Annotated in this window: 48 protein-coding genes and 2 tRNA genes (1 of these 50 only partly in view); 29 read left to right on the top strand and 21 right to left on the bottom strand. The window is 73.5% G+C overall.

The features are described from left to right. Positions 1 to 778, top strand: the 3' portion of a protein-coding gene (locus tag ACZ3TI_RS10325) for an acyl-CoA dehydrogenase family protein (protein ID WP_465725429.1). 449 nt of this gene lie to the left of the window's left edge; only the last 778 of its 1,227 coding nucleotides appear in the window; the start codon falls outside the window, past its left edge; the stop codon is at positions 776 to 778. 75 nt (positions 779 to 853) lie between these two features. On the opposite strand, the gene ACZ3TI_RS10320 is transcribed toward ACZ3TI_RS10325, so the two are convergent. After that, entirely contained in the window at positions 854 to 1,663 is an 810-nt protein-coding gene (locus tag ACZ3TI_RS10320) for an enoyl-CoA hydratase/isomerase family protein (RefSeq protein ID WP_465725427.1), read from the bottom strand. Positions 1,664 to 1,698: 35 nt separating this feature from the next. Further along, positions 1,699 to 2,394 (bottom strand): TetR family transcriptional regulator, encoded by a 696-nt coding sequence (locus ACZ3TI_RS10315; RefSeq protein ID WP_465725425.1) that lies wholly within the window; start codon positions 2,392 to 2,394, stop codon positions 1,699 to 1,701. 185 nt (positions 2,395 to 2,579) lie between these two features. Between ACZ3TI_RS10315 and ACZ3TI_RS10310 the strand changes: the two genes are divergently transcribed. Beyond that, on the top strand, positions 2,580 to 4,079 hold the full coding sequence (locus ACZ3TI_RS10310; RefSeq protein ID WP_465725423.1) for an MFS transporter: 1,500 nt from the start codon (positions 2,580 to 2,582) through the stop codon (positions 4,077 to 4,079). Positions 4,080 to 4,190: 111 nt separating this feature from the next. Here the strand turns inward: ACZ3TI_RS10310 and ACZ3TI_RS10305 are convergent, their stop codons facing one another. Continuing rightward, entirely contained in the window at positions 4,191 to 4,739 is a 549-nt protein-coding gene (locus ACZ3TI_RS10305) for a GNAT family N-acetyltransferase (RefSeq protein ID WP_465725421.1), read from the bottom strand. 75 nt (positions 4,740 to 4,814) lie between these two features. Between ACZ3TI_RS10305 and ACZ3TI_RS10300 the strand changes: the two genes are divergently transcribed. Beyond that, positions 4,815 to 5,426 carry a TetR/AcrR family transcriptional regulator gene (locus ACZ3TI_RS10300; RefSeq protein ID WP_465725419.1) on the top strand — a complete coding sequence of 204 codons (612 nt, stop codon included), beginning with the start codon at positions 4,815 to 4,817 and terminating at the stop codon, positions 5,424 to 5,426. Positions 5,427 to 5,640: 214 nt separating this feature from the next. Here the strand turns inward: ACZ3TI_RS10300 and ACZ3TI_RS10295 are convergent. Further along, positions 5,641 to 5,716: transfer RNA gene (locus ACZ3TI_RS10295), tRNA-Arg, on the bottom strand. 683 nt (positions 5,717 to 6,399) lie between these two features. On the opposite strand from ACZ3TI_RS10295, the gene ACZ3TI_RS10290 reads away from it, so the two are divergent. From ACZ3TI_RS10290 to ACZ3TI_RS10270, 5 genes are all read left to right on the top strand, one after another. Beyond that, positions 6,400 to 7,002 (top strand): single-stranded DNA-binding protein, encoded by a 603-nt coding sequence (locus ACZ3TI_RS10290; RefSeq protein ID WP_465725417.1) that lies wholly within the window; start codon positions 6,400 to 6,402, stop codon positions 7,000 to 7,002. Between the two features lie 361 nt (positions 7,003 to 7,363). Next, positions 7,364 to 8,806, top strand: a complete 1,443-nt coding sequence (locus ACZ3TI_RS10285) for a Cys-Gln thioester bond-forming surface protein (RefSeq protein ID WP_465725415.1) — start codon at positions 7,364 to 7,366, stop codon at positions 8,804 to 8,806. A 308-nt stretch (positions 8,807 to 9,114) separates the two neighbouring features. Further along, a complete protein-coding gene (ettA, locus tag ACZ3TI_RS10280; RefSeq protein WP_465725413.1) occupies positions 9,115 to 10,779 on the top strand; it encodes an energy-dependent translational throttle protein EttA in 1,665 nt (554 codons plus the stop codon). Positions 10,780 to 10,900: 121 nt separating this feature from the next. Then, the gene (locus tag ACZ3TI_RS10275) at positions 10,901 to 11,344 is read left to right on the top strand and encodes an acyl-CoA thioesterase (RefSeq protein WP_465725411.1); all 444 of its coding nucleotides are present in this window, start codon (positions 10,901 to 10,903) and stop codon (positions 11,342 to 11,344) included. Positions 11,345 to 11,373: 29 nt separating this feature from the next. Next, on the top strand, positions 11,374 to 12,066 hold the full coding sequence (locus ACZ3TI_RS10270) for a DUF8185 domain-containing protein (RefSeq protein WP_465725409.1): 693 nt from the start codon (positions 11,374 to 11,376) through the stop codon (positions 12,064 to 12,066). Between the two features lie 117 nt (positions 12,067 to 12,183). Here the strand turns inward: ACZ3TI_RS10270 and ACZ3TI_RS10265 are convergent, their stop codons facing one another. From ACZ3TI_RS10265 to ACZ3TI_RS10220, 10 genes are all read right to left on the bottom strand, one after another. Further along, positions 12,184 to 12,588, bottom strand: coding sequence for a globin (locus ACZ3TI_RS10265; RefSeq protein WP_465725408.1), 405 nt, complete (start codon positions 12,586 to 12,588; stop codon positions 12,184 to 12,186). 101 nt (positions 12,589 to 12,689) lie between these two features. Continuing rightward, a complete protein-coding gene (locus tag ACZ3TI_RS10260; protein WP_465725407.1) occupies positions 12,690 to 13,856 on the bottom strand; it encodes an ABC transporter permease in 1,167 nt (388 codons plus the stop codon). Continuing rightward, positions 13,853 to 14,770: an ABC transporter ATP-binding protein gene (locus ACZ3TI_RS10255; protein WP_465725405.1), complete on the bottom strand. Its 918-nt coding sequence runs from the start codon at positions 14,768 to 14,770 to the stop codon at positions 13,853 to 13,855. The genes ACZ3TI_RS10260 and ACZ3TI_RS10255 overlap by 4 nt, the downstream gene beginning before the upstream one ends. Positions 14,771 to 14,925: 155 nt before the next feature. After that, positions 14,926 to 16,179 (bottom strand): FHA domain-containing protein, encoded by a 1,254-nt coding sequence (locus ACZ3TI_RS10250; RefSeq protein WP_465725403.1) that lies wholly within the window; start codon positions 16,177 to 16,179, stop codon positions 14,926 to 14,928. A 73-nt stretch (positions 16,180 to 16,252) separates the two neighbouring features. Continuing rightward, positions 16,253 to 17,608, bottom strand: coding sequence for a vWA domain-containing protein (locus tag ACZ3TI_RS10245; RefSeq protein ID WP_465725401.1), 1,356 nt, complete (start codon positions 17,606 to 17,608; stop codon positions 16,253 to 16,255). Between the two features lie 108 nt (positions 17,609 to 17,716). Next, positions 17,717 to 19,051, bottom strand: coding sequence for a protein phosphatase 2C domain-containing protein (locus tag ACZ3TI_RS10240; protein ID WP_465725399.1), 1,335 nt, complete (start codon positions 19,049 to 19,051; stop codon positions 17,717 to 17,719). A 3-nt stretch (positions 19,052 to 19,054) separates the two neighbouring features. After that, a complete protein-coding gene (locus ACZ3TI_RS10235; protein WP_465725397.1) occupies positions 19,055 to 21,586 on the bottom strand; it encodes a serine/threonine-protein kinase in 2,532 nt (843 codons plus the stop codon). A 5-nt stretch (positions 21,587 to 21,591) separates the two neighbouring features. After that, the gene (locus tag ACZ3TI_RS10230) at positions 21,592 to 22,959 is read right to left on the bottom strand and encodes a hypothetical protein (RefSeq protein WP_465725395.1); all 1,368 of its coding nucleotides are present in this window, start codon (positions 22,957 to 22,959) and stop codon (positions 21,592 to 21,594) included. A 209-nt stretch (positions 22,960 to 23,168) separates the two neighbouring features. Further along, a complete protein-coding gene (locus tag ACZ3TI_RS10225) occupies positions 23,169 to 24,131 on the bottom strand; it encodes a glutamate ABC transporter substrate-binding protein (RefSeq protein ID WP_465725393.1) in 963 nt (320 codons plus the stop codon). A 21-nt stretch (positions 24,132 to 24,152) separates the two neighbouring features. Continuing rightward, positions 24,153 to 25,649, bottom strand: coding sequence for a hypothetical protein (locus tag ACZ3TI_RS10220; protein WP_465725392.1), 1,497 nt, complete (start codon positions 25,647 to 25,649; stop codon positions 24,153 to 24,155). A 277-nt stretch (positions 25,650 to 25,926) separates the two neighbouring features. On the opposite strand from ACZ3TI_RS10220, the gene ACZ3TI_RS10215 reads away from it, so the two are divergent. Beyond that, entirely contained in the window at positions 25,927 to 26,502 is a 576-nt protein-coding gene (locus tag ACZ3TI_RS10215; RefSeq protein ID WP_465725390.1) for a nucleosidase, read from the top strand. A gap of 100 nt (positions 26,503 to 26,602) precedes the next feature. Next, entirely contained in the window at positions 26,603 to 27,133 is a 531-nt protein-coding gene (locus ACZ3TI_RS10210; RefSeq protein ID WP_465725388.1) for a DinB family protein, read from the top strand. Between the two features lie 63 nt (positions 27,134 to 27,196). Here ACZ3TI_RS10210 and ACZ3TI_RS10205 read toward each other — a convergent pair whose 3' ends face one another. Then, positions 27,197 to 28,129: a sigma-70 family RNA polymerase sigma factor gene (locus ACZ3TI_RS10205; RefSeq protein WP_465725386.1), complete on the bottom strand. Its 933-nt coding sequence runs from the start codon at positions 28,127 to 28,129 to the stop codon at positions 27,197 to 27,199. Between the two features lie 106 nt (positions 28,130 to 28,235). Here ACZ3TI_RS10205 and ACZ3TI_RS10200 point away from each other — a divergent pair, with 106 nt between their 5' ends. Together ACZ3TI_RS10200 and ACZ3TI_RS10195 are read left to right on the top strand one after the other, a co-directional pair. Continuing rightward, positions 28,236 to 29,015 (top strand): SDR family oxidoreductase, encoded by a 780-nt coding sequence (locus ACZ3TI_RS10200; protein WP_465725384.1) that lies wholly within the window; start codon positions 28,236 to 28,238, stop codon positions 29,013 to 29,015. Positions 29,016 to 29,076: 61 nt separating this feature from the next. Next, positions 29,077 to 29,622 (top strand): hypothetical protein, encoded by a 546-nt coding sequence (locus ACZ3TI_RS10195; protein ID WP_465725382.1) that lies wholly within the window; start codon positions 29,077 to 29,079, stop codon positions 29,620 to 29,622. Positions 29,623 to 29,628: 6 nt separating this feature from the next. On the opposite strand, the gene ACZ3TI_RS10190 is transcribed toward ACZ3TI_RS10195, so the two are convergent. Next, entirely contained in the window at positions 29,629 to 30,225 is a 597-nt protein-coding gene (locus tag ACZ3TI_RS10190; protein WP_465725380.1) for a cysteine hydrolase family protein, read from the bottom strand. Between the two features lie 114 nt (positions 30,226 to 30,339). Here ACZ3TI_RS10190 and ACZ3TI_RS10185 point away from each other — a divergent pair, with 114 nt between their 5' ends. Further along, the gene (locus ACZ3TI_RS10185) at positions 30,340 to 31,338 is read left to right on the top strand and encodes a GlxA family transcriptional regulator (RefSeq protein ID WP_465725489.1); all 999 of its coding nucleotides are present in this window, start codon (positions 30,340 to 30,342) and stop codon (positions 31,336 to 31,338) included. After that, positions 31,335 to 31,763 carry an alpha/beta fold hydrolase gene (locus tag ACZ3TI_RS10180; protein ID WP_465725378.1) on the top strand — a complete coding sequence of 143 codons (429 nt, stop codon included), beginning with the start codon at positions 31,335 to 31,337 and terminating at the stop codon, positions 31,761 to 31,763. Before ACZ3TI_RS10185 ends, ACZ3TI_RS10180 begins: the two co-directional genes overlap by 4 nt. A 176-nt stretch (positions 31,764 to 31,939) precedes the next feature. Here ACZ3TI_RS10180 and ACZ3TI_RS10175 read toward each other — a convergent pair whose 3' ends face one another. Continuing rightward, a complete protein-coding gene (locus tag ACZ3TI_RS10175) occupies positions 31,940 to 33,622 on the bottom strand; it encodes a DUF885 domain-containing protein (RefSeq protein ID WP_465725376.1) in 1,683 nt (560 codons plus the stop codon). A 60-nt stretch (positions 33,623 to 33,682) separates the two neighbouring features. Next, positions 33,683 to 35,287 carry an AMP-binding protein gene (locus ACZ3TI_RS10170; RefSeq protein WP_465725374.1) on the bottom strand — a complete coding sequence of 535 codons (1,605 nt, stop codon included), beginning with the start codon at positions 35,285 to 35,287 and terminating at the stop codon, positions 33,683 to 33,685. A gap of 442 nt (positions 35,288 to 35,729) precedes the next feature. Between ACZ3TI_RS10170 and ACZ3TI_RS10165 the strand changes: the two genes are divergently transcribed. Both ACZ3TI_RS10165 and ACZ3TI_RS10160 read left to right on the top strand, forming a co-directional pair. Next, a tRNA-Leu gene (locus ACZ3TI_RS10165) sits at positions 35,730 to 35,813 on the top strand. A 145-nt stretch (positions 35,814 to 35,958) separates the two neighbouring features. Further along, complete coding sequence (locus ACZ3TI_RS10160) at positions 35,959 to 38,160, top strand: serine/threonine-protein kinase (RefSeq protein WP_465725372.1); 2,202 nt, start codon at positions 35,959 to 35,961, stop codon at positions 38,158 to 38,160. Positions 38,161 to 38,219: 59 nt separating this feature from the next. On the opposite strand, the gene ACZ3TI_RS10155 is transcribed toward ACZ3TI_RS10160, so the two are convergent. Both ACZ3TI_RS10155 and ACZ3TI_RS10150 read right to left on the bottom strand, forming a co-directional pair. Next, positions 38,220 to 38,687 (bottom strand): hypothetical protein, encoded by a 468-nt coding sequence (locus tag ACZ3TI_RS10155; RefSeq protein ID WP_465725371.1) that lies wholly within the window; start codon positions 38,685 to 38,687, stop codon positions 38,220 to 38,222. 52 nt (positions 38,688 to 38,739) lie between these two features. Then, the gene (locus ACZ3TI_RS10150) at positions 38,740 to 39,771 is read right to left on the bottom strand and encodes a DUF3048 domain-containing protein (RefSeq protein WP_465725369.1); all 1,032 of its coding nucleotides are present in this window, start codon (positions 39,769 to 39,771) and stop codon (positions 38,740 to 38,742) included. Positions 39,772 to 40,004: 233 nt separating this feature from the next. Here ACZ3TI_RS10150 and ACZ3TI_RS10145 point away from each other — a divergent pair, with 233 nt between their 5' ends. The 3 genes from ACZ3TI_RS10145 to ACZ3TI_RS10135 all read left to right on the top strand — a co-directional run bounded on the left by ACZ3TI_RS10145 (position 40,005) and on the right by ACZ3TI_RS10135 (position 42,176). Beyond that, complete coding sequence (locus ACZ3TI_RS10145; RefSeq protein WP_465725367.1) at positions 40,005 to 40,187, top strand: hypothetical protein; 183 nt, start codon at positions 40,005 to 40,007, stop codon at positions 40,185 to 40,187. Positions 40,188 to 40,281: 94 nt separating this feature from the next. Continuing rightward, on the top strand, positions 40,282 to 41,505 hold the full coding sequence (locus ACZ3TI_RS10140; RefSeq protein ID WP_465725365.1) for a sensor histidine kinase: 1,224 nt from the start codon (positions 40,282 to 40,284) through the stop codon (positions 41,503 to 41,505). After that, entirely contained in the window at positions 41,502 to 42,176 is a 675-nt protein-coding gene (locus ACZ3TI_RS10135) for a response regulator transcription factor (protein ID WP_465725363.1), read from the top strand. Before ACZ3TI_RS10140 ends, ACZ3TI_RS10135 begins: the two co-directional genes overlap by 4 nt. A gap of 444 nt (positions 42,177 to 42,620) precedes the next feature. Here ACZ3TI_RS10135 and ACZ3TI_RS10130 read toward each other — a convergent pair whose 3' ends face one another. After that, on the bottom strand, positions 42,621 to 44,045 hold the full coding sequence (locus ACZ3TI_RS10130) for an amidase (protein WP_465725361.1): 1,425 nt from the start codon (positions 44,043 to 44,045) through the stop codon (positions 42,621 to 42,623). Between the two features lie 118 nt (positions 44,046 to 44,163). Between ACZ3TI_RS10130 and ACZ3TI_RS10125 the strand changes: the two genes are divergently transcribed. The 10 genes from ACZ3TI_RS10125 (at position 44,164) to ACZ3TI_RS10080 (ending at position 57,024) form a co-directional block, all read left to right on the top strand. Continuing rightward, positions 44,164 to 44,748: a TetR/AcrR family transcriptional regulator gene (locus ACZ3TI_RS10125; protein ID WP_465725359.1), complete on the top strand. Its 585-nt coding sequence runs from the start codon at positions 44,164 to 44,166 to the stop codon at positions 44,746 to 44,748. Between the two features lie 171 nt (positions 44,749 to 44,919). Beyond that, a complete protein-coding gene (aroA, locus tag ACZ3TI_RS10120) occupies positions 44,920 to 46,167 on the top strand; it encodes a 3-phosphoshikimate 1-carboxyvinyltransferase (protein WP_465725357.1) in 1,248 nt (415 codons plus the stop codon). 136 nt (positions 46,168 to 46,303) lie between these two features. After that, a complete protein-coding gene (locus tag ACZ3TI_RS10115) occupies positions 46,304 to 47,557 on the top strand; it encodes a serine hydrolase domain-containing protein (RefSeq protein WP_465725355.1) in 1,254 nt (417 codons plus the stop codon). Beyond that, a complete protein-coding gene (locus ACZ3TI_RS10110) occupies positions 47,541 to 48,344 on the top strand; it encodes a MerR family transcriptional regulator (protein ID WP_465725353.1) in 804 nt (267 codons plus the stop codon). The genes ACZ3TI_RS10115 and ACZ3TI_RS10110 overlap by 17 nt, the downstream gene beginning before the upstream one ends. 192 nt (positions 48,345 to 48,536) lie before the next feature. Further along, positions 48,537 to 48,788: a hypothetical protein gene (locus ACZ3TI_RS10105; RefSeq protein WP_465725352.1), complete on the top strand. Its 252-nt coding sequence runs from the start codon at positions 48,537 to 48,539 to the stop codon at positions 48,786 to 48,788. 98 nt (positions 48,789 to 48,886) lie between these two features. Next, the gene (locus ACZ3TI_RS10100) at positions 48,887 to 52,495 is read left to right on the top strand and encodes a tetratricopeptide repeat protein (protein ID WP_465725350.1); all 3,609 of its coding nucleotides are present in this window, start codon (positions 48,887 to 48,889) and stop codon (positions 52,493 to 52,495) included. A 227-nt stretch (positions 52,496 to 52,722) separates the two neighbouring features. Next, positions 52,723 to 53,100, top strand: coding sequence for a YciI family protein (locus tag ACZ3TI_RS10095; RefSeq protein WP_465725349.1), 378 nt, complete (start codon positions 52,723 to 52,725; stop codon positions 53,098 to 53,100). Then, positions 53,097 to 54,359 (top strand): RNA polymerase sigma factor, encoded by a 1,263-nt coding sequence (locus tag ACZ3TI_RS10090; RefSeq protein WP_465725347.1) that lies wholly within the window; start codon positions 53,097 to 53,099, stop codon positions 54,357 to 54,359. The genes ACZ3TI_RS10095 and ACZ3TI_RS10090 overlap by 4 nt, the downstream gene beginning before the upstream one ends. Positions 54,360 to 54,825: 466 nt before the next feature. After that, on the top strand, positions 54,826 to 55,878 hold the full coding sequence (locus ACZ3TI_RS10085) for an alpha/beta hydrolase (protein WP_465725345.1): 1,053 nt from the start codon (positions 54,826 to 54,828) through the stop codon (positions 55,876 to 55,878). Positions 55,879 to 56,112: 234 nt separating this feature from the next. After that, positions 56,113 to 57,024 (top strand): AurF N-oxygenase family protein, encoded by a 912-nt coding sequence (locus ACZ3TI_RS10080; RefSeq protein WP_465725343.1) that lies wholly within the window; start codon positions 56,113 to 56,115, stop codon positions 57,022 to 57,024. Positions 57,025 to 57,045 lie beyond the last annotated feature (21 nt).

Below are 57,045 nucleotides of genomic sequence, written 5' to 3'. Positions count from 1 at the left end.
GGCCAAGGACGAGTGGGTGCTCAACGGCACCAAGACCTGGGCCACCAACGGCGGGATCGCCGCCGTCCACGTCGTGGTCGCCACCGTCGACCCGGCGCTCGGGGCCAAGGGGCAGGCCTCCTTCGTCGTCCCGCCGGGCACGCCCGGGCTGAGCCAGGGCCAGAAGTTCAAGAAGCACGGCATCCGCGCCTCGCACACCGCCGAGGTGGTGCTGGACGGCGTCCGGGTGCCCGGCAGTTGCCTGCTCGGCGGCAAGGAGAAGCTGGACGAGCGGCTGGCCCGGGCCCGCGAGGGCGTCAAGCGCCCCGGCGGCAAGGGCAACGCGGCGATGGCCACCTTCGAGGCCTCCCGACCGGCGGTCGGCGCGCAGGCGATCGGCATCGCCCGGGCCGCCTACGAGGTGGCGCTGGACTACGCCAGGACCCGCGAGCAGTTCGGCCGTCCGATCATCGACAACCAGGGCGTGGCCTTCCAGCTCGCCGACATGAAGACCCGGATCGACGCGGCCCGGCTGCTGGTGTGGCGGGCGTCCTGGATGGCGGCGGCCAACCAGCCGTTCACCGCCGCCGAGGGCTCGATGTCCAAGCTGTACGCGGGCGAGACGGCCAAGTACGTCACCGCGCAGGCGATGCAGATCCTCGGGGGCAACGGCTTCACCCGGGAGTACCCGGTGGAGCGGATGCACCGGGACAGCGCGATCTACTCGATCTTCGAGGGCACCAGCGAGATCCAGCGGCTGGTCATCGCCCGGGCGATCTCGGGGATGCCGATCCGCTGAGCGGCGCGCCGACCGTCCCGTGCCGGACCCGTGGGGGCCCGGCGCGGGACGGTTTCCGTCAGGGACCGCCGGGGGTCAGAACCGGGGCGGGCGGCCCTCCAGGAAGGCGGCGAGGCCCTCGTGGACGTCCGAGGCCTCGCGGGAGCGGCGCTCCCACGGCTCCAGCGCCTGCGCCGCCTGCTCCGGCGGGACGGACAGCGCGGCCTTGACGGCGCCGATGGTCTGCGGCGAGCGCCGGGTCAGCACCTGCGCGAACTCCAGTGCGTTCCCGTCCAGTTCCGGCGCGGGCACGACCCGGTCGGCCAGGCCGATCACGGTGGTGCGCAGGCCCTGCACCAACTCGCCCGAGAACAGCAGGTACTTGGCCTGGGAGGGCCCCACCAGCCGGGCCAGCCGCAGGGTCGGCACCGCCGGGTAGACCACGCCGAGCTTGGCCGGGGTGATGCCCATCCGCGCGTCGTGCGAGACGAACCGCAGGTCGCAGGCGACCGCCAACTGGCAGCCGCCGCCGACGCAGGCGCCGTGCACCACCGCGATCGTCGGGTGCGGGAAGGCGGCCAGGGCCTCCTCGGCGGCCACGTTGACGGCGTGGTAGTCGTCGGCGCGGTCCGGGTCGCCGTACACCTCGGCGAGCTCGTCGATGTCCGCGCCCGCGCTGAAGGTGCCGCCGTCGCCGGTGACCAGCAGGGCCCGCACGCCCGGCTGTTCGGCGATCCGGAACAGCAGCTTGGGCAGGGCCTGCCACATGGCCAGGGTGATGGCGTTGCGGCGCAGCGGGCGGGAGAACGTCAGCACCGCGACGCCGTCCTCACCGATGTGGGCGAGCAGGCCGTCGACGTCGGTGGGCAGCGGGGTGCGACCCCGGGTGAGCAAGGGCTGGTCCATGCGTACCTCCGGATGATCGTGGTGCGCACACCTTCTCAGGGCGTGTCGGCGCAGTAGTCCCCGAGTCCCCGTTCGACCAGGGCGAAGGCGCGGCGGGCCGCGTCGAGGGCCGCGTCGAGGGAGTCCGTGGCGCGCTCGCCGGCCAGCATCCGGCACTGGTTCTCGCCGGTCAGGGTCAGTTGGGCGGCCAGCAGCTGGGCGGCGGCGACCCTCGCCGTGAGCTCGTCGTGCGCCCGGTCCTGCGCGAGAAGTTCGGCGGCCAGCAGGGTCTGTGCCTTGTGGTCGAAGCCGGCGGAGGCGCGCATCAGCAGGGTCGGGGTCTGGTGGATCACCCGGACCACGTTGAGGACGACCGGGTCGTCGCTCAGCCCGGTGGAGGGGTCGAAGCGCTCCAGCGCGGCCAGGAAGTGCTCGCGCAGCGCCACCACGGCCGAGGTGCCCGGGGCGCGCTCGCGCACCACCCGGGCCGGCTCGTCGATGTGCTGCTCCATCGGGCCCATGACCAGGTCTTCCTTGGTGGGGAAGTAGTTGAAGACGGTCATCTTGGACACCTCGGCGGCGGCTGCGATCTCGGCCACCGACACCTGGTCGAAGCCCCGCTCCGCGAAGAGCCCGACGGCGGTGCGCCAGAGCCGGATGCCGGTCTGGATCTTCTTGCGCTCGCGCAGCGGGAGCGCGTCGAGGTCGAAGCCGTGGTCGAGGCCGTCGCCGAAGCCGGAGTGGGTCGCCATGGGGGGACTGTACCAGGATCAAGCATTGACTGGGCTTATTGATTGACTCGGCTGATTGATTTTCTCGGATCAAATGTGTTCTGGGCTCAAGCATTGACCAAGTCCAAAAATACTGTCATGGTGGTGCCGCTTCCTCGGACCGCACGGTCCGGACCGAACTCCACCGACCCTGGGGGGACTTGGCGATGGCACCCACCGCCCTGATGACACCGGCCCAGCGCGGGCTCGGCATGCTGATCTGCATGGTCACGATCGTGCTGGCCGTGCTCGACATGAACATCGTGTCGGCGGCCAGCGTGCCGATCGTCCGCGAGCTCGACCCCGTCCACGGCGTCGACCGGCTGCCCTGGCTGGTCAGCGCCTTCGCCCTGGCCGCCACCGCGCTGCTGCCGCTCTACGGCAAGCTCTGCGACCTGTACGGCGCCAAGCGCGTGCTGCTCGGCGCGGTCGGCACCTTCCTGCTCGGCTCCGGGCTCTGCGGGGCCGCCGAGTCGATGGAGCAGCTGATCGCCTTCCGGGCCGTCCAGGGCATCGGCGGCGGCGGGCTGATGAGCGTCACCATGGTGGTGATGGCCCACCTCAAGGACCCGGAGGAGGGGGGCGGCGGCAAGGGCGGGGCCATGGGCGGCATCGTCGCCGGCCTCGGCATGGCGGTCGGCCCGCTGATCGGGGCGCTGTTCACCGACCACCTCAGCTGGCGCTGGATCTTCTACGTCAACCTGCCGCTCGGCCTGCTGGTCATGGTCGGCGCCGCCCTGGTGCTCAAGCTGCCGGCCTCGGCCGGCCGCCGCAGCCTGGACTTCCTCGGCGCGGCTCTCGCCGCCGCCTTCGCCACCACGCTGCTGCTGGTCACCGAGTTGGGCGGCAAGGACTACGCCTGGACCTCCCCGGAGATCCTCGGACTCGCCGCCGTCGCCCTGGTCTCGCTCGTCCTCTTCCTGTGGCGCCAGGCCACCGCCGACGAGCCGGTGCTGCCGCTGTCGCTGTTCCGGATCCGCGCGGTGCGCCTGGGCTTCGCGATCCAGGGCCTGGTCGGGGTGGCCATGACCGGCTCGATCATCTACGTGATGATGTACCTGCAGATCGCCCGCGGTGTCGCCCCGACCTCGGCGAGCCTCTACCTGATCCCGATGGCGGCCGGGATGACCGGGGTCGGCCTGCTGGTGGGCAAGCTGACCGGCCGCGGCCACGTGCCGCAGACCTTCCTGGTGGCCGGTGCGGGGATCTCGGCGCTCGCCCTCCTGCTGCTCGGCCTCAGCGGCCCGACCACCGCGCTGTGGATCGTGATGGCCGAACTCGCCCTGCTGGGCTGCGGGCTGGGCCAGCTGATCGGGCAGCTGATCATGCTGGTGCAGGACGCCGCGCCGGCCCACCAGCTCGGCGTCGCGACCACCGGGGTGCGCTTCTTCCAGACCCTCGGCAGCGCGCTCGGCGCGGCGATGTTCGGCACCGTTCTGGCCCGGGTCTACGAGGCGGGCGAGCCCGGGCGGACGCTCGGCGCGGTCCGGACGCTCACCGGCGCGGCCCGCGAGCACGCGGTGAGCAGCTTCACGGACGCCGTGGACGTGGTGTTCCTGTCGGCGGGCGGGGTGCTGGCGCTGGCGCTGGTGTTCGCGCTGCGGCTGCGGAGGACCGCGGGTACGGGGGCCGGGTCGGCGGGGGAGCAGCCGGTGCTCGCGGCCTGACGCGACCGACGTACCCGGTACGGCAAGGGGCCTGGTGGACTCTCCCGCAGTCCACCAGGCCCCTCGCCGTGCCGGTTCCGCCGTGCCGGATACGAACCGGGCGCCGGGGCCTCAGGCCTGGGCGGACCACTCGTGGGCCAGGATCGCCCAGATCTCCTTGTCCAGGCGCACCCCGTTGTGCAGGAACCACTCGCGCAGCACGCCGTCGAGCTTCATGCCGACCCGCTCGGCGACGGCCCGGCTGCGGGCGTTCGCGGAGGAGCACCACCACTCGGCCCGGTGCAGGCCGCGGGTGACGAAGGCGTAGTCGAGCAGCTGCCGCACGGCGGCGGTGATCAGCCCGCCGCCCTCGCCGGCCGGCTCGGTCCAGGCGCCGATCTCGCAGACGCCGGACTTGGTGTCGAAGCTCACGAACATCACGCCGCCGACCAGCGTGCCGTCCCGCCAGATGCCGAAGATCCGCTTCTGGTCGGCGGCCTGGCCGTCGGCGTAGCGCTGCAGGGTGGCGCGGGCGGAGTCCAGGTCGGTGGAGAAGGTGGCCCACGGGATCCACGGGTCGGTGTGGGCGCGGGCCCGGTCGATGTGCGCCAGGAACTCGGGCGCCTGCCAGGGCTCCAGCGGGCGCAGTTCGGCGTTGTCGGTGAGCTGTACGGCAAACACGGGCGGGCCTTTCGAGGATGGTGCGCGAGCTGTCGGAATCATTCATAACAAACGTTTGGTATGTACGATAGCCCCATGACACCGGCCCGTGGAGACCATGACGCCCGCCGCTCGGACGTGTCCGAGGGGGTGTGGCGGGTGCTCTCCACCCGGGGCTTCGAAGGGCTGACCCTGCGCGCGGTGGCCGCCGAACTGGGCGCCTCCACCGGGATGTTGACGCACTACTTCCCGAACAAGCGGGCACTGCTCAGCCACGCCCTGGAAGAGCTGGACCGGCGCTCGGGCGACCGGCCCCGGCGCACCGCGCCCCTCGACGGCAGCCCGCCGCCGCCCGCCGGACTGCCCCGGCTGCGGGCGGCCCTGCTCGACGTCCTGCCGCTGGACGGGGACGCGGCGGCCGGCAACCGGATCTGGGTCGGCTCCTGGGACCACGCCCTGGCCGATCCGGAGCTGGCGGCCGCCCACGCGGGCCGCTACGCCCGTTCGCGGGTGGCGCTCACGGAGCTCGTCGCGGACGCCCAGCGACTCGGGCAGCTCCCGGCGCAGGCCGACCCGGCCGAGATCGCCGCCTCGGCACAGGCCTTCGTGCTCGGGCTGGTGGTGCAGTCGCTGTTCGCCCCGGAGGAGTTCCCGGCGGAGCGGCAGACCGCCCTGCTGGACGCGTACCTGGCGGGGCTGGCGGGCTGACCGGGCTCCGGAAAGCCCGGAGTCCCGCCATGAGCCCGCCACAAGCCCGTCGGAATGCTCCCGGGAACCGGAGCCAATGGTCGCGGACGCTTTTCGCAGCGGGCATGACACGCATTGTCACGGGTGATGCGCGGAAAGTGTCCGACATTACCGGGTGGACCGGTCCGGCTACGCATAGTCGCGATTGGCGCAGTGGCCTGCGGGAATTGCAGGGTGGCGCCCCCAGCAGGATTCGAACCTGCGACCTACCGCTTAGAAGGCGGGTGCTCTATCCGCTGAGCTATGGGGGCGGGACGGGCGGTGCCCGGGTGGGCGCGACCGTGGCCGGGATCGGGCGACGAGCGCCGGGGCGCGCGTTGTCCGGCCCCGTACCTGAGGGTGGGGGTGGGGTTGGTGGGCCCTCGCCCTGTCGGGGACAGGATAAGGGTGTCCAGTTCCTCGGCCGGGTGTGACGACACCGTCGTTGGTGTGTCGGTTCGGTGGAGCGGTCCGATAATCGCAGGTGAAGGCCGTGAGTGCAGCGGTCTGGCGGTGTTCCGCGCCGGACGTTGTGCAGTCGTTACGGGGCTGCCTCCTCACCCGTTATGGATTCGATACGGAGAATGCGCCGCCGACGGCGAGGGTGGGGGGCCGTAATCGCGCCGGCACCGGTCGGATGACGTGCGCGGACGGTCTCCGGGGGGTGTTCCGGCGTGCACCGGACGGGGCGGCGATCAGGCGGTTTGTTGTCATGGCCGCGAAGAGACGGGGGCGAAGCTCCCGCCGGAAGGCTGAAATTCACCCCTGTGAGTGACAACTCCTTTCCGCAGCGCCGAGTTATCCACAGGATTTCGGAAGTCACTGGCCCGGATTTCTCCCAAAGTGCACGCTCGAGTCGCACCGGCAAGTCATGCCGACGAGTTGCGGTGGTGAGTTGCACCGCAAGTCGCCGGTCGATTCCGTGCGGTGCATCGCCGAGAACGGAGAGTGTGCTGTGAACGAGACGCATGTGACGGTGGTCGGCAATGTCGCGACGGAGGTGAGCTACGGGGAAACCGCCGGCGGGGTGCCGATGGCCAACTTCCGGCTCGGCTGCACCGAGCGGCGGTACGACCGGCAGCGCGAGTGCTGGGTGGACGGCGAGACGCAGTGGGTGACGGTCACGGCGTGGCGGGCGCTGGCGGTGAACCTGATCGGCTCGCTGGCGAAGGGCGATCCGGTGCTGGTGAGCGGTCGGCTGCGGGTCCGGGAGTGGGCGGACGGGGAGGTGAAGCGCAGCCGGGCGGAGATCGACGCCCGATCGGTCGGACACGATCTCACCCGCGGTACCTCGGCGTTCCGTTGGGCTACCGGGGTGCGCGGGCAGCCGTCGGGCGGTGCGCGGCCGGTCGGGCCGGACACCTCGGCGGAGGCCGAAGGCGAGGGGGTGCCGGAGTGGATCGTGAGCGCACTGGAGGCGCGCAGGGCCGCCGCGGTGGGCGCGGCGCCCGGCCCGCGGGCGTTGCCTCCGGGGGCGCGGTCGGTGACGGGCGGCCAGGGCGAGGTGGCCGGGAGCGGGCGGGAAGGTGACGGGGAGGTGACCGGGCGGGTGTGCTGAGTGGACCGGTCGGTGACCTTATCTGTCGACAAATATGTTGATCGAGAAGGCCATTGCGCCCGCACGCGCAATCCTGACCGGATAACAGAATGTGGCGAAGAGTTTCTGCCGGATCGTCAGCTTGTGTGGATCCTGAGGGGGTTGATAACGATACAGATACGGAATCGTCCTGATTTCGCATGGGGGTTTCGGGGCCCCTGGGGGTCAATAGGATTCCTCTGGTTCATACCCGCAGCAGTGCCACAGGGGGCACAGGCGCGGCACAGCAAGTCGGCGGGCTGCCCAGTCGGTGCGGCCTGGCCCGGAGGGATCCCAGATGTTCCAGAGGCAGGGGCGGAGTCTGTCCCGGATAACCACTGTCATGCTCACGACCAGCTTGGCGCTGGGCGGAGGACTGTTCGCGGCCGGTGCGGCGGTCGCCGCGGACACCCCGGGTGCGGGTGTGACCGCTGTGGTCCAGCCCACCATGCTCGGCGAGAAGATCAACGTCGAGGGCGAGGGCACCGTCGACGGCGGCCTGTTCACCCTCAAGACCGCCGACGGTGAGCTGCAGACGTACTGCATCGACTTCGGCTTCCCGGTCGACATCCGGAAGAAGATCCAGTACCAGGAGTCCGACTGGGCCTCCAGCTCCCTCGGCGACAAGAACAAGGTCGAGGCCGCCGCCAAGATCCGCTGGATCCTGGAGAACTCCTACCCGCAGGTCAAGGACCTCACGGCGCTCGCCAAGGCCGCCGGCGCGGGCAGCCTGAGCCCCGAGGCCGCCGCCGCGGGCACCCAGGCCGCGATCTGGAAGTACTCGGACAACAAGAACGCCGTCCCGCAGGACGAGAACGCCAAGAAGCTGCGCGACTACCTGACCGGCGCGGCCAACAAGGGCATCGCCGCCGAGCCGAAGCCCTCGCTGACCCTCAACCCGGACTCGCTCTCCGGCAAGTCCGGCGCGAAGATCGGCCCGTTCACCCTCAACTCCAGCGCCTCCGAGGTGAAGCTGGCCGTCAGCGGCGACGCCGCCGACAAGGTCAAGCTGCTGGACAAGGACAACAAGCCGGTCGGCGGCTCGCTGGCCGGTCCGATCGCCAAGGACACCCAGCTGTTCCTGGACGTGCCGGCCGGCACCCCGGACGGCTCGGTCACGCTGAACGCCAGCGCCTCCACCGTGGTCCCCAGCGGCCGTGTCTTCCTCAGCAAGGGCTACACCCGCGAGGAGCACAGCCAGACCATGATCCTGGCCGGCTCCAGCAAGCTCAGCGTCGCCGACGCGGCCAAGGCCACCTGGAAGCAGGGCAAGGGCGCGCTGATCGACAGCAACGCCAAGGTCGAGTGCGCCAACAACGGCGTGCGCGTCTCCGTCACCAACGGTGGTGACGAGGCCGGCACCGTCACGGTCGGCAAGCAGTCGCTGACCGTCCAGCCGGGCAAGACCGAGAGCGTGCTCGTCCCGGTCGCCGAGAAGACCGCGTACGACATCACCGTCTCCGGCCCGAACGGCTACAGCCGCGAGTTCAAGGGCGTCCTGGACTGCAAGACCGGCACCGGCACCACGCCGACCCCGGGCCCGTCCACCCCGGCCCCGACCGGCACTCCGGCCGGCACCCCGTCGGGCACCCCGAGCACCGGCGCCGGCCACCCGGCCCCGTCGACCACCAGCGCCGCCCCGGGCACCGGTGGCGGCCTGGCCCAGACCGGTGCCAGTGACTCGACCCCGATCCTCGCCGCCGTCGCCGGTGGCCTGGTCGTGGCCGGTGGCGCCGCCGTCTTCGTCCTGCGCCGCCGCGGCCGCCACGGCCGCACCACCGCCTGACCCGCTCCACGGCGCGGAGGCACTGACCTCCTGAGGCCCTGAAGCAAGAGCCCGGCCCCCCGCACCCGCTGCGGGGGGCCGGGCTTCTTCGTGTTGCGTGGGGGTGTGGGGGAGTAGAGCAGCCGGGTGGGGGTGTGGACGGGTGAGGGCTGGGGGGAGTGGGCCGGGGCCGGGCTCCTTCGCGGGGCGGGGGAGGCCGGGCGGGGTGCCGTCGAGGGGGAGCCCGGCCGTTCGGGGCTCGCGGCCGGGTGCGGCACAATGGAAGGCTGCAAGCCGAATTACTCCCGACGACGCCGGAGCGATCTCACGTGGCGGAATACATCTACACGATGCGCAAGGTGCGCAAGGCTCACGGAGACAAGGTCATCCTTGACGACGTGACGCTCAGCTTCCTCCCCGGAGCGAAGATCGGCGTCGTGGGCCCCAACGGTGCCGGTAAGTCCACCGTGCTGAAGATGATGGCCGGCCTGGAGCAGCCCTCCAACGGCGACGCCTTCCTCTCGCCCGGCTTCACCGTCGGCATGCTGCTCCAGGAGCCGCCGCTGGACGAGTCCAAGACCGTTCTGGAGAACGTCGAGGACGGCGTCAAGGAGATCAAGGGGAAGCTCAACCGCTTCAACGAGATCGCCGAGCTGATGGCGACCGACTACTCGGACGCCCTGCTGGACGAGATGGGCAAGCTCCAGGAGGACCTGGACCACGCCGAGGCCTGGGACCTGGACGCCCAGCTGGAGCAGGCCATGGACGCCCTGGGCTGCCCGCCCGGCGACTGGCCGGTCACCAAGCTCTCCGGTGGTGAGAAGCGCCGCGTCGCGCTCTGCAAGCTGCTGCTGGAGGCGCCCGACCTGCTGCTGCTCGACGAGCCCACCAACCACCTGGACGCCGAGTCGGTGAACTGGCTGGAGCAGCACCTGGAGAAGTACAAGGGCACCGTCGTGGCCGTCACCCACGACCGGTACTTCCTGGACAACGTCGCCGAGTGGATCCTGGAGCTCGACCGCGGCCGCGCCTACCCGTACGAGGGCAACTACTCCACCTACCTGGAGACCAAGCAGTCGCGTCTCAAGGTCGAGGGGCAGAAGGACGCCAAGCGCGCCAAGCGCCTCAAGGAAGAGCTGGAGTGGGTCCGCTCCAACGCCAAGGGCCGCCAGGCGAAGTCCAAGGCCCGTCTGGCCCGCTACGAGGAGATGGCGGCCGAGGCGGACAAGATGCGGAAGCTGGACTTCGAGGAGATCCAGATCCCGCCGGGCCCGCGTCTGGGCAGCGTCGTCATCGAGGTCGACAAGCTCAACAAGGCCTTCGGCGAGAAGGTCCTGATCGACGACCTGAGCTTCACCCTGCCGCGCAACGGCATCGTCGGCGTGATCGGCCCGAACGGTGCCGGCAAGACCACCCTGTTCAAGATGCTCCAGGACCTGGAGACCCCGGACAGCGGCACGGTCAAGGTCGGCGAGACCGTCAAGATCAGCTACGTCGACCAGAGCCGCGCCAACATCGACCCGAAGAAGACCCTCTGGGAGGTCGTCTCCGACGGTCTGGACTGGATCAACGTCGGCCAGGTCGAGATGCCGTCCCGCGCCTACGTGTCGGCCTTCGGCTTCAAGGGCCCGGACCAGCAGAAGCCGGCCGGCGTGCTCTCCGGTGGTGAGCGCAACCGCCTGAACCTGGCGCTCACCCTCAAGCAGGGCGGCAACCTGCTGCTCCTCGACGAGCCCACCAACGACCTCGACGTCGAGACGCTCTCCTCGCTGGAGAACGCCCTGCTGGAGTTCCCCGGCTGCGCCGTGGTCATCTCCCACGACCGTTGGTTCCTGGACCGAGTGGCCACCCACATCCTCGCCTACGAGGGCGAGAGCAAGTGGTTCTGGTTCGAGGGCAACTTCGAGTCCTACGAGAAGAACAAGATCGAGCGGCTCGGCGCCGACGCCGCCCGTCCGCACCGGGCCACGTACAAGAAGCTGACCCGAGGCTGACACCCAGCTGTCACGACGGCCCGGCAGACTGCCCTCCGGGGCGGCCTGCCGGGCCGCTGCCCGCCGCCGACCTCCGTCACCGGGGGCCGGCGTCGGGCGACCGGAACCGAGGAGAACACCCGTGGCCCGCCACATCTACGCCTGCCCGCTGCGCTGGTCCGACATGGACGCCTTCGGGCACGTCAACAACGTGGTCTTCCTGCGCTACCTGGAGGAGGCCCGGATCGACTTCATGTTCACCCAGGCCGCCGAGGCCGGTGCCGGGGAGTTCGCGGGCGGTTCGGTGGTGGCGCGCCACGAGATCGACTACAAGCGCCCCCTGGTGCACCGGCCGCAGCCGGTCACCATCGAGACCTGGGTGACGAAGATCGGCGGCGCCTCGCTGACCGTCTCCTACGAGGTCAAGGACGTCGCCGAGGACGGCACCGAGACCGTGTACGTCCGGGCGTCCACCGTGGTCGTCCCCTACGACCTGGCCGAGGGCCGGCCGCGCCGGATCTCGCCCGTGGAGCGGGAGTTCCTGAGCCGCTTCATGGACGAAGAGCCCGTGCCCGCCGCCGTCTGACCGCACCTGATGATTCGAGCTGAGCTGCGTTGACCGTCACCGCCCGTCTCGCCCTGACCGACGCCGGGGAGGCCGCCGACCTCTCCGCCTTCCTGCTGCGCCTGCTGCGCTTCGACAAGGCGGCGGCCGTCCGCCTGCAGGCGGTGGGTCCGGGGGCCGAGGACGGCGTGCTGGCGGTCTTCGGACGGCTGCCGCTGGGGGGTTCGGGCGCGCTGGCGATCCGCACCGCGCGGCTGGGCGGCCTGGACGAGCCGGTCGACCTGACCGTCTCGGCGGGCCAACTGCTGGACGGCGTGGACACCGAGGCGGGCACCGTCGGCCTGCCCGCACCCGTGACCGGACCGGCCTGGGCCGGGCTGCTGCCGCCGCGCACCGGCTGGCGGCCGGCCGGGGGTCCGCCGGTGGCCGAGGTGTACCCCGAACTGACGGCCGGGGTGCGGGAGTTCCGCGAGCGCAGCGAGGCCGTCCCGGCGCACCACCGGACCCGTGCGGTGCTGGACGCGCTGGCGGACGAGATCTGGTCCCGCCCGGTGTCCGTGCTGCCGGAGCTGCCGCTGCGGGCGGTGCACGCCGCGTACGTGATGGGCTTCCTGAAGCCCGGTGTCCCGCTGTCGGTGCACCGGGCGGGCGGCTGGCTGCGGCTGAGCGCCCCGGCGGGCTCGGTGGCGGTGCGCACCGCGGCCGCGCCGGGCGCGGGGCTCGGGCTCAGCCCGCTCCGGTAGTCCGGGCGCGGTGATCAAGCCGCGGTCGGGACAGCCGCGGTGATCGAGCCGCGGTGCAACGAGTCGCGGTGATCGAGTCGCGGTGATCGAGCCGGCGGCAGGTCGGCCGCGGCCGGTTCAGCCCTCGGTGTTGATCATCGAGGCGGCGGCGTAGGCCAGGTACTCCAGCAACTGCCGCTCGTGGTCGGCCTCCAGCTCCAGGCTCGCGACGGCCGCCCGCATGTGCTTGAGCCAGGCGTCATGGGCCGCGCGGTCGACCTTGAACGGCGCGTGCCGCATCCGCAGCCGCGGGTGCCCGCGCCGGTCGCTGTAGGTGCGCGGGCCGCCCCAGTACTGCATCAGGAACAGCGCCATGCGCTCCTCGGCCGGGCCGAGGTCGTCCTCGGGGTACATCGGCCGCAGCAGCTCGTCCTCGGCGATGCCCTCGTAGAACCGGTGGGCCAGCCGTCGGAAGGTCGGCTCACCGCCGACCTGGTCGTAGAAGGTCTCCTCGCTCAACGTGCCTCGCCGGATCTCTCTCACCGGACCATGGTCGCAGACGCCGACGGGGTCGTACACCGGGACCATGGACGCGGGTCCGGAGGCGTACGACCCCGTCGGGGTCAACCGTCAGTGGGGAACGGTCAGGCGTCTTCCCACTTGAACAGCTTCCAGGAGATCCCGGTCAGCACCGCCGCGAAGAGCAGCAGGCCGCCCATGGTCGGCAGGGCGTCCATGAGGCCGCCGCCGCGGGTCAGCACCGACTGGGCGGCGGAGACGAGGTAGTGCAGCGGCATGACCTCGGAGATGGCCTTCAGCCAGCCCGGGGCGTCGTCCAGCGGGAAGAACGAGCCGGACAGGAAGGACATCGGCAGCACGATGACCTGCGAGATGCCGTTGGCCGCCTCCTCGGTCTTGGCGACCGAGCCGGCCAGCAGGCCGATCGACATGAAGGCGAGCGTCGCGCAGACCACCAGCGGGATGATCAGCCACCAGTTCCCGGTGAGCTTGAGCCCGAAGAAGCTCGTGGCGACGACCAGGAAGACGGCGCTCTGCATGAGCGCGGTCAGCAGCGAGACCACGACCCGGGAGCTGACGACCGTGCCCGCGCTGATCGGGGCCAGCCGCAGTCGGCGCAGCACCTTGGTCTTGCGCCAGGTGACCAGCGTCAGCGAGGCGCCGAACACCGCGCCGGTGGCGATGGCCCAGCCGAGCAGGCCGGGGGTGAGGAACTGGATCGGCTTGAGCGACTTGTCCTCGACCTGCTGGGAGTCCAGCACGTACGCCGGGGGCTGGCCGGTGGCGGCCTGGTTGGCGCTCTGGACCACCGAGTTGAGGATGCCCTGGAGCGCGCCGGCGCGGACGGTGTCGGCGGCGGTGTAGCGAAGCTCGACCTTGCCGTCCGGGCCCTGCTTGATCATCGCGTCGAAGTCGCCCTTGCGGACCTTCTCCAGCGTGGCCGACTCGTCGTCGGTCCTGGTGATCGTGAGGACCTCGTTCAGCCCGGTCCGGGCGTCGCCCTGCATCGAGTCGAACAGCTTGACCGCGCCGACCTGCGCCACCTTGGCGTGCGGGCTGCCGGTGCCCTTGCTCACGGTGCCGAAGAAGACCAGGAACACCAGCGGGAAGAGCAGGATGAAGAAGGTCGCGGTGCGGTCGCGCTTCATCCCGAGCAGCATCGCCCGGGACAGGCTCCAGAACGCGCTGACCCGCTCCCGCTCGCCGGCGCCGGCCGGACCGCCCCGCTGGGCGGGGACCTTCGGCTCGGCGGACGCAGAGGCGGAGGAGGAGGTGGAAGTGGAGGGGGTCATGCGCGGAACTCCCGTCCGGTCAGCTGGAGGAAGACGTCCTCCAGGGTGGCGCCGCGCACCTCGAGGCCGCGCAGCGCGTTCTGCTCGGCCAGGACGCTGAGCACCGGGGCCGGAAGGCGGGTGGAGACGGAGAGCGAGACGCTGTCGTCCTCCAAGTTGGCGATGTCGGCGCCGGCCGCGGTCAGCAGCTCGCGGGCCCGGTCGAGCGGCAGCTGGCCGGAGGCCACGCTGATCCGGGCGGTGTCGTCGATCTCGCGGATCAGCGCCGCCGGGGCACCGGTGTGCAGGATCTTGCCGTGGTCCATGATCGAGACCCGGTCGCAGAGCACCTCGGCCTCGTCCAGGTAGTGCGTGGTGAGTACGACCGTGCGGCCCTCGGCGTTGATGTCGCGCAGGAGGTCCCAGAGGTTGCGCCGGGCCTGCGGGTCGAGGCCGGTGGTGGGCTCGTCCAGGAAGACGAGCTCCGGGTCGTGGGCCAGTGCGCAGGCGATCGACAGGCGCTGGGCCTGGCCGCCGGACATCTGGTCGGTCAGGGTCTCGGACTTGTCGGCCAGACCGACCCGCTCCAGCATCGCATCGGCCCGCTTGGGACCGACCCCGTAGAACGACGCGAAGGTGCGGATGGTCTCCCGGGCCGTCAGTTTCCGGAAGAAAGCGGAGGCCTGGAACTGCACGCCGATTCGCGGCAGCAGTTTCGGATTGCGCGGCCAGGGAGCCATCCCCAGCAGCTCGACCCGGCCCTCGTCCGGCTTCCGGACGCCTTCCAGGATCTCCATGGTGGTGGTCTTCCCGGCGCCGTTGGGGCCCAGGATCCCGTAGAACTCGCCGGCCTCGACGGTGAGGGACACCCCGTCGACGGCCTGAACGTCCCCGTACCGCTGACGGATGCCGTCGGCGGATATAGCTGCAGTCATGTGCCCTGAGAATAGGGGTTTCGAGGCGTCTTGTGCACACCGGTGACCGGGATTTGGGGATTTCCTGAGGAATCGGGAAGAAAGACGGGCCGGGCGAAATGTTGAATTCCGCCCGGCCCGCCCGGAGTTGTCGCTGGCGTGCGATCAGGAGCCGGTCAGGAGCGGTGCACCGTGATGGTCGTCCAGGCACCGACGTGGATCCGGTCGCCGTCGTTCAGCGGCACCGCGGTGTGCGGGGCGATCGGCTCCGCGCCGCCGTTCATGGTGGTGCCGTTGGTCGAGTCCTGGTCGACCAGCACCCAGCTGCCGTCCGCCTGTTCGGCGAGCAGCGCGTGCTGGTGCGAGGCGCCCGGGTCCTCCGGCGGGACGGACAGGTCGATCTCCGGGACGGTGCCGCGGTGCTGGCTGCGCCGCCCGATCCGCAGCTGGCCGCGGCCGGTCAGCGGGATCCGGCGCTCGGGGCAGTACGGCGGGAAGAACAGGCCGGCCGCCTCGGGCCCGCTGCGGGCCATCATGTCGGTGAAGTAGTCGCGGTCGGCCGTGACCACGGCGATCCAGGTGGTCCGCACCGGCTCGACCGGGGCGGCCTCCTGCTGGGGCTGCTGCGGCTGCGGCGGGGCGAGGTGGAAGGAGGTGCCGAAGTCACCGCCGCGGTTGTTCGGGCCGGGGCCGGCCGGCTGGGCGTACACCGGTCCGGAGTCCTCGCGCACCGGGGCCTCGGGGAACGCGCCTTCCGGTGGCGGGTAGCCGTAGGTGTGCGGCTGAGCCGGGGCCTGCGGCTGCTGCGGGAGGGGCGGGGCGACGGCCTGCCTGCCGGCCGGGGGCTGCTCGTCGGCCGGGAAGCCGTACGGGGCCTGCGGCTGCTGCGGGGCACCGCCGTACGCCGCCGGGATGTTCAGCGGCGGCTGGGCCGGACCGGGTGCGGGCGCGGGTGCGCCGGCGGACGGGACCTGGCGGCGCGAGGGCGTGGAGAGCTCGTAGTCGTAGCCGCACTCCTCGCAGAACCGCCCGGTCTGCGGGCTGCGGCAGATCGGGCAGACGGTCAGGCCCTCGGTGAGGCCCTGCTGCGCGCCGGGGGGCGGGAATGCCCCGGGCGGCGGGAAGGCCCCCGGAGGCGGTACCGGGCCGGGCGGCGGGTAGGCCGCGGCGCCCGGCGGGGGCACCATGCCCGGAGGCGGCAGCGGCGGCCCCGACGGCATCGACGGAGGAGGCGGCGGGGTGCCGAAGGGCGCACCACCGTGCTCCGGGTACCCGGCGGGTGCGCCGGGCACGGGGTCGGTGCCGGGCGCGTATCCGGCGGGTGCGCCCCCGTGGGCGCCGGGGGTCGGGGCCGGCGGGGTCATCGGGAAGCCGCAGAAGTCGCACCAGTCCTCGGCCTGCGACTCGTGGCCCCTCGGGCAGATCGGCATCAGGTCCCCCTCGTTTCGGGCCGGCACGGTGCGGCGTCGGGCCGGGGCGCCGGCCCGGTCACGTCTTCAGCGGTCACTTCTTCACACGTACCGTCTTGGTCGACCGGGTCTCAAGGGTCATCGAGTCGGCCTCGCTCACGTTCTTACGGAACCGAACCGTACCCTCCTTGGGGTCCACTACGTCCACCACCTTCTGCAGCAGCTTGTAGGTGCCGTCGTTCCCGGTCGCGTGTGCGATCCGGACGGCGGCGCCCAGCTTGGCGGTGGCGGTGTCGACGTCCCCGGCGCGGTGGGCCTCCAGGCCCGCCTGGATGGAGGAGGCGAGCTCGGCCTGCCCGGTGTAGTGGGCGACCTGCGGGCTGATCCGGGTGGAGGAGGCCAGGTCGTCGGTCCAGACCGCCTTGACCAGGCCCTGGCTGAGCACCTCGGGCGCGCCGCCGCCGACCTGCGGGGGCAGCACCAGGCTGATCCGGGCGGCGAGCATCTCGCTGCCGATCGAGGCGGCCGGGACCTCGACGCAGACGTGGTAGTCGCGGCTCTCGTCGCCCCAGGAGCCGGTGGGGTAGTCGCCGGCCCGGGGCCCGGCCTCGGTGCGGCGGGTGGTCAGGTCCTCGACCGCGGGGGCGACCTGCTTGACGAACTTCACGGTGGCGTTGGCCGGGGTCCAGATCCGCAGCGCGACGTCGGCGACCTGCTTGCCCATCGCGCCGGCCATCATCGAGCGGAAGTCCTCGGCCAGACCGGAGGGCTCGGCGACGATGTCGACGGTGCCGAGCAGGGCGGAGGAGATCGTGCGCAGCTCGTCGATCCGCCAGTCGGTGCCGACGCCCCGGCAGTCGGCGGTGAAGTGTCCGGTGACCCGCTCGATGTTGCGGGCCAGGTCCTCCGCCGACTCGTGCTCGTTGTTGCCGTCGGTGAGCAGGATGGCGTGCCGGATGGCGATGTCGCGGCGGGTGAGGAAGAGCTTGTCGGCCTTGGCCAGCCAGGTGCCCATCGCGGTGCCGCCGGCCGCGGTGAGGCGGCGCAGCGACTCCTTGGCCTGCTCGCGGGTGGCGGCGGAGGCGGTGGCGAGGGTGCCGTCGCCGGGGTAGATGTCGCGGGCCTCGTGGGTGCCGGCGACCACGGCGAAGGCGGTGCCGTCGCGCACCGCGTCGATGGCGGCGGCGGTGGCCTCCCGGGCCCCGTTGATCTTGCTCTTGGGGTAGTCCATCGATCCCGAGCAGTCCACCAGGATCACCACGGCGGAGGCCGCCTCGGCCCCGGCCGGCGCGGCGTCGGCGAGCCCGAGCGGGCGGCCGCCGGAGGTGCCGCCGCCGGTCGCGGTGACGGTGACGATGGCGTTGACCTCGCGGGCGCCGTCGGCCAGGTACTCGTTCTGGAAGATCTCCACGTCGAACCTGGGCAGGTTCGGCTTCGCCAGTGTTGCCATGGGGCGGTCGGCTCCCGTCGGGTGAGGGGTGGATGCGATCAGGACGGTGGGGCGGTCCGCCGGCCGGGCCGGCGGACCGTGGCGCCGTGGTGTGCGGCGGACGGCCGGTCAGGCCGCCGGCGGGTGCGGCGGCTGCGGCGGGACGGGCGGCACCACCGGCGGTGCCACCGGCGGGGCGGCCGGGGCGGCCGGGGCGGCGGGCGGTGCCGGGGGGACCGCGGCCGGCGCGGGCGGGACGGGCGGTGCCGGGGGCAGCGGGGCGGCGGGGGAGCCGATCACCGGGATGTCCGGCAGGGTCGGATCGTGGTCCTCCTCGTCCTCCGGGGCCGGCCGCGGGACGATCACGGGCAGGTCGAGCGCCGTGGGGGTCGGCTCGGCCGCCTCGACCGGGACGACCGGCGGGTCGATCGGCAGCACGGCGACGGTGATGTTGTCGTGGCCGCCGGCGGCGACCGCGAACTTCACCAGGGTCTGCGCCGTCGCGAGCGGCTCGGTGCGGGCGTCCGGCCGGACGTAGTACGCCAGGTCGGTGGCCGCCTCGGCGTAGTTCCACAGGCCGTCGGTGCAGATCAGCACCACCCCGGGGACGTGCGGGGTGAAGTCGAGGGTGTGCGGCACGACCTCCTCGGCGTCGGCGCCGAGCCAGCCGGTGATCGCGTGCGCCCGCGGGTCGGCGTACGCCTCGGCCTCGCCCATCAGCCCGGCCTCGACCATCCGGGCCGCCCAGGAGTCGTCCTGGGTGAGCCGGAAGGGCTCGGCGGCGGCGCGGTCGTCCGGGATCCAGTACGCCCGGGTGTCGCCGACCCAGCCGATGGTGACCCGCCCGCCCGCGGCTATCGCGCTGACGTAGGTGCAGGCGGGCGCGTTGAGGTCGGGGCGGGTGGGGCCGGCGCCGTCGGTCGCCAGGTCGGCGACGGCCTTGGCGGCGTCGGCGATGGCCGCGCGCATGGCCTCGCTCGGGTCGCGGCCGGCCTCCAGCGAGGTCAGCAGCGACTCGGAGGCGGAGTCGACGGCGGTCGCCGAGGCCTCGTCGGGACGGTCGGAGGAGGAGACGCCGTCGCACACCACGGCGACCACGACCGGCTCGCCGCCGGGCAGCGAGGTCGCGGCGACGGTGAAGCTGTCCTCGTTGCGGTGGTGGCGCACGCCGCGGTCGCTGACCCCGGCGACGCCTGCGAGCGCCTTCTCCATGTGGTCGCGCGGACGGGGCTGGGCGCCGCCGCAGCCCTCGCAGTAGCCGTCCGCGGCGACCTGCGGCTGCCCGCAGTGCACGCAGACCGGCCCGCGCTGCTGCGGTACGGCCTCACCCCGGGCGGCGGCCCAGCCCGCGGGCATCGCGCCCGGGGCCGTCCGGCCGTCCCGACTGGTCCCGCAGGAGCCGCAGTAGGCGTCCTCCGGGTCCATCGGCTCGGAACAGCTCGGGCACTCGGTCTGCTGCGGCATCGGCTACACCCACGTCCTGGGACGGGCGCGGTTGGCCCGTTCCACCATCTCGATCCTGGTCTCCGCCCGGTCGGCCAACCGGGCGAGTACCCGGTAGGACTGTTCCAGGGCGAAGCGCAGTTCCCGCTCCTGCGCGGGACGTCCCAGTACCACCAGCCCGGCGGCCTGCGGCGCGCCGGCGGCCTGCGGCGCGCCGGCGGATCCGGCGCCGAGCCAGCCGAGGGCCGCGCCGAGCACCTCGACGGAGAGCTCCTCGCGGCGGCGGTCGTCCAGCCGCAGCGCGGTCAGCTGCGCGGAGCTCGCGTCGAGGTCGGCGGCCAGCTCGTCGGTGGCGGGCCGCTCGCGCAGCCGGGCCCGGACGGCGGCGATCCGGGCGGCGGTGTACTGGCTGGAGGTGGCCGGGACGGACTCCAGGACGCGGACCGCCCCGGCCCGGTCGTCCTCGGCCAGCCGGACCCGGGCCAGCCCGAAGGCGGCGCTCAGGTAGGCCTGGTCGGTGGCCCACACCAGCCGGTAGAACTCGGCCGCGTCGCCGCCGTCGCCGAGCAGTTCGGCGCAGATGGCGAGGGCCAGCTTGGGCGCGGCCTCGCCGGGGAAGGCGTCGTAGACGGCGTCGAAGGCCTCGGCAGCCGCCCTCAAGCTGGTTTCGGACGAGGCGTCGGTGGCCCCGACCAGGGCGGTCAGGCCGCGGTACCAGACCACCCTCCAGTCGTCCGGGTGGTCCTGCTCCAGCTCGCCGAGGCGGGTCACGGCGTCGCGGTGGCGACCGAGTTCGAGCAGGGCGCGCAGTTCGCGCAACCGGCTCTCGACCGAGACGGCGGGGGCGCCGGCCAGGGCGGTCAGCGCCTCCTCGGGGTCGGGGGAGAGCAGGGTGGCGAGGAAGCCGGCGTTGGGGTCGCCCGGGTCGACCCGGGGGATGGGCAGCGCGAGGGCGGCGGCGGCCGGGTCCAGGGCGGTCACCCGCAGCTGCCCGTCCTGTTCGGTGGGAAGAACCAACTCGGTGTCCACGACGCGCAGTTCGGGGCCGAAGAGGGTGGAGAGCGCGGGGTAGGGCCGGTCGTTCCGGAGGGCCAGGATCTCCCGCAGCACGCCGGTCAGCTGGTCGGCCATCTCCTCGGCGGAGGCGAAGCGGCGGACTGGGTCCGGGTCGGTGGCGCGGACCAGGAGGCGGTAGTACGACTCGTACCGGGCGAAGACCTCGACGTCCTCCGGGCCGGGCAGCGAGTCGCGGTAGACGGTGCTGTAGCCCTGGAAGTCGAAGGTGAGCACCGCGAGGGTGCGGGCCACGGTGTACAGGTCGGAGGCGGGGGAGGGGCCGTCGGTGGCGATCTCCGGCGCCTGGTAGCCGATGGTGCCGTAGATCGGGCCGTCGTCGTCGAGGCGGCGGACGGCTCCCATGTCGATGATCTTGAGCGTGTCGCCGCTCTGGATGGCGTTGTCGATCTTGAAGTCGCAGTACACCAGGCCCCGGCCGTGCAGGTAGCCCAGGGCGGGCAGCGCCTCCAGCGCGTACGCGATCGCCTGCTCGACCGGCAGCGGCTCGCGCCGGCCCTCCGGGGTGCGGCGGTCGTTGGCGATGTCCTTGAGTGACTTGCCGCCGACGTACTCCATCACGATGTAGCCGTCGGTGGCGCCGGTGCGCAGGTCCGGGTGCTCGGCGAAGTTGATGATCCGGACGATGTTCGGGTGGTCCACCTCGGCCAGGAAGCGCCGCTCGGCGACGGCCGCGGCCAGCGCGTCCTCGTCCCCGGTGTCCAGCAGGCCCTTGAGCACCACCCACTTGTCGTCCAGCCGCCGGTCCACCGCGAGGTAGATCCAGCCGAGCCCGCCGTGCGCCAGGCAGCCCACCACCTCGTACTGCCCGCCGACCAGGTCCCCGCGGCGCAGCTTGGGCGTGAACGAGTACGGCGTGCCGCACTTGGTGCAGAAGCCGTCCGGGCGGCCCGGGCGGCCGTTCTTCTCCCGGCCCACCGGGGCCTCGCACTTGGAGCAGAACCGCTTGCGCTCCGGCACCTCGGGGTCGGCCAGCACCGCCTGGGCCGGGTCGGCCGTCGCGACGGTCGGCACGGTCACCAGGCCCGCGCCCAGCCGGTTGCGGGTGCCCGCGCTGACGCTGCCCCTGGTCCGTACGGAGACCGAACGGCTGCTGCCGGTGCGGGTCGAGCGGTGCGAGCGGGAGCGTCCGGACATCGAGCGGGCCGAGCCGGTGCGGGCCGACATGGAGCGGACCGAGCCGCTGCGGCCGGAGTCCGCGGAGACCCGGGCGGACGGGACGTAGGGCTGGGTGCGGCCGGTGTCCGCGTCGGGCGGGGTCAGACCGCACTCGTCGCAGTAGCCGTCGGCGTCGATGCTGCCGGGGCAGTCGCGCGGGCAGGCCGAACCGGTCCCCGCCACGCCCCCCGCCGCTCCCGACGCGGGTGCCCCGGGTGTCGCCGTGGTCCCGCCCGCCGGGGCCAGTCCGCACTCGTCGCAGTAGCCGTCGGCGTCGATGCTGCCGCTGCCGGAGCACTCCGGCCGTACGCAGGTCCCGCCCATCAACCTCAGCCCCCCTGAACCTGTCCGTCGACCGGCGCCCCGCCGGCCGCCTCCTGAGCCTGCGCGGCCTCGGCCTCGGTCTGGGCCGGTCGCAGCGACTGCTGGAACCGGGCCACCGCGCCGGCCGCCGCCCGCAGGTCGCACGGCGCGCTCCACAGCAGCCAGCGCGCCTTCTCGTACCGCTCGATCACTTCCGGGTCCTCGGAGACCCGCAGCCGGGCCGCCATCGCCTTGTAGGCGTCCAGCCGCCCGCGCAGCTCGGCCCGGACGGCCAGCGGCTGGGTCACCTCGGTGAGCGACTGCCGGGCCCGGGCCAGCTCCTTGGCGGCGGCGTCCTCCAACGCGTCCAGCAGCGGCGCCAGCCGCCCCCACTGCCCGGCCTGGCGCAGTTCCAGCGCCGCGACGATCCGCTCGCGCAGCGCCGAGGCCGGGCCCGGCACCGCGGGGACGTCGCTGGCGGCTATCTTCGCCAGCACCTCGCCGCGGGCCCGGCGGGCCTCCGCCAGCGTGGCGTCGGCGCGCTGCAGTAGGTCCCCGACGCCCTGCAGCCGCTCCTCGGCCTCGTCGCGCAGCCGCAGCAGGTCCTCCAGCTCCAGCCGGACGCCGTCCAGCGCCCGCCCGGCCCGGTCGAACCGCTCGGTGTCCACCACCCCGGCGGGGCCGGCGAAGGCCGAGCCCTCCGGCACCGTGCCGCGCTGGGCGGGCACCCGGGCCGGGCGCCACAGCGCCAGCGGGTCGCCGCGCACCTCGGTGCGCAGCTCGGTGAGGTCCTTCTCGATCCCGGTCAGGCCGTCGCCCAGCGGGTGGGCGCCGGACCGCACGCCGAGCGAGCCGGCCAGCGTGCGCACCCGGTGGAGCTCGGCCAGCAGCAGGTCGATCCGGGCCGGCAGCGCCGACCAGACCGCGTCGGCGGCGCTGACCACCTCCAGCACGGTGGCGTACCAGGAGTTCATCCGGACCATCAGCGCGTCCAGGCTGATCCGCTCGACCAGCTTGGCGGGCGCGCCGAGCAGCTGCGGCCCGTCCGGCACCGCGCCGCCCGGGACGGTCACCGCGTCGCCGGTCAACAGCTCGCTCAGCTCGGCGAGTTCGGGCCCGCCGGGCTTGGCCTTGCGGGCCCGTACGGCGCGCGCCGAGGCCAGCGCCTCCGAGTAGCGGTCGAACAGCGCCCAGAGCAGCGGCAGGCCCTTCCCGGCGACCGACCAGCGCTCCAGGGTGCGCCCGGCGAGCTCGGCGCCGTCCAGCAGCCGCAGGCCCGGGTGGTCCTGCAGGGCGAGCAGCGCGGACTCGACCGCGTCCCGCTCCGCGCCGAGGCGCGCGAGCGCGCGGTCCACCTCCTCCCGGCTCAGTACCGGGCCAGCCGATGCCGCCACCGCGGTGTCCTTCCTTCCTCGCGTGCGATCCCGACCCGCACGACGTGCGCGACGCGTGATCCCACGACAACCCCCGTGTCCACCACCGGTCTCCCCGCGGTGATCGTCCCGAACCCTAGCCGGTGGCCGTCCGGGCGGAACGGGCGCGGGGCGTCAAGACCGTGCCGACGCCCCGGACCCGTCCGCCGCGGACGTGCCCCGTCCCTGCCTCAGTGCGGGGCCGGCCAGTAGCGGTCGGCCTCGTTGAGCATGTACGGCTTGAGCCAGTGGTCGTACGAACGGGCCCAGTCGCCGCGCGCGTAGTAGTCGGCCAGCACCTGGTTGACCCGGGCGGTCAGGTCGGGGCTCTCCTTCAGCATGGCGACGCCGATCACCTCCGGCTGCGCCTCGCCGTCCACGATCCGCACCGTCTGGTCCTGGGCGGCCTGACCGGCCGCCAGGCCGTTGTCGGTCATGGTGGCGTCGACCTTGCCGAGCTGCATCAGCACCAGGCAGTCCAGCTGGTTCCCCACGGTGACGACCTGTCCGGCGGTCTTCCTGTCGTTGACCACGGTGAGGGCGGTGGAGCCGTCGGCCGCGCAGACCGTCCTGCCCTTGATCGCGTCGTCGATGTTCTTCGCCGGGGACGCCTTGGGCACCAGGACGCGCTGGCTGATGTTGAAATACGGCTTGGAGAAGGCGACGTCCTCCATCCGCTTGCAGTTGATCGTCATGGTGCGGACGATCAGGTCGACCCGGCCCTTCTTGATGGCGTCGACCCGGTCGGCGGTCGCCACCGGCTTGAGCACCACCTTCTCCGGGTCGCCCATGATGGCGGCGCCGATCGCCCGGGCCAGGTCGATGTCGAAGCCCTCGATCTGACCGGTGTTCGGGTTGCGGGCGCCCCAGCGGTAGCTGTTCTGGTCCACGCCGATCACCAGGCTGCGCTTGGCCTTGACGGCCTTCACCGCCGGGCCGTCCTCGGCACTCGGCGGCACGCTCTTGTAGACGTCGCAGTCGGCCTCGTCCTGCTGGGCCGCGCCCACCGCGGTCGTGGCGGTCGTGGCGGTCGCCGCCGTCGGTGCGGCGCCGACCGGGCCGCCCCCGCCGAGCACGACGGCTCCCGCCGCCAGCAGCGCCAGGGCGGCGGCGGGCCTGGTCGGTACGGTTCGCGTGACGGTTCTCTTGCGCATCGGTCGTTCCCCCTCTGCCGGTTACCGGTACTCGGCCAGTCGCCGGCCCAGGCCCCGCAGCGCGGCGGCCGCGGCCACCAGGCCGAGCAGCGCGACCGCGACGGCGGTGGTGCGCAGGTCCCCGCCGGTGCCCTCGGCGGACTGCCTGAACCGGTCCTGCTCGATGTCGGCGGCCCGGGCGAGCGCCCGGTCGGTGGCGTTGAAGGCGGCGTCGGCGGTGGGCGCGCCGGCGTCGGCCGTCACGGTCGCGTCCAGGGCGCCCTGGTAGTCGGCGTTGTCGACCTCCAGCTTCCGCGCCGCGTCGTGCCGCTTGTGCCACTGGTCGAACTGCTTCACCGCGTCCCGGACGTCCTGCTCGGCGGCCGGCGGCGCGAGCCGGACGGCCTCCGGGAGCGAGCCGCTGCGCCGCTCCGGCGGGACGTCCTCGGCCGCGGCACCGTCCAGGTGTTCGGTGGCCTTCGTCCACTGGTCGGCGTACTTGGTGGTCGAGCCGCGGGCGACGAAGTGCAGGTTCTCCGCCAGCCGGGCGGTCAGCACGTCGACCCGGGCGTAGTTGAGCGCCCGCAGCGGGGTCGCGCCCTCGCTGTCGCTGCGCTTCAGCGCCGCGTTGGTGGTCAGCCCGGTGACGGTCAGCCAGAGCGCGCCGGCCAGCACGGCGGCGGTCGCGCCCAGCAGCCCGACGTTGAACACCCGGTTGGTGCGGCGGAACAGCGTCAGCTGCACCCAGGCCAGCGCCGCCAGGGTGACCACCGCCAGGCCGTACGCCCCCCACGGCACCGCCTTCGCCGCGGCGTAGTCGTCCGCCAGCTCCTGGTTCTCGGCGGCGGCGAGCTCGGCGGCGGCCGGCAGCAGGACGGTCTGCATCTGCTCGGAGGCGTACCGCAGGTAGGCGCCGCCGAGCGGGATGCCCTGCCGGTTGTCGGCCCGAGCGGTCTCCACCAGGCCGGCGTACTGCGGGAGCCGCTGGTTCAGCCGGGCGAGCGAGTCCTGCGCGGGGGAGGTCGAGGTGGTCCGGGCGGCGGCCTCGGCGACCAGCCGGGCGGCCGTGGCGAGGTCCTGCTCGTAGCGGTCCCGGACGTCCTTCGGCTCGGCGCCCGCCAGCAGGAAGCCGCTCGCCGCGGTGGTGGCGGCATCGGCCAGGTTGCGGTGGATCTCGGCGGCGTCCCGGCTGAGCGGCTGGCTGTACGAGACCACCCGGTCGGCGGCCTGCGCCCTGGTCTCCAACTGCCAGGCGGTGAGCCCGCCGAAGGCCACGGTGACCACGGCGAGCACCGCCCCCGCCAGCCGCAGCCGGCCGGGCGCGGTGCGGGTGGCCTGCGCGAGCCGGGCGCGGACGCCGGTGGCGGCGAGGGCCTGGGGGCGCCGGGCGGGTGGACCGCCGGGTCCGGGCGCCGACTGGCCGCCGCCCGGCTTCACGAGCGGTGCCGGTGCTCCCGGTGCTCCCGGCGTTCCCGGCGGCTGGTTCGGCCGTGCCGGGATCGCGGCGCCCGGTGCGCCGTTGCCTACTGGTGTCGCCACCCGCCTCATCCTCCCCTGGAGCCGGGCCCGTTCCCCGGGGCCCGACCGATGGCAGCAGTATGGCCGTGACTCCCCCCGGCCACACCCGACTTGCGCCGGACTTGAGCATGTCGTGCACGGTTCCCGCGCGCCCCCCGCACGGCTGGTACGGGGAGGTGGCGAACCGTCCGACGCGGGCCGCACCCTACGCGGTTCCCCCGACCGGGCGGAGCGCGGGGGTCCGTTTGTGGGCGCGCGCTCCCGGGTACAGCGCCCCCTCGCTCCGTACCATGGGCACATGCGCCTGCTTGGAACGATCTCGCCCGACCGCCCGCTGCTCGTCCTCGCCGTCCGCGAGGAGGCCGCCCACCTGGACGACCGACTGCCCGTGCTGCTCACCGGGATCGGGAAGGTCAACGCCGCCGCCGCCGTGGCCACCGTCCTCGCCCGGGGCGAGAAGCCCTCCGAGGTGATCAACCTGGGCACCGCCGGAGCGCTGCGCCCCGGCTGGGAGGGCACCCACCACGTGGTCCAGGTGATCCAGCACGACCTCGACACCGACACCCTGCAGGCGCTCACCGGCCGCCAGTACGGCGCCCCGCTGGTGATCGGCAAGGGCGACGGACCGGTGCTGGCCACCGGCGACCTGTTCGTCTCCGACGCGGCCGCCCGCGACCGGCTCGCCGAGCACGCCGACCTGGTCGACATGGAGGGCTACGCCGTCGCCACCGTCGCCCACCGGGCCGGAGTGCCGGTGCGCCTGGTGAAGCACGTCAGCGACGAGGCCGGGGACGGCGCGGGGCACACCTGGCGGGAGTCGGTCGACGACTGCGCCCGGCACCTCGCCGCCTGGGTGGCCGCGCAGGGCTGGTGACGCGGTCGGCCGGTGGCGCGGTCGGCCGGTGATGCGGGCGGCCGGTGACCGGTGGTCAAAGTCGGTGCCCCGGACGGTCGGTGATGGCTAGGGTGGCGCGGTGACCCAGAACACTGACCGGAACACCGAGCCGAGCAAGCTCTCCGACTCCCGCCCGCCGAGCATGAACGCGGACGAGCCGACCACCCTGCTGGCCTTCCTCGACTACCTGCGCGACGCGGTGATCGCCAAGGTCGACGGGGTCCCCGACGAGGACGCCCGGCGCCCCGGCGTCGCGTCCGGCACCAGCCTGCTGTGGCTGGTGCGGCACCTCACCGTGGTCGAACACAACTGGTTCGTGTGGGCCTACCAGGGCGAGGGCGAGAAGCCGCGCGAGTCGGGCGGGGCCCCGCTGGACGGCGCGACCCTGGCCGACGAGGTCGCCGCGTACCGGGACGCGATCGCCCGGTCCAACGAGGTGGCCGCCGCCGCCCCGGACCTCGACCGGCCCGGCGTGCGCTCGCTGCGCCCGGACGTCGCCGAGGGCCCGTCGCTGCGCTGGGTGCTGGTCCACATGATCGAGGAGACCGGGCGGCACGCCGGGCACGCGGACATCATCCGCGAGCAGCTGGACGGCACGGTCGGGCGCTGACCGTGCGCCGAGGGGGTGGGAAGGCGGTCGCTTCCCACCCCCTCGCCGTTCCGGCGAGCCCGGTCAGCGGTCCCGGAAGTCCGAGAGGTCCAGCGCGGCCAGCCGCTCGGGGTCGGTGAGCACGTCGATCGCGACGATCGCGCCGTCCACGACCGTGAACGCCATGATCGACAGCGCCCGCCCGTTGTCGCCGATGACCACGGCGCCCGCGGTGCCGTTGACCAGCGCCGGGCGTGCGAACGGCGACAGCGTGCCCCACAGGACGGCCTGGCCGGCCACCGTGGCGGCACCCGAGAGCACCACCGTGTGCCGGGCCATGACGGCCCCGCCGTCCGAGCGCAGCACCACGTCCGGGTCGAGCACCGCGACCAGTGCGTTCAGGTCCCCGTTGCGGGCGGCGGCGAAGAAGGCGTCCACCGCCAGCCGCTGCCGCCCGAGGTCCGGATCCGGCGCGGGCGCCTGCCCCTGCACCTTGCGGCGGGCCCGGCTGGCGAGCTGGCGGGTGGCCGCCGCCGTCTTCTCGATCAGCGGGGCGATCTCGTCGAACGGCACGGCGAACATGTCGTGCAGCACGAAGGCGACCCGCTCGGCGGGCGACAGCGACTCCATCACCACCATCAGCGCCAGCCCGACCGAGTCCGCGAGCATCACCTCCTGCTCGGGGTCCACCACGCCCTCGCGCCGCAGCAGCGGGTCCGGGATGCGCGGCGGGCCCGGCTCACCGCCCGGACCCGTGGGCTCCAGCGGCTCCTCGCGACGCTGGGCGCGGGCGCGCAGCAGGTTCAGGCAGACCCGCGAGACCACCGTGGTCAGCCAGCCGCCCAGGTTCTCCACGTCGGCGGTGTCGGTGCGGTCGTACCGCAGCCACGCCTCCTGCAGGGCGTCCTCGGCCTCGCTGATCGAGCCGAGCATCCGGTACGCGACCGCGCGCAGGTGCGGGCGCTGTTCCTCGAAGAGCACGGCCCGGGCAGATTTCTCGTCCACCGCGTCGTCCACGTGTCACATTCCTTCGTCGCCGGGGGTCAGGGCAGCAGGAGCAACCCAACAACGGCTGCGGCGGGGAGATCAACTCCCCGCCCGGGACGAATCGGAGACGATCGTGATGAACGACCTCATCCTGGTCACCGGCGGCACCGGCACCCTCGGGCGGCAGGTCCTGCCGCTGCTGCGCGCGGCCGGGCGGCCGGTGCGGGTCCTCAGCCGGCAGGAGCGCGCTGCGGCCGACGGCGTCACCTACGTACGCGGCGACCTGCTCGGCGACCCGGCCGAGGCGGCCGCCCGGCTGGACGAGGCGCTGGCCGGCGTGCACACCGTGCTGCACCTCGCGGGCGGCCCGAAGGGCGACGACGACGCCACCCGGCTGCTGGTCGCCGCCGCGCAGCGGGCCGGGGTGCGGCACCTGGTGTACATCTCGGTGATCGGCGCGGACCGGATCCCGCTCGGCTACTTCCGGGCCAAGCACGCCGCCGAGGAGGCGGTGGCCGGTTCGGGCCTGCCGTACACGGTCCTGCGGGCCGCGCAGTTCCACGACCTGGCGTTCACGGTGGTCGAGAAGATGGCGAAGCTGCCGCTCGTCCCGGCGCCCGGCGGGGTCCGCTGGCAGCCCGTGGACGTGCGCGAAGTCGCGGCCCGGCTGGTGGAGTTGGCGCTGGACGGGCCCGCCGGGGCGGTGCCCGACCTGGCCGGCCCGACGGTGTACGAGATGGGCGAGCTGACCAGGCGCTACCTGGAGGCGCAGGGCCGCAGCCGCCGGCAGCTGCCCGTCCGGGTGCCGGGCAAGGTCGGGCGCGCGTACCGGGCGGGGGACAACCTCGCCGCGCCGGGGGCGGAGCACGGGCGGCGGACCTGGGAGGAGTTCCTCGCGGAGCGGCTGGCGGCGTGAGCGCTCGCCGGCTCCGCCGCCGGTACGGGTGCTGTCGGCGGCGCACCGTAGGGTGGCCGCCATGTCCCTCCTCGACGCGATCCGCGCCAACCCCGCCGCCCTCGACCACCTGCTCGTCCACGGGGAGTTCGACCCCACCCTCACCTACGAGCACGTGGAGGAGGTCGTGCTCGCCTCCGGCGCCCCGCTGGAGCGGGTGGCCAAGGACGGCGCGGGCGGCACCTACTTCCTGTGCGGCGAGGGCGGCGACGAGCGGCCCGTGCTGTACGCCGACTCCGAGGGCGGCGCGGCCCTGCTGGCCGTCGGCGTGCCGGAGCTGGTCCGGCTGATGCTGGCCGTGCCGTGGTGGCGGGACTGCCGTCGGCTGACGGTGGAGGAGAGCGCGGAGGCGGCCCGGGACTATCTGGAGGCGGAGGAGGAGTACCGGGCGGACGAGCCCGACCTGTTCGTCAGCCGGGACGCGGCCGCTGCCGCGCTCGGCGTCGAAGTCCCGTCCGAGGCCGAGGCGCTGGCGCGACTGCGGGAGGTCGCCTTCGGCCTCGGGCCGTCGTACGTGCTGCTCAACGCCGAGGAGGGCAGCGCGTACGACCCGTTGTTCACGGCCTGACCGCCCTCACGCCCCGGCCGCCGCGAGGACCTTCTCCGTCGTGACCACCTTGGCGAACCGCATCGCGTGCAGGGTGGTGGCGGTGGCGCGGGCGAGCTCGGCGGCGGGGACGGTGGTGCCGTCGGGCCCGGTCATGTCGAAGGAGTGCATGGCGTCGGTCGGGAAGATCGCGTCGTAGCCGAGGTTGCCGGCCATCCGGGCGGTGGTCTCGTTGCACACGTTGGTGATGATCCCGGTGACCACCAGCTGGCGGGCGCCCCGCTCCTGCAGCCAGGCGTGCAGGTCGGGGGTGCCGTAGAAGGCGCTGTTGACGGTCTTGGTGATGTGCAGCGCCGGGGTGACGTCGGCGACGAAGTCCTTCAGCTCGTACCCCGGCGTGCCCTCGACCAGCGGACCGGCCTTGGAGGCGTGCTGCACGGTGACGATCGGGCGGCCGGTGGACTGCCAGGCGGCGATCAGCTCGGCGATCCGCTGCTCGGCCTGCGGGTTGTCGCGGGGGCCCCAGAAGTCGTGGTCCTCGAAGCCCTTCTGGACGTCGATGAGCAGCAGGACCGCGTCGGAGTCGAGGGTGAGCGGGGCGTCGAAGGCGTCGGTGTTCGTCATGCGTCCATCGTGCTCGTCCGCGGACCGGAGCCGTGATGGGCAGAGATGCCACCCATCGATAGATTCCTGCCAACGGCCGGCACCGGCCTGCCATAGGTTTCTGCCATGCGAACGGTGGGCTGCTTGATCTTCGACGGTGTCCGGGCCTTCGACTACGCGGTGATCGGCGAGGTGTGGGCGAACCGGGCCTCCCGGCCCGGGCTGCCCGCCTTCGACCTGCGGGTCTGCGGCCCGGAGGGCGCCCGGGTGCGGCTGGGCGGCGGGCTGGAACGCGTCCCCGACCACGGACCGGCGGCGCTCGCCGACTGCGACCTGGTGGTGGTTCCCGGCGTCGAGGACCCGGGCGCCGTGCGCGACCCCGCCGTCCTCGCCGCCCTGAGGGCCGTCCGCGCCCGCGGCGTCCCGATCGCCTCGCTCTGCGCGGGCGCCTTCGTCCTCGCCGAGGCCGGTCTGCTCGACGGCCGCGAGGCCACCACCCACTGGGCCCACACCTCCGAACTCGCCCGCCGCTTCCCGGCGGTGACGGTCCGTCCCGAGGTGCTCTTCACCGGCGGCGACGGCCTGTGGACCTCGGCGGGCGTGGCGGCGGGCATCGACCTCTGCCTCCACCTCGTCCGCACCGCCCACGGCCAGCAGGCCGCCGCCACGATCGCCCGCGCCATGGTCACCGCCCCCTTCCGGGCCGGCGGCCAGGCCCAGTTCATCCCCACCCCCGTGCCGGCCCCCACCGCCGACGACCCCCTCGCCCGCGTCCGCGCCGCGATCCTCGCCTCCCTCGACACCCCCTGGACCGTCCCGCGGATGGCCGCCGCCGCGCTGATGTCCGAGCGCACCTTCGCCCGCCACTTCACCGCCACCACCGGCACCACCCCCACCCGCTGGCTCCTCGACCAGCGCGTCCTCACCGCCCAACGCCTCCTGGAGGAGACCGACCTCCCCGTCGACACCATCGCCACCCGCTGCGGCTTCACGTCCGCCGTCTCCCTGCGCCCGGTCTTCACCGCCAGGGTCGGCGTCGCCCCCCGCGAGTACCGTCGTGCCTTCCGCAGCTCGGGGGGATCAACGCGTACCAGTTCGCGGCCCGGCGCCCGGAGCGGGTGGAGGCGGTGGTGAACGTGGAGGCGCCGGTGGTGCTCGGGCTGGAGGGGCCGCACCCGCTGGCGTTCCTGCTGAACCTGCCGTACGAGGCGCCCACGCGGGACGGGCTGGTCGCGGCGCTCGGGCCCGCCGGGCCGTTCTTCTCGGACCGGCTTCGGGAGAGCGCGGACGGCGGCTGGCGGCTGCCGTTCCACCCGCGGGACATGTACGACTCGGAGGAGCTGGTCCACGGCGACCACTGGGCGGACTGGCTGGCGAGCAGCTGCCCCGCACTGCTGGTGCGCGGCACCGAGGGCGTGATCCCGGCCGGGCAGGCGGCGGAGATGGCCTCCCGCCGGCCCGGGACGGTCGGGGTGGAGCTGGTCGGCGACCACCTGCTGCCCGTCACCGCCGCCGACGAACTGGCGCGTACGGTGCGGGAGTTCCTGAAGTCCCTGTGATCCGGCGGGGGAGGGGCCGGGGGCCGGGAGGGGTGGCGGCCCTCAGCGCCGCCACCCCTCCTGCCTTCTCGGCACCGGGACGGTGGTTCGTTGAGCCAAACCCCTCGGTGGGGTGAAGTCCGGTGGGGATCTCCGTGGGGTTCGGCGGGGTTCCTGTGGACGGTGGGCAGCGGTTGCTACAGGGCGGCGAGCCGGTCGACCAGGTCGTCCAGGCCGAGGGAGCCCTGGGCGAGGGCCTTCATGTGCCAGGTCTTGAGGTCGAACGCGGCGCCCTGGCGGCGGCGGGCGGCTTCGCGGCCCTGGAGCCAGGCGCGTTCGCCGAGCTTGTAGCCGATGGCCTGGCCGGGCCAGCCGAGGTAGCGGACGATCTCGCTGTCGCGCATCTCGGCGGGGCTGCCGTTGTGGGCGGCCATGAACTCCGTGGCGAGTTCGGGGGTCCAGCGCTCGCCGGGGTGGAAGCCCGAGTCCGCGGGGATGGCCAGGTCCAGGTGCATGCCGATGTCGATGATCACACGGATGGTGCGCAGCATCTGCTCGTCGAGGAAGCCGAGCCGGTGGGCGGGGTCGTCGAGGAAGCCCAGTTCGTCCATGAGCCGTTCCGCGTACAGCGCCCAGCCCTCGACGTTGGCGCTGACCATGCCGAGGGTGGTCTGGTAGCGGCTGAGCTCGTCGGCGAGCGCGACCCACTGGGCGAGTTGCAGGTGGTGGCCGGGAACGCCCTCGTGGTGCCAGATACTGACGAGCTGCCAGGTCGGGAAGGCGTCCCGCCCGAGGGTGGGGAAGTAGGTGCGGCCGGGGCGGCTGAAGTCCAGGCTGGGGCCGGAGTAGTACGGCGAGGCGGCGCTGCCCGCCGGGGCGATCCGGGACTCCACCCGGCGCAGCGGTCCGGAGATGTCGAAGTGGGTGCCGTCGAGCGCGGTGATCGCCCGGTCCATGATCGACTGCAGCCAGTCGCGGATCGCCTCCTCGCCCTCGACCATGGGGCCCTGCTCCTCCAGGTGCCGCATCGCCGCCGGCGTTCCAGCGCCGGGCAGGACGCGTTCGGCTTCGGTGCGCATCTCGGCGGCGGTCCGGTGGAACTCGCTCCAGGCCCAGGCGTAGGCCTCGTCCAGGTCGACGTCGGCGCCGGTGTGGTGGCGGACGGCGGTCCGGTAGCGCTCCCGGCCGACGGCGTCCGGGGTGTCGACGGTGGCGGGTGCGTAGGTGTCGCGCAGCCAGTCGCGGAACTCGGCGACGGCGGCGGTGGCTCGCAGGGCGGCGGTGTCCAGTTCGCCGCGCAGCCGCTCGGGGCCCGGGGCGACGAAGTCGGCGAACCAGCCGGAGCCCGGGGTCTCCTCGCCGGTCCAGGCGGTGAGCTGGTCGATGACCGCGGCGGCCTGGCGGGGTGCGACGAGCAGCCGTCGGCTCATCCCTTCGGTGAGGGTGACGCGGTACCCGTCGAGTGCGGCGGGCACGTTGCGCATCCGGCCGGCGACCGTGGCCCAGTCGTCGTCGGTGTCGGTCGGCATGTAGGTGAAGATGTCGCGGACGTGGTGGACGTGCGCGCCGATGTTGCGCAGCTGCCGGAAGTTCTCGCCGGAGTCGTGCACGGCCAGCTCGGCGGTGAGGCGTTCGCGGAGCAGCCGGGCGCAGGTCAGGTCGGCGGGGTCGGTCGAGGCGGAGGCGGGGAGGCCGTCGAGGGCGGTGAGGGTGCGGCGGGCGATGTCGGCGAGCGCCTCGAATCCTTCCGGGGAGAGGTCCACCTGCCGGTCGTCGCCCGGGTGCAGGCCCAACCAGGCGGCGTCCAGCGGGTCGTGTGCCGCCACCTGGTCGAGGTGACGGTCGGCGATGGTGCGAGCGGTGATCGTTTCATCTGCCATGGCGCCATGATGGCGTACCCGTCGGGGGCTGCCCCGACGGGTACGCCACCCCGGCTGTGGTCAGCCCGCGTGGGCGCGCAGCAGCTTCTTGTCCGGCTTGCCGACCGCCGTCAGCGGGATCTCGGCCAGGACCCGAAGGGCTTCCGGTGCGTAGATCCGGCCCTTGTGGGCGGTGACGAACGCGCGGATGTCCTCCAGTTCGGGCAGCTGCCCGGGTACGGGGACGACGGCGACGTGGACGTGCTCCGCCTCTTGGGCGTCGCGCACCCCGTAGACCGCGCACTGGGCGATCGCCGGATGGGTGAGCAGCAGTTCCTCCACCTCGGCGGGGTAGACGTGCCCGCCGACCACGATGATCTTGTCCTTGAGCCGGTCGGCGAGATAGAGGTAGCCGTCCGCGTCGAGGTAGCCGATGTCGCCGGTGTTCAGCCAACCGTCCTGCAGCACCTCGGCGGTGAGGCCGGGCCGCTTCCAGTACCCGGCCATGACGCCGGCCGAGCGGACGTGGATCTGCCCCTGCTCGCCGGTCGGCAGCCCGGTGCCGTCCTCGGCGCGGATCTCCACCTCGACACCCGGGAGGGGCCGGCCGACGGACAGCTGGCCGCCGTGCCCGATCCGGTCGTGCTCGTGCGGGGCGAGCATCGCGATGTTCTGCGCCTCCGACTGCCCGTAGCCGCTCAGCAGGATCGGCCCGAACACCTTGATCGCCTCGCGCACCCGGGACGGCGATGCGGCGCAGCCCCCGTACGAGATCCGGCGCAGGCTGGACAGGTCGGTGCTGCCGATCGCCGGGTGGTCCAGCAGCTGGTAGAGCAGCGGCGGAAGGACCCACAGGTCGGTGATGCGTTCGCGCTCGATCGCCGCCAGCACCTCGCCGGCGTCGAAGGAGCGCTGGATGACCACCGAACCGCCGTGGTGGAGCGTCAGGTCACAGAAAAAACCCGCGAGGTGGGCGAGGGAGGTGGCGGCGAGGAAGCGCGGCGGCTCGGCGTCCGGGGCAGCGCTGCCGTACGGGAAGTCCAAGGCGCCGCGGTACGGGCCGTGCAGGCTGCGGATGCCCTTCGGGATGCCGGTGGTGCCACCGGTGTGGCGGATGCCGTGGTCGTCGTCCGGGCGGATCCGGACGGCGGGCGGCTCGGCGGGATGGCGGGCGGAGGCGGCGAGGACGTCCTCGCCGATGACGTCCTCGGCGATGACGTCCTCGCCGATCGAGTCGGCGTCGGGGCCCGGGCCGAGGGTGAGGACGGTCGGCACGTCGACCAACGGCAGCAACGCGGCAGCCACGTCGTACCGTTCGGCGTCCACGAGCAGGACGGCGGTGTCGACGCTCGCGGTGATCCCGGCGAGGGTCGGCGCGCTCATGCCGTCGTACAGGCTCACCACCCGCGCCCCCGCGAGCCCCGCCGCGTAGCGGGCGCTCAGCGCCTCTGCGGTGTTGCCGGTCAGCAGGGTCACGGTGGTGCCGCGGGCCGCGCCCCGGGCGAGCAGCTCGTGCGCGAGGCGGTAGGTGGCGGAGGCGAAGTCGCCGGCGGTGATCACGGTGCCGTCGGCGGTGGTGATGGCGTGCCGGTCCGGGTCGGCGGCGAGGGAGCGGAGGACCAGGGCCGGGGCGCTGATGAACTCCGGTTCGTCGGTGGCTACTTGGTCTGTGTAGTTCGCAACCATACCGTCAGGGTAGCCCCGTCCGTCGCGTCCGGTAGGGGGCTTTCCCATGCGTCAGGCGGTGGGTGCGGGCGGCGCGACCATGCCGCGAGAGTCGAGGAACTCGCACCGCACGTCCCCCCCCAGCGCATGGACACGAAGCCGGGCAGCGCTTCCACCGCCATCGCGGCCCGCAGCCGACCGCGCTCGCCGGTACCGGCGAGGTCGACCACGACCTCGCCGTCCGCCGAGTGCCCGCCGGATTCCGTCAGCCGTACCCGGGGCGCCTTCTCCAGAACGGCATCCAGTGCCTCAAGGCCTGCCGTCATCGACCCCGCCCCCACCCGCCTCTCCCGCCTGTGCGCCCGATCCGATCCGCGCGGATGATCGGAGGGTGAACAGGGGCCGCGAGGGGGTGGTCGGAGGCACCCCTCCGGATGGTCTATAGTTAACCCATCACCCAGATGCGCGGGTGGCGGAATAGGCAGACGCGCTGGATTCAGGTTCCAGTGCCCGAAAGGGCGTGGGGGTTCAACTCCCCCCTCGCGCACAGCGAACGGCCGGTCGATCTTCGGATCGACCGGCCGCTTTGTTTTGTGCGGCACCGGTCGGCTCCGCCGTCGAACGGGTGCCCGACTAGGCTGGGCCGGTCGCGCGGCCGGGTCGGCCGTCCACGCCTGGGGAGGGTTCGGTACGTGACCTTGTTGGAGAACGATCCGCGGGAAATCGGCGGGTACCTCCTGGAGGGCAGGCTCGGCGCGGGCGGGATGGGCGTGGTCTACCGTGCCCGGTCGGTGTCCGGCCGTCAGGTGGCGGTGAAGGTGATCCGGCCCGAGCTGGCCGCGGACGCCGAGTTCCGGGCCCGGTTCCGGCAGGAGGTCACGGCCGCGCGCAAGGTCAGCGGCGCGTTCACCGCACCCGTGCTCGACGCGGACGCCGACGCCCCGGCGCCCTGGCTGGCGACGCTCTTCATCGCCGGTCCGTCCCTGGGCGAGCGGGTCTCCGGGCAGGGACCGCTGACCCCGTCCGAGGTGCGGCGGCTGGCGGCCGGGCTGGCCGAGGCGCTGCGGGAGATCCACCGCGTCGGGCTGGTGCACCGCGACCTCAAGCCCGGCAACGTCCTGCTCGCCGAGGACGGCCCGCGCGTCATCGACTTCGGCATCGCCCGCTCGGCCGGCGAGACCCAGCTGACCAGCACCGGGGTCGCCGTCGGCACCCCGCCCTTCATGGCGCCCGAGCAGTTCCGCAGCGGCACGGCGACCTCGGCCACGGACGTGTTCGCCCTGGGATCGGTGCTCGCCTTCGCGGCCACCGGGCGCGGCCCGTTCGGCGCGGACTCCTCGCACGCGGTGGGATTCCGGGTCGTGTACGAGGAGCCGGACCTGACCGGGCTCGCGGCGGAGCTGCGTCCGCTGATCGCCGCGTGCCTGGCCAAGGAGCCCGATCAACGACCCACGGTGGAACGGCTGTTGGGGATGGTCGCCGGCGGCGTGCGGGAGCGGACGGTCCAGCTGCGGACGGGGCCGGTGATTCCGGGGCCGGTGGCTCCGGGGCCGGTCGCCCTGGCACCGGCACCGACGCCGACGCCGACGGCCCAGGTCACCCCGGCTCAGGCTCCGGCTCAGGCTCCGACGCCGATGGCCCAGGTCACCCCCGCTCCGGCTCCGACGCCGACGGTGGTCCCGGCCCCCGCGACCCCGGCCCTGCCGCCGGCCGCCCCGGTGCTGCGGACCGTGCCTCCGTACCTTCCGCCCTCCTCCGCGGAGCGCCCCCGCCGCCGCAGGTCCGTGCTGATCGGCTCGGCGCTGGTCGCCGTGGTGGTAGCGGCGGCGGGCACGCTCGGCTTCATCGCCTGGCAGAACCGAAAGCATGACACCTCGTCGACGGCCGCCGCCGGCCTCACCTGCGGCCCGGCCGGGAGCGCCACGATCGGTTCGGACGGAATGGAGACCGCCCTCGTCAAGCAGTGGACCGAGGACTTCGGCAAGGCCTGCCCGAGCAGCCGGCTCGCCTTCAGGAACCACCCCGGCGGGACCTCGGCGGAGCCGTTCAAGGGCACCGCCGCGGACCAGTTCACCAACGGGGACCTCGACGCCTCGACCGTCGACGTCGCGATGACCGACGGTCAGGCCACCGCGTCCGGCAAGCACTGCCCCTCCGGCCAGATCTCCCAGCTCCCGGTCACGGTGCTGCCGGTGGCGGTCGTCTACAACGTGCCAGGGGCGCCCGACCTGCTGTTCGACGCCCCGACGCTCGCCAGGATCTTCAAGGGTCGGATCCGGACCTGGAACGATCCGGCGATCAAGGCGCTCAACCCGGCGGTGACGCTGCCCAACACCCCGATCGACGTGCAGACCTCCTCTGATCCGTCGTGGGCCAGCTTCGTCTTCGGCCAGTACCTCGGCAAGGCGGCGCCCGCCGATTGGGACTCCGAGCCGAGCACGGTCTGGTCCACCGCGTTGAAGCCCTGGGGCGGTCCGACCGCATCGAGCCAACCCGTGGACGTCAGCGGCACCGCCTGGTCGATCGGCTTCGTCCCGCTGCGGGACGCTGGGAGCCTCAAGACGGCCAGGGTGCGGGCCGGGGACTACGACGCCTCCCCCACCACCCTGAGCGCCAACACCATGGCTGCGACGGGCACGGTGGAGAGCTCGGGCACCAGGGTGTCGGTCAAGCTCGACTACCAGAAGCCCGTCAAGTACGGCTATCCCGTCGTCGGGTTCGGCTACCTCGACTTCTGCGAGGCGGGCGGGAGCGCCGCCGTCCTGGCGAGCTTCGCGTCCTACGCGGTCAGCGGACCGGCCCAGGCGAAGGGCGAGTCCCTGAAGTACGGCACGCTGCCCCCGGGCCTGACCCAGCAGGTGCAGGACTCCGTGGCCGGGCTGCGGTCCAAGTAGGGCCCAGGGCCGGTCGATCCGCCCGGACTGACCGGCCCGACCCCCGGCCCCCGCCGCGTTCAGTGCCGGAGCGGGCGCCGGAGCCTCGTCAGGAGCCCCGGGCGGGTGGCCGCGAAGCCGGCGAGCGCGGTGGCGGTGCCGACGGCTTCGGCGATCGCGGCGGCGGTCTTCTCTGGGAACCAGGCCGGCTCGTACATGTCCGGCAGCGGGCCGAGCGTGCCCACGTCGACGTGGCTGTACAGCAGTACGGCCCCGAGCGCGGAGGCCGACACGAGGAAGGCGAACGCCCACACCGCGCGCCGGTGGGTCGCGAGCAGGACGAGCAGCGCCGCCAGGCAGGCCACGGCGGCTTCGATCCTGAACAGGGTGCCCTGGGTGAGGTCGGCGCCGTAGTCGTAGCCGGGGGCCAGGTCGGCGTGGATCGCGGCGTCGACGGCGAGCGCCGCGGCCGTCACCGCCTTGAGCAGCCAGACGGTCAGCAGCCGCGGGCTGAGGGCGGTTCGGCGCGGGAACGGGGAGGTGGCCATGGTCGGCTCCTGTGTGCTCGGTGCGGCGGCTGTCGCCGGTCGCCGCCGGTGCTCAGGGCACCAGCACCACCAGCACGGGACCGGTGGCGAAGGGTACGTCCGCGCCGTCGGGCAGGGTGAACGACGTGCCCGCCGCGGGATCGGGCCGGCTCCAGCGGACGCTCCACACCCGGCCGTCGCGCAGCACCTCGGCCGTCCCGGAGCCGGTGGTGCGGGTGAACACCTCGTTGTCGGGATGCCCGGCGTTGAAGTCGGTGAACAGGCCGGGAACGATGCCGACGTGCTGGGCGACGACGGTCGCGGTGCCGGACCAGGCCGGGCGGCCGTCCACGGCGACGTCGTAAGCGCTGCCGTCGAAGCGAACGCTGATGGACGCGGCCGGCAGGCGCCAGGTCATGGCGCCCAGCGCGCTGCCGCCGGCCGGGGCGGCACCGAACGTGAAGCCGGGGGAGCGGGCGGGCACCGAGGGGTGCGCGGTGAGGATCCGGTGCGGATCGACGAAGGTGGGGTCGACGGCGCGGTTGGTGAACACGCCGGGGTCGGTGAACGGGGTGACGTTCCGCAGGTCGGCCGCGTCGAGGAGCGGGAGGAGCCCGCTGATGGCGCCGCTGTAGGCGAAGTCGAGATGCCCGTACTGCTGGAGCAGCGGGATGTCGGTCTGCCGGGCGGAGCGCACCGGGCCGACCAGGGCGGGCAGGTGGTTCGCGTCGTACACGGCGAGGAACCGGGACTGGCCGCCCTCGACCTCGATCCAGTAGACGATGTCGGCCTCGGCGAGCCCCTGATGGATCGCCTGGACCCGCGCGCCGACGTTGTCGATCTTCACGGCGAGGGTGTTGCCCGCCGTGCCGACGTTGTCCAGCGGGTTGGACGGCGGCGGGTTGGACGGCGGCGGGTTCAACGACGGTGTGGGTGTGGGCGTGGGTGTGGGCTGGGCGGGAGCCGGTGCTGCCGGACTGTGCCCGGGGCTGCCGCAGCCCGGGAGGACGGCGAGCCCGGCGGCCGCTCCGGCCACCGCGAGCGCGAACGTCGCTCGGGCGCGCAGGCCGTTCGTCGGTGCCCGGGTGCTGGTGCGGATCTTCACGGGGGGTTCCTTTCCCGCGGGCGGGGGCGGCGGGCCCGCGCCCCAAACCGTCACTAACCGTTACGTACCGCGGTCCCGCACTGCTCAACCGGACAACCGGACAGCCGGGCGGGCGGACGGGCGGGCAGCCGGACGGGCGGGCGCGGCGGTGGCCCAGGCGTCCGGCGCCGCTGTCACCGGGCGCCGCTGTCACCGGGCGCCGCTGTCACCCGGCGCCGCGCTAACCTCCCGGGATGAATCGAACGGGCCGTTACCGGTGGCGCACCCGGCTGCGCAGACGTCTCCCGTGGTTCCTGGTCGAGCGGGGGCTCGCCGGGAAGGGGCGCGGGGACTGCGGCGACCACGAGTGGTACAACCACGACGGCGTCGTCGCGCGTTGCTACCACTGTGAGGTGGGCGAGCGGGCGTGGCGCTGATGCGGGATGCCTCGCGTGCTCCCTCGCGTGCTCGCACGAGTGCTCCCTCGATCGGGGGAGGTCGGCTGTGGGAGGCGTGGCAATACTGGCGACCATGATCAAGGTTCTTCGGCCGCTGCTGCGCGGCTCCACGTATTCGGGTGTGCTGTTCGCCGTTCTGGGGGCGTTGGCGGGGTTGCCGTTGGCGCTGGTCGCCTTGGTGCCCGTGGCTGGGATGCAGGCGTCTGCGAACGCGGTGCCCGAGGTGTTGTCGCTCACGCTCTGGGTGGTGCTGATCGGGGCGGTGGGGCTGGCCGGTGCCACGCGACGGGTGCTGGTCCGGGGTGCGCGGCGGCTGCTCGGGGTGGTGCTGCCGGATCCGGTGAAGGGGACGGCGGGGGATCGGTGGCGGACGCCGGCGTTCCTGGTGCTGCACGTGGTGTCGGGGTGGCTGGTGCTGTTCGGCGGCAGTGTGCTGCTGACCATGGGGGTGTTCCTGCCCACCCGGTACGCGGAGGGCGACGCGCGGCTGAGCCTGTTCGGGTGGTCCGAGGAACTGACCGCGGGCTGGCGTGCGGTGGTGGCGGCGGTCTGCCTGGTGGCGGCGGTGGTGCTGTTCGCGGCGGTGTCGGGGGCACTGCGGTGGCTGGCGCCGCGGCTGCTGGGGCCGTCGGCGACGGAGCGGCTCGCGGTGGCGGCCGAGCGGGAGCGGGTGCTGGCCGAACGCAACAGGCTCGCACAGGAGTTGCACGACTCGATCGGGCACACGCTGACCGCCGCCACCATCCAGGCCGCCGTCGCGGGTGAGGTGCTCGCCGCGGACCCGACAGCCGCCCGGGCCGCCATGCGGAGCATCGAGGAGTCGGCGCGGGCGGCGCTGGAGGACCTCGACTACGTGCTGGGTGTGTTGCGGGAGGAGGAGGCGGGCACCGCGCCGACCCGGACCCTCGCCGACCTGCCCGAACTGCTGGACCGGCTGCGGCACGCGGGCGCGGTCGTGGAGACGGAGATCCTCGGCGACCCGGCGCAGGTGCAGGGCGCGCAGTCCCGCGCCGCCTACCGGATTCTGCAGGAGGGGCTGACCAACGCGCTGCGGCACGGGGCCGGCGGTCCGATCGAGCTGCGGGTGGTGGTCGCGGACGACGGTCTGGAGCTGGGCGTGGTCAACGGGATCAAGTCCGGTCCGAGCGGCTTCCCGACTTCCGGGCACGGACTGACCGGCCTCGCCGAGCGGGTGCGGCTGCTGCACGGCGAGTTCGAGGCGGGTCTGCAGGGCTCCCACGGAGAGCCGCAGCACTGGCGGCTGGCGGTCCGGCTGCCGGTACGGTTGTCGGCGTGAGCAGCCCGGATGCCCCCGTCACCGTCCTCATCGCGGACGACGACCCCGTGACCCGCAGCGGGCTGAGCACCTTGCTGGGCGCCCAGCCGGGCATCGCCGTGGTGGGGCAGGCGGCGGACGGGATCGAGGTGGTCGAGCAGGTCCGACGGCTGTGCCCGGACGTCGTGCTGATGGACGTACGGATGCCGCGCCGCAACGGGATCGAGGCGACCCGCGAACTGCTGGGCGCGAGCGCCGAACCGCCGAAGGTGGTGGTGATCACCACCTTCGAGAACGACGACTACGTGACCGCCGCGCTCAGCGCCGGGGCGAGCGGCTTCGTGCTGAAGCGGCGGCCGGTCCCGCAGATCGCCGAGGCGGTGCGGGTCGCGGCGGCGGGGGAGGCGATCCTCTTCCCGGCCGCGCTGCGCCGGATGGTGGCGGCCCGTCCGCTCGACTCGGCGGAGGCGCTGCCCCGGGCGGCGCTGACCGGGCGGGAGGAGGAGGTGCTGCGGCTGATGGCGACCGGGGCGTCCAACCCGGAGATCGCGGAGTCGCTGGCGGTGAGCCTGGAGACGGTCAAGACGCACGTCGGGAACGTACTGACCAAGCTCGGCGCGCAGAACCGGACGCACGCGGTCGTGATCGCGTACGAGTCGGGACTGGTCGTGCCAGGGCTGCAGGTCGCCTAGCGGCGGGGAGGGCCCGACCGGGAGGCGTCCAGCCGAGGTCGTGCGCAGGAAGTCGACCGGGCCGACTTCTCGTGCAATGCGGGTGCTGCGGCGCGGAATCGGTAGACCGGTCTGCATATTTCCTTCAGGGTGAGGCGTTGGCGAGCCCCGGCCTATGCGCAAGAAGTCGACCGGGTCGACTTCTCGTGCAGCGTTGGCGGCGCTGGAGTGAGGAATCGGTAGACCGGTCTGCATATTTCTTCCGGGGTGGGGCGTTGGCGAGCCCCGGCCTGTGCGCAGGAAGTCGGGCTGGCCGACTTTCTGCGCACACTGCCTACTGGGAATCAGTAGACCGACCTGCATATTCGGGCCGAGGGCGTGCCCGGACTGCCAGGTGGACGAGGCGTTCCGGGGCGCTGGACGTGCGGGCGGCGAGCCAGCGGCCAGCCTCCGCTACGGCCTCCGCTACGGCCTCGGGTCGATCGGGGTGAGCACGCCGAGGCGGTCCTCGACGGCCTGGGCGGCGGCCAGGCACAGGTCCTCGCGGAAGGCCCGTCCGACGAGCTGGACTCCGGTGGGCAGACCGTCGGGCGCGAGCCCGGTCGGGACGGCGACGGCGGGGACGCCGACGAAGCTGGTCACCGAGCAGAGGCGCATCGCCGAGGCCACGCGGTCGCGGCCCGCCTGGTCCCGCGACTCCAGGCCGGGCTCGACCGGCGGCTCGGTGAAGACCGGGCCCAGCAGCAGCGGGTACTCGTGCAGGAACTCCGCCCAGGAGCGGCGGATGTTCATCCAGCTGCTCATCAGCCGGATCAGCCCGGCGGCGTCGGCGGGCGGGGCGCTGCGCATCGTCAGCTCGATGTAGCGGTCGCCGCCCTCGCCCAGCAGCTGCCGTACGGCGGGCCAGTTCGGGGCGAACTCGGTGCCGGTGAGGCGGTGGTAGGTGTCGAGCGCCTCCTCCAGCCGCGGGACGTCGGGGACCTCCCGGACGTCGTACCCGGCGTCGCGCAGGGCGTCGGCAGCTCGGGCGACGGCCTGGCGGACGGTGGGGTGGACGCCGAGGCCGCCCGGGTCGGCGACGACGGCGACCCGGATCGGGCCATCGAGTGGCGTCCCGAACGTCTCGCCGTACAGCGGGACCGGGACGGCGCGCGGGTCACGGGGGTCGGTGCCGGCCAGGGTCTCGTACGCGAGCTGGAGGTCGGCGACCGTACGGGCCAACGGGCCGTCGGTGACCAGGACTTGGGAGGCCGGGCCGGGGTCGTCCGGGCCGATCAGGCGCTGGTCGGCGGGGAAGCGGCCGGTGGTCGGCTTGAGGGCGGCGACGCCGCAGAAGGTGGCCGGGATCCGGGCCGAGCCGCCGGAGTCGTTGCCGAGCCCGAGCGGGGCCATCCCGGCGGCGACCGCGACGCCGTCGCCGCCGCTGGTGCCGCCGGGGGTGCGGCTCGGGTCCCAGGGGTTGCGGGTGTCGCCGTACAGCTCGCTGGCGGTGTGCATTCCGGCGAGGATCAGCGTCGGCATGTTGCTGTGGCCGATCGGGATCGCCCCCGCCGCGCGCAGCCGGGCCACCGGGACGGCGTCGACGGGCGCGACGTGGTCGCGGAAGTGCGGGGTGCCGAAGGTGGTGGGCACGCCCGCGATGGGGGTGCACTCCTTCACGGTGAACGGCACGCCCGCGAGCGGGCCCGGCTCCTCGCCCGCGGCCCGGCGGCGGTCGGCGTCGCGGGCGGCCTCGCGGGCGCGGTCGGCGAGGAGCTGGGTGACGGCGTTCAACTGCGGGTTGACCTCGGCGATCCGGTCGAGGTGGCTGTCGACCACGTCGAGGGCCGAGACCTCGCCCGTACGGACGGCGGCGGCGAGTTCGGTGGCGGTCCTGCTCCACAGGGGCATGGGGGTCTCCTCGGGCTGGTTCCGATGCGGTTGCATCGGAACCATAGACCGGGAAGCGATACGCTTGCATCGAATAAATGCGGTGGGCCGGGAAGACCCGGCCACGAGGAGGTCGGACATGCCGAAGCAGGTGGACCACGAGAGCCGGCGCCGGCTGATCGCCGACGCCGTCTGCCTGCTCGTGGACGAGCACGGGCTGGAGGGCGTCACCCTGCGGGACGTCGCCACCCGCGCCGAGGTCTCGATGGGCGCCGTCCAGCGCTGCTTCCGCACCAAGGACGAGATGCTGCGGTTCGCCCTCGCGCACATCGGCGAGCGGGTCACCGAGCGGGTACGCAGCCGGCTGGGCGCGGGCCCTGCGCAGTCCGCCGCCAGTGAACTCGGCCTGGTGGCAGGGGAGGTGGCGCTACTGCGCGAGGAGCACCGGGCCGAGGCCAGGATCTGGCTCGCCTTCGTCGCCGGGGCCGCCGTGAACCCGGCGCTCGCGCAGACGCTGCGCAGCAGCTACGCGGCGCTGGAGGAGCTGATGGTGCGGCTGGTCGCGGAGGCCTCCGGCGGAGCGCTGGAGGCGCGGACCGAGGCCCGGACGCTGCTGGCCCTCGCGGACGGGCTCACCGCGCACGTACTGATCGGGCACCGGACGGCGGAGGAGGCGGAGGAGGTCCTGCACGCGCACCTGGTCGGGCTCTGGGGGCGCTGCTGAGCCTGCGGAGTCCGTCGTTGCGCTCCGGAGCGCTGCCGGGCCTCAGGAGCTCGCCGGGCCGTCGTCGTCCAGTCCGTGGAAGGTCGGGAACGGCAGGGGGCCGGTGCGGCAGGATCGGCCCGACGTCGCTGGACGCACCTGTCGGACACACCTGTGTTGGGAGAGCCTGCCGTGACTGCCGTCGAGATCCCGGGGTCCAAGTCCATCACCGCCCGGGCGCTGTTCCTGGCCGCCGCCGCCGACGGCGCGACCACCCTGCACCGGCCGCTGGCCTCGGACGACACCGAGGGCTTCGCGCAGGGTCTGGCCGCGCTCGGGTACGAGGTCGAGCGGTCCGCCGACCGGTGGCGGGTGACGGGACGCCCGACCGGGCCCGCCGCGGAGACGGCCGAGGTGTACTGCCGGGACGGCGCCACCACCGCCCGCTTCCTGCCCGCCCTCGTCGCCGCCGGCCGCGGCACCTACCGCTTCGACGCCTCCGCGCAGATGCGCCGCCGCCCGGTCGCCCCGCTGACCCGCGCGCTGCGCGAGCTGGGCGTTGACCTGCGGCACGAGGAGGCCGAGGGGCACCACCCGCTGACGGTCGTCGCCGACGGCGTCCGCGGCGGTGAACTCGCCCTGGACGCCGGGGAGTCCTCGCAGTACCTGACCGCGCTGCTGCTGCTCGGCCCGCTCACCCGCGACGGCCTGCGGATCACCGTCACCCGGCTGGTCTCGGCCCCCTACATCGGCATCACCCTCGCGATGATGCGGTCCTTCGGGGTTGAGGTGAAGCGGGAGCGGACGCCGCACGGCGAGGTCTTCGACGTGCCCTCCGGGGGCTACCGGGCGGCGGAGTACGCCGTCGAGCCGGACGCCTCCACCGCGAGCTACTTCTTCGCCGCCGCGGCCGTCGCCGGCCGCGAGGTCACCGTCCCCGGCCTCGGCCGCGACGCCCTCCAGGGCGACCTGCGCTTCGTGGACGTGCTGCGGCGGATGGGCGTCCGGGTGGACGTCGGGAGCGACCGTACGACGGTCGCGGGCGACGGCACGCTGAACGGTCTCACCGTCAACATGCGGGACATCTCCGACACCGTGCCCACCCTCGCGGCGATCGCGCCCTTCGCCTCCGGGCCGGTGCGGATCGAGGACGTCCACAACACCCGGGTCAAGGAGTGCGACCGGCTGGAGGCCTGTGCCGCCAACCTGCGCGCGATGGGCATCACGGTGGCGACCGGCGAGGACTGGATCGAGATCCACCCCGGCACCCCGCGCCCGGTCGAGATCGTCACGCACGCCGACCACCGGATCGTGATGTCCTTCGCCGTCACCTCGCTGCGTACGCCGGGGATCACCTACGACGACCCGGGGTGCGTGCGGAAGACCTTCCCGGGGTTCCACGAGGCGTTCGCGCGCCTGCGGTCGGAGTGGGGCGTCTGAGGCTGGTCCTGGTGGTGGCGGTGGCGGGCCGTGGGGCTGTGAGCCGGATCACGGTTGAGGTTGACCCGGGGGCGGGGTGGAGACTCGGCGCAGCGGCCCGACAGCGGAGCGGGCGCAAGGGACTCGGAGGAGCGCCATGTCCAGCACCATCCCCACCGACCGGAACCAGGACCGCCACGACGCCGACCGGAGCCAGGACCGCCAGGACCGCCCGGAGCTGCGGGAGGCGATCGAGGAGATCGTCGCGTCCGGCTTCCTCGGGGTGCAGTTGCGGGTGAACGACGAGCGGGGGGAGTGGGTCGGCAGCGCGGGGGCGCGCGAGCTGGGCTCGCGTGCCGGGGCGTTGGCCGACGGGCACTTCCGGGTCGGCAGCTCCACCAAGAGCTTTGTGGCGACGGTGGTGCTCCTGTTGGTGGCCGAGGGCCGGATCGGCCTGGACGCCCCGGCCGCCGACCACCTGCCCCCGCTCGGGCTGGACCGGCGGATCACCGTGCGGATGCTGCTGCAGCACACCAGCGGCGTCTTCAGCCACACCGGCGAGCTCCTCGAGGACGGCACGGTCGTGCCCGGGGTCCCGTGGCGGGGCAAGGAGTGGGTGGAGAACCGGTTCCGCACCTACCCGCCCGAGGAACTGGTCCGGCTGTCGCTGTCCAAGCCGGCCCGGTTCGCGCCGGGCGAGGGCTGGAGCTACTCCAACACCAACTACGTCCTGGCCCGGCTGGTGATCGAGGCGGTCACCGGCCGTACGTTCGCCGAGGAGCTGCGACGGCTGGTCCTCGACCCGCTGGGGCTGAGCGGCACCGTGGCGCCGGGCGCCTCGCCGGAGCTCCCTGAGCCCCACAACCACGGCTACTACCGCTACCAGGACGCCGGGCGGGAGCGGACGGTCGACATCACCCGCCACAACCCCACCTGGGTCGCGGCCGGCGGCGACATGATCTCGACCACCCGGGACCTGCACACCTACTTCTCCGCGCTGATGGGCGGCAGGCTCCTGCCGTCCGGACTGCTGGCCGAGATGCGCACGCCGGAGGCGACGATCGGCTACGGGCTGGGCGTGTTCGCGCAGGACCTGGGCCCGGGCGGCGGCACCGTCTACCACCACAACGGTGCCACCATCGGCTCGGCGGCACTGATGTACGGCAGCCCCGGCGGCGGCACGACCCTGACCGCCGGGCTGACCTACGTGGACGACGCCGACATGTCCGTCGCGCCGGCCTTCCAGCGCGCCCAACAGCGGCTCGTCAGCGCGGTTTTCGGTGGCGGGCAGGTCGAGTCGGCGCCCGCGCCCGAGTCCGAGCCGGCGCCTGGGTCCGCGCCCGGGTCCGCGGCCGGGTCCGCGCCCGGGTCCGCGCCCGAGGCAGGATGGGCGGATGGCGAGCACGAGTGAGGCTGAGCGGATGGCGAGCGGAGTCACGATCGGGCAGGCGGCGGCCTTCCTCGGCGTCACGGTGAAGACGGTGCGGCACTACCACCGGCACGGGCTGGTCGAGGAGCCGCGACGCGACGGCTCCGGCTACCGGCGCTACGGGTCCGCGGAGTTGCTGCGGCTGGTGCAGGTCAGGACGCTGGCTGCCGCCGGCGTGCCGCTGGCCGAGATCGCGCCCCTGCTGGACGCCGACGCCGAGGAGTTCGCTGCCGCACTCGCCGACGTCGGGCAGCGACTGACCGACCGGATCGCGGAGTTGAGCGCGCGCCGCGACATGCTGCACCGGCTCGCCGAGGGCGACCGGGCCCTGCTACCCGAACGCGCCTGCGCGGTCCTGGACCGGATGCCCGGTCTCGGCTTCGCCCCCGACTACGTGGCCGCGCAGCGCGAGGCCCTGGTCCTGGCCCGGGCGATGGTGCCGGAGGGCTTCGACGCCTTCCTGGCCCAGCTCGAACGCTGCCTCGACGACCCCGAGTACGTCGAGCTGACCAAACGCGGCCGGGAAGCCGAGACCTGGGAGCCGGACGACCCGCGGATCGAGGAACTCGCGACCGCCATGGCCGACCGCTTCCTCGCCAACCCCGCCCTGCTGGGGAGCCCCGCCGGCCTGCGGGCCTGGCGCAGGGCCACCGCCCAGTACCGGCTGATCAACAACCACCGCGGCGACCAGGCGCCGGTCGCGGCCCGGCTCACCGAGCTGACCGAGGCCAGACTCCGCGCCGCCGGGGTACCCGTCCCGCACCGGTGACGGGAGCCGGCCTCGCGCCGCCTCGGAATCCCGGTTCCGGGCGGCCGGGTGGGGCGGTGAGGATCCCGTCCGTGTCCGAGAACGACGAGTGGTGGCGCGTCCGCTGGTGAAGGTGAAGCAGCAGGCCTTCGCCGAGGACGAGCGCTACGGCGGCGCCCGCCCGTACCTGCCCCGCCGGCGGGCGCGGTCGGGGTGCCGGCCTGGCTGCTGGTCCTGGCGTCGGCGCTGCTCACCCCCGCCCGCGCGGCGGCCCCCGGCAACAAGCTGGGGCCGCGTACGGCGGCGGAGGCGGTGGCGCGGGAGATCGCGCAGGACGTGGCGGAGGAACTCGCCGACGCCCTGGGCGGGTTGGAGCGCGACGCGGTGGCGGCGCTCCGGCACTCGCTGGAACCCGGAGCGCGCGTGCCGGCGTCCTTCGACGCGGAGGACCGGTGCAACTCCTGACTTCGGGGGCGGAATTGGCTCAGACAAGGAAGCGGCTGTCACGCGCGGAGGCCCTGCGGCGGCGTGCCGGGGCGCAATTCGTCGGCAGACGCGCCCAGTTGGCGCTCTTCGCGGAGAACCTGCGGAAGAACCCGGACCCGGATGCCACCGACGACCCGGCGGACTTCCTCTTCCACGTGCGCGGCGTCGGCGGCGTCGGCAAGTCCACGCTGATCGCCGAGTGGCGCGAAGCGGCCCGGCGGTCCGGGTCGCGGACGGCGGTGGTGGACGAGAACGACGTCCACGGCGTCGAGTCGGCGCTCACCGCACTGGCCAGGCAACTCGCGGAACAGAACGGACCGTTGAAGGAGTTCGACCGCGCGCTCGAGCAGTACCGGCGGGCCGTGCAGGCCGCTGCCGACCGCGTGCCGGAGCCGTCCGCCGGCGGAGAGTCGGCGTCGCTGCCGTCCCGGATGGTGACCCAGGCGGCGTTCGGAGCCGCCTCCATGCTGCCCGGCGCCGGCGTCGTCGCGGCCATCGCCAACCCCGACAACGTCGCCCTCGGCGCGGACCGCCTCATCGCCGGCCTGCGCCAGCGCCGCCGCGGCGACGAGGGCGAGGAGGCGGCGCTCAGCCGGGCGTTCGTCGCCGAGCTGGAGAAGCTGTGCGAGGGGCGCGGCAACCAGCGGGTGGTCCTGTTCCTCGACACCTGGGAACTGACCGGCCGCCACCTGGACGCCTGGCTGCGCGAACTCCTCGACGGCGACTACGGCGAGGTCCCGCTCGACGTCGTCATCGTCCTCGCCGGCCGCGAGGAACTGAGCGAACGCGAATGGGGCACCCTGCGCCCGGCCGTGGTGGACGTCCCCCTCGACGTCTTCACCGAACAGGAGACCCGCGAACTCCTCGCCGTCCGCGGCGTCACCGACCCCGACGTGGTCGAAGCCGTCATGGGCCTGTCGATGCGCCTGCCCCTGCTGGTGGCGCTGCTCGCCCAGACCGACCTCCAGGCCGTCGGCGACGTCGCCGGGGCCGGCGCCGACCTCACCGACCACGCGGTCGAGCGCTTCCTGCAGTGGATCCCCGAACCGGAGCGTCGCGAGACGGTGCTGGCAGCCGCCCTGCCGCTCCAGCTCAACCACGACCTGTTCGCCTGCGCGGTACCGGGCGCGGCCGCCGACGCCTGGGACTGGCTGCTGAGCCAGCCCTTCGTCTCCGGCTGGGGCTCGTACCGGCAGTACCACGCGGTGGCCCGGGCGAGCATGCTGCGCCGCCGCCGGACGCACTCGCCCACCGCCTGGACGGCGGAGCACCGACGACTCGCGGAGCACTTCGCCGCCGCCCGGGAGGCCCTGGAAGAGCAGCTCCCGGTACGGAAGCGGCGGAAGGACGGGCGGTGGCGCCAGCAGGCGCTGAACGAGACCTACCACCTGCTCTGCGCCGATCCGACCGCGCACCTGGCGCAGGCCCTGGAGCACGTCGTGCGGATCACCGGCGAGGCTTCTCAGGACCTCCCCGCATGGCTCGACATGCTGCGGCAGGCGGGGCAGGACAGCGACCACGCGGAGCTGACCCAGTGGGCGGCGCGGCTGCGCGCGGCAGCCGGTACCTGGCGGCGGGAGATGGAGGTCCTCACCGTCCTCTGCACTCCGGGCCTGCCTTCGTGCGTGCGGGCCTGGGCGTTGGCGGAGCGAGGGGACCAGCACGTCGAGGCGGAGCGGGTGGCGGAGGCCAAGGCCGATCTCGACCGTGCCGTCGCGCTCGCACCCGGGCTCCCCGAGGCCCGTGCGTACCGCAGCCGCGTCCACGTCATGGAGGACGACAACGAGCAGGCCTTGGCCGACGTCAACGCCGCCCTCGACCTCGACCCCGAGTACGCGTCGGCGCTGGCTTCACGCGGCGTGATCCACCTGTTCACGGAACGGTTCGACGAAGCGGTGGCGGACTTCACGGCGGCCCTCGCGCTGGACCCGGACCTGGACTGGGCGTTCGGCGGTCGCGGCGAAGCCCACCGGCTGGCGGGCCGGCTGGAGGAGGCGGTGGCGGACTTCACCACGGCCCTGGACGCGCACCCCGCGCACGTATGGGCGCTGGCCCACCGCGGTGAGGCCCACCGCCAGGCCGGGAGACCGGACGCCGCGATGGCGGACCTCACGGCAGCCATCGAGCTGGAGGACGACGAGGAGGCGTTCGGATTCCGGGGGATGGCCCATCGCCAGGCAGGCCGGTTGGAGCAGGCGGTGGCGGACTTCACGGAGGCCTTGGACCTGAACCCCGAGGACGCGTGGGCGCTGGCCCAGCGCGGCAGCGTCCATCGTTCGGCGGGTCGGTTCGAGGAGGCGGTGGCCGACCTGACGACTGCCTTGGCGCTGAGTCCCGCGTACGCGTGGGCACTCGGCGAGCGTGGGCAGGTGCACCAGGAGGCGGGGCGACCGGAGGAGGCGGTGGCGGACTTCACGGCGGCCCTGGAGCTGGACCCCGAGTACACCTGGGCGCTGGCCCGCCGCGGTGAACTCCACCGATTGGCAGGCCGGTTGGAGGAGGCGGTGGCCGACCTGACGGCGGCCCTGGAGCTGGACCCCGGGTACTCGTGGGCACTCGCCGACCGCGGCGTGGCGCACCGGGAGGCGGGTCGGCCGGAGGACTCGCTGGCCGACCTGAGCGCGGCCGTCGAGCTGAATCCCGGGTACGCGTGGGCACGGTTCCAGCGCGGTGAACTCCACCGGCTGGAGGGTCGGTCGGAGGAAGCGGTGGCGGACTTCACGGCGGCCCTGGAGCTGGACCCCGGGTACGTGCAGGCGCTCAGCCGACGTGGCAGCGTCCATCGTTCGGCGGGTCGGTTCGAGGAGGCGGTGGCCGACCTGACGGCGGCCCTGGAGCTGGACCCCGGGTACGCGTGGGCACTCGGTGAACGCGGTCTGGTGCACCAGGAGGCGGGGCGACCGGAGGAGGCGGTGGCGGACTTCACGGCGGCCCTGGAGCTGGACCCCGGGTACACGTGGGCACGCGCCCAGCTCGGAAACGTCCACTTCAGGGCAGGGCGGATGGAGGAGGCGGTGGCGGACTTCACGGCGGCCCTGGAGCTGGACCCCGGGTACACGTGGGCACTCGTCCAGCGTGGGGACGTCCACCGCAGGGCCGGTCGGTTCGAGGAGGCGGTGGCCGACCTGACGGCGGCCCTGGAGCTGGACCCCGACCAGCCATGGGCACTCATCGCGCGGTGCTCCACTCACCAACTGGCCGGTCGGCAGGAGGAGGCGATCGCGGACGCGTCCGCACTCCGCTCCCGAGCGGACCAGGACGTGCTGATCCGCTGCTTCCTGGTCGAGGCCTACCGGCGGGCCGGGCGCCGCCAGGACGCGTGGGAGGTCCTGCGCGAAGTGACGCAGTCGGACGCGGAGAACGCGGACGTGTTGGGGGAGACGGCCATGATGCTGCTGCTGGAGCAGGGGCGGGAGGCCTCCCTCGCCGCGTGGCACGGCTACCGGTCGGCGGCGCGCGATCCCGGGGAGGAGATGGAGGCGGCCGGGGCGGAGCTGCTGCACGGGCTGGTCGTCGGCGACGCCGCACCGGAGGCGCTGGCCCGTGCGTTCCTCACCGAGCCCGGGGCCCGGGTCGTGCTGCTGGACGCCTGCGCGGTCGTGGAGGAGCTGACCCGCGCGGAAGCCCCCGTCGGGTCGCGGGCGGAGGCGGTGTTGCGGGTGTTCAGGGAGCCTGCCGTACCTTGATCACCGGCGCCTCTCGGACCGTGCGGGGCCGCGGCGGAGGGTCCTCGAGTTCTCGGGGAAGGTTCTCGGGAAGGCCCCGGGAGGGTCTCGGGGAAGGTCCCGGGAAAAGTTTCTCCGGAAAAGTTCTCGGGAAAAGTTCCCGGCCGATGTCGAGGCCCCGTCCCGCGGCTCCGACTGAGAGGTGACAGCGCGCCGGAGGGGCGCGCGGGACCGGAGGGACACCCGAGATGAAGTACGTCGCGATGATCTACGGCAACCAGGCCAAGTGGGACTCCTTCCCGGCCGAGGCCTGGCCGGAGGCGATCGCCAAGCAGGAGGCGTTCAACACCAAGTACCGGGAGAGCGGCGAACTGGTCGGCGCGTACGGGCTGGCGGACGCGTCCGCCGCGCAGCTGGTGCGGCGGGCCGAAGGGGTGCCGGTGGTCACCGACGGGCCGTACCTGGAGACCAAGGAGTACCTGGCCAGCTTCTACCTGCTGGACTGCGAGAGCCTGGAGCGCGCCCAGCAGATCGCCGCCGACATGCCGTTCGCGGACGTCGAGCCGGTCGAGCTGTGGCCGATCCTGCACGAGTCGCCGGTGAACGACCTCCCGGTGACCGAGTGAGCACGACGGACCGTGCCGTCGAGGGCCTGCTGCGCGAACTGGCGCCGCAGGTCCTCGGCGTGCTCGTGCGGCGACACGGCGGGGCGTTCGACGCGTGCGAGGACGCGGTGCAGGAGGCGCTGCTGGCCGCCGCGCTGCAGTGGCCGCAGGACGGGGTGCCGGCGAACCCGCGCGGCTGGCTGGTGACCGTCGCTGACCGCCGTCTGGTGGACCAGGTGCGCAGCGAGTCGGCCCGCCGCCGACGCGAGGAGACGCTCGCGCTGGCCACGCCGCAGTCGGCACTGCTCGCCCCGGCCGCCGACGCGCCCGACCCGGCGGCGGACGACTCGCTCGCGCTGCTCTTCCTCTGCTGCCACCCGGCGCTGTCCGTGCCGAGCCGGATCGCGCTGACCCTGCGCGCCGTCGGCGGCCTGACCACCGCGCAGATCGCCGCCGCGTTCCTGGTGCCCGAGACCACCATGGCGCAGCGGATCAGCCGGGCGAAGCAGACGCTCAAGGCGGCGGGCGGACGGCTGGTGCTGCCCGAGGAGGGGCTCGGCGCCGCGCCGCTGGGCGAGGTCCGGCACGTGCTGTACCTGATCTTCAACGAGGGGTACACGGCCAGCGGCGGCGAGGAGCTGACCGCACCGCGGCTCGCAGTCGAGGCGATCCGGCTGACCCGCCTGCTGCTGCGCCTCACCCCGGGCGAGGCCGAGACGGCGGGACTGCTCGCCCTGATGCTCCTCACCGACGCCCGCCGCCCCGCCCGCACCGGACCGTACGGCGAGCTGGTACCGCTGGAGGAGCAGGACCGCGGCCGCTGGGACCGCGAACTGCTCGCCGAAGGGCTCGAGTTGATCGCCGCCGCGCTACCGGGCGGACAGCCCGGGCCGTACCAGGTGCAGGCGGCGATCGCCGCGGTGCACAGCGAGGCACCGACCGCGGAAGCCACCGACTGGCCGCAGATCCTGGTGCTGTACGACCTGCTGCTGCGCTTCGACGCCAACCCGATGGTGGCCCTGAACCGGGCGGTCGCGGTGGCGATGGTCCACGGGCCGGCGGCCGGGCTCGGTCTCCTCGATGAGCTGGCCGCCGACAGGCGCCTCGCCCGCCACCACCGGCTCCTCGCCGTCCGCGCCCACCTCCTCGACCGCCTCGGCACCGACCCGGCCGCCGCCGCCCACGCCTACCGCGAAGCCGCCGCCCGCACCCCCAGCACCCCCGAGCGCCGCCACCTGACCTCCTGCGCCCACCGGGCCGAGGGCAGGACGAATATGTAGGCCGGTCTACTGATTCTGATTCGATCGGCTGACACGCGCAGGAAGTCGGCCCGCCCGACTTCCTGCGCACGGGCTGGGGCCCTTCGCCTGTGGCGCCTGCGGGAATATGTCGGTCGGTCTACTGATTACGTGCCTGCTGCACGGCGCTGCCACGTTGCCCATGCTGCCCGCGCTGCGTGAGAAGTCGGCCGGGCCGACTTCCTGTGTACGGGTGGCGGGTGGGATGCAGGAATATGTCGGTCGGTCTACTGACTCGCTGCCCGGGGGCGGGGAGCTTCTGCGCAGGAGGTCGGCCTGGTCGACTTCTCGCGCGGATGGGCGCCGGGGGGGGCGAGCCACGGAAATGTAGACCGGTCTACATAATTTTCGCGCAGGGGTGAGCCCTCGGGGAGGGCTTCCAAGTCCGGTGTGGTGGCCTCATCATGGGCTCTCGGTCCAGGCAGCACCGTCCCAGGAGGCAGAAGAGATGACGATCCCACTCCCCGTTCGGATCCAGGCTGCCGTCGTCCGGGGTGCGTACGCCTTGCCGGAGGGGCTGCGGCGGGCGGTCGCGGGGAAGCCGGTGGTGCGGGACGGGCAGACGCTCGCGCTGGACGCGCAGTTGATACTCAGGCTGCAGCGGCTGTCGAAGGCGTCCCTGGTGATGCCGGGCGGGGTCGGGCCCTCGCGGGTCGCGATGGAGTACGCGCGGCACCTCGTGGGCGGGCCGATGCTCCGGTCGGTGGCCGCGCGGGCCGTCGGGATCCCCCAGGCGTACGGGGAGTTGGCGGCGACGCTGTACACGCCGAACGGCCTGGCGGAGGGTTCCGGCCTGCTGGTGTTCCTGCACGGCGGGGGCTGGGTGGTCGGCAGTCGGGCCAGTCACGACCACGTCGCCCGGTTCCTGGCGCAGCGGGCGAACGTCCGGGTGCTGTCGGTGGAGTACCGGCTGGCGCCCGAGCACGTCTTTCCGGCGGCGGTCGAGGACGCGCTGGCCGCGTTCGACCACGCGCACGCCAGGGCCGCCGACTTGGGTGCGGACCCGGAGCGGATCGCGATCGGCGGCGACAGCGCGGGCGGCAACCTGGCTGCCGTCGCGACCCAGGCGGCCGTGCTGCGGGGCGGCCCCGCGCCGGTGTTCCAGCTGCTGCTGTACCCGGCGGCCGACGCCTCGACCCGGCGCCCCTCGCGCGAGCTGTTCGCCGACGGGTTCCTGCTGACCAGCGCCGACATGGACTGGTTCGCCGACCGGTACGCGCCCGACCCCGCCGACCGCACCGACCCGCGCCTGTCGCCGCTGCTCGCCGAGGACCTGGCCGGCCTGCCGCCCGCGTACATCGGCACCGCGGGCTTCGACCCGCTGCGCGACGAGGGCGAGGCGTACGCGCGGGCGCTGCAGGAGGCCGGGGTGGCGGTGCGGTTGAGCCGGCAGCCGGACCTCATCCACGGTTACGCCAACTACCTCGGCATCGGCCGTCGCTTCCGGGAAGCGACGGCCGAGGCGGCCGAGGCGCTGCGGAAGGTGCTGGACGCGGCGTAACCGTCTCGGGGCGGTGGGCAGGGGCGGTGGGCAGGGGCGGTGGGCAGGGACGGAGGGCGGGGCTTTGATGGGCTCCGCCCTCCGTCGTGCCCGGGGGGAACGGGGGCGCGAGGCGTGCGGCCGTGCGCCGGTCCGCTGCTGCGCAGGGGGTTCTCGGCGGAGGGCTCTTATTGTACTGTCCGTCTAATAAGCGGGTGAGCGGGAACCCGCAGGAGCAGGCACCTGGAGGCAGCCATGGCTCTCACCGACCCGGTGGCCCACCGGCACACCATGGCCGACGACGACGTCTCGAAGCGGCTGCTGGAGTCGGCGGCCACCCTCTCCTTCGACCCCTCGACCGAGATCGACTGGGACGCCCCCCTGCCGGACGAGCACTACGGCCTCAATCCCGAGTGGAGCACGCTCTACGGCACCCGCCTCTGGGGCGAGATGACGGAGCGGCAGCGGGTCACCCTGACCCGGCACGAGGTCTGCTCGATCATGAACACCGGCATCTGGTTCGAGATGATCCTCCAACAGATGGTGCTGCGCGACCAGTACCTCAAGAACCCCGCCAACGCCGAGTTCCAGTTCGCGCTCACCGAGATCGCCGACGAGTGCCGCCACTCGATCATGTTCGCCCGCGCCTGCGAGAAGATGGGCGTCCCCGCCTACCGCCCGAACAAGCTGATCGCCCAGGCCGGACGCGCGTTCAAGGCGCTGGCCAAGGGTGAACTCGCCTACGGCGGCATCCTGGTGGCCGAAGAGGTGCTCGACGTCATGCAGCGCGACTGGATGCGCGGCGAGAACGTGCTGGAGATCGTCCGCGGGACCTCCCGGATCCACGTGGTCGAGGAGTCGCGGCACATGAAGTTCGCCCGGCAGGAGATCCGCGAGCGGATGCGGTATGCGAGCCCGGCCCGTCGGCGCACCTCGGCCACCGGCATCGCCGTGGGTGCGTACGTCATCGTCAGCAGCATGGTCCACCCGGGCGTGTACAAGGCCGCCGGGCTCGACGTGCAGCGGGCGCTCGCCGAGGTGCGGGCCAGCGAGCACCGCAAGGCGATGATGCGCACCAGCTCCCGGCACCTGATGGCCTTCCTCGCCGAGGCCGGGCTGCTCACCGGCCGATCTGCCGCCATCTACCGCCGCGTGCACATGCTCTGACGACACATCGGATCCGGACAC

Source organism: Kitasatospora sp. NPDC023120 (assembly GCF_055560835.1).
This window is presented reverse-complemented; position numbering and strand designations above follow the sequence as displayed.

Coding starts and splice junctions, on each gene's coding strand:
- ACZ3TI_RS10320 (WP_465725427.1), bottom strand. CDS start 1,663: ATGGACCAGCCCTTGCTCACCCGGGGTCGCACCCCGCTGCCCACCGAC.
- ACZ3TI_RS10315 (WP_465725425.1), bottom strand. CDS start 2,394: ATGGCGACCCACTCCGGCTTCGGCGACGGCCTCGACCACGGCTTCGAC.
- ACZ3TI_RS10310 (WP_465725423.1), top strand. CDS start 2,580: ATGGCACCCACCGCCCTGATGACACCGGCCCAGCGCGGGCTCGGCATG.
- ACZ3TI_RS10300 (WP_465725419.1), top strand. CDS start 4,815: ATGACACCGGCCCGTGGAGACCATGACGCCCGCCGCTCGGACGTGTCC.
- ACZ3TI_RS10285 (WP_465725415.1), top strand. CDS start 7,364: ATGCTCACGACCAGCTTGGCGCTGGGCGGAGGACTGTTCGCGGCCGGT.
- ACZ3TI_RS10260 (WP_465725407.1), bottom strand. CDS start 13,856: ATGACCCCCTCCACTTCCACCTCCTCCTCCGCCTCTGCGTCCGCCGAG.
- ACZ3TI_RS10255 (WP_465725405.1), bottom strand. CDS start 14,770: ATGACTGCAGCTATATCCGCCGACGGCATCCGTCAGCGGTACGGGGAC.
- ACZ3TI_RS10250 (WP_465725403.1), bottom strand. CDS start 16,179: ATGCCGATCTGCCCGAGGGGCCACGAGTCGCAGGCCGAGGACTGGTGC.
- ACZ3TI_RS10245 (WP_465725401.1), bottom strand. CDS start 17,608: ATGGCAACACTGGCGAAGCCGAACCTGCCCAGGTTCGACGTGGAGATC.
- ACZ3TI_RS10240 (WP_465725399.1), bottom strand. CDS start 19,051: ATGCCGCAGCAGACCGAGTGCCCGAGCTGTTCCGAGCCGATGGACCCG.
- ACZ3TI_RS10235 (WP_465725397.1), bottom strand. CDS start 21,586: ATGGGCGGGACCTGCGTACGGCCGGAGTGCTCCGGCAGCGGCAGCATC.
- ACZ3TI_RS10225 (WP_465725393.1), bottom strand. CDS start 24,131: ATGCGCAAGAGAACCGTCACGCGAACCGTACCGACCAGGCCCGCCGCC.
- ACZ3TI_RS10215 (WP_465725390.1), top strand. CDS start 25,927: ATGCGCCTGCTTGGAACGATCTCGCCCGACCGCCCGCTGCTCGTCCTC.
- ACZ3TI_RS10200 (WP_465725384.1), top strand. CDS start 28,236: ATGAACGACCTCATCCTGGTCACCGGCGGCACCGGCACCCTCGGGCGG.
- ACZ3TI_RS10195 (WP_465725382.1), top strand. CDS start 29,077: ATGTCCCTCCTCGACGCGATCCGCGCCAACCCCGCCGCCCTCGACCAC.
- ACZ3TI_RS10190 (WP_465725380.1), bottom strand. CDS start 30,225: ATGACGAACACCGACGCCTTCGACGCCCCGCTCACCCTCGACTCCGAC.
- ACZ3TI_RS10175 (WP_465725376.1), bottom strand. CDS start 33,622: ATGGCAGATGAAACGATCACCGCTCGCACCATCGCCGACCGTCACCTC.
- ACZ3TI_RS10170 (WP_465725374.1), bottom strand. CDS start 35,287: ATGGTTGCGAACTACACAGACCAAGTAGCCACCGACGAACCGGAGTTC.
- ACZ3TI_RS10155 (WP_465725371.1), bottom strand. CDS start 38,687: ATGGCCACCTCCCCGTTCCCGCGCCGAACCGCCCTCAGCCCGCGGCTG.
- ACZ3TI_RS10145 (WP_465725367.1), top strand. CDS start 40,005: ATGAATCGAACGGGCCGTTACCGGTGGCGCACCCGGCTGCGCAGACGT.
- ACZ3TI_RS10140 (WP_465725365.1), top strand. CDS start 40,282: ATGATCAAGGTTCTTCGGCCGCTGCTGCGCGGCTCCACGTATTCGGGT.
- ACZ3TI_RS10130 (WP_465725361.1), bottom strand. CDS start 44,045: ATGCCCCTGTGGAGCAGGACCGCCACCGAACTCGCCGCCGCCGTCCGT.
- ACZ3TI_RS10125 (WP_465725359.1), top strand. CDS start 44,164: ATGCCGAAGCAGGTGGACCACGAGAGCCGGCGCCGGCTGATCGCCGAC.
- ACZ3TI_RS10115 (WP_465725355.1), top strand. CDS start 46,304: ATGTCCAGCACCATCCCCACCGACCGGAACCAGGACCGCCACGACGCC.
- ACZ3TI_RS10110 (WP_465725353.1), top strand. CDS start 47,541: ATGGCGAGCACGAGTGAGGCTGAGCGGATGGCGAGCGGAGTCACGATC.
- ACZ3TI_RS10095 (WP_465725349.1), top strand. CDS start 52,723: ATGAAGTACGTCGCGATGATCTACGGCAACCAGGCCAAGTGGGACTCC.
- ACZ3TI_RS10085 (WP_465725345.1), top strand. CDS start 54,826: ATGACGATCCCACTCCCCGTTCGGATCCAGGCTGCCGTCGTCCGGGGT.
- ACZ3TI_RS10080 (WP_465725343.1), top strand. CDS start 56,113: ATGGCTCTCACCGACCCGGTGGCCCACCGGCACACCATGGCCGACGAC.